This window comes from Mucilaginibacter sp. GW821-FHT07H05, from assembly GCF_059418485.1.
The window spans coordinates 57672-115342 of record NZ_JBWKPY010000009.1; the positions used below are offsets into that span (position 1 = coordinate 57672).

The window sequence follows — 57671 nt, forward strand, 5'->3', positions numbered from 1 at the left end:
AAGTTTACTGGAAAGACGGTGATATATATTACAAAGACGCTAACGGTGAAACCCAACTATCTGCAGATAGCCGCGTATCGATGAACTTTTGGGGCTTTACCCCGGCTGTATTTAAACAAAGCGAAGAAATGTTTAAACGTTTTGTTGATGCCAACGAAAGCAACCCTAAGGCCGAATTTTTTATCCCGCTGGTGGCTGATGAACTGATCAAAACCGGTACAGCCGATTTTAAAGTGATCCCAACATCATCTAAATGGTTTGGCGTTACTTATAAAGAAGATAAGCCAATAGTTCAGAAAAGTATATCAGACCTGGTAGCTAACGGGACGTACCCGGCTAACCTTTGGGCATAAAAAATAAATTGTCATGCCGAACTTGTTTCGGCACCCTATCATCAGGTCAGCCTTGAATGTGGGATCCCGAAATAAATTCAAGATGACATTGAGGTATAAACATAAAAAATCCCGCCTCGTGCGGGATTTTTCCATTTAACTAAACCCACGGCCCTTGTCATTGCGAGCGATAGCGCGGCAATCCCATAGGACAAGCAACACGGAGCTGCCTATGAGATTGCCACGTCGCCCCATCAGCACCATTCCCCACTGCTCCTCGCAATGACATGGTGGTGAGTTGTGATGTGGTATAAACACAAAAAATCCCGCCTCGTGCGGGATTTTTCCATTTAACTAAACTTTAACTATTACTAACTATAAACTATTACATTTCAAAGAAGAAAGATTTTTGGTTTTTCTCGTCGGTGTAAACATGTACAACTCTGTTGGTTTCCACCTTGTTCGAAGTTACTTTGATGGTGTATTTACCGTTATCTAAATTGGTTAATACATAGCCTTTCAATACGTCGTCGCTGTTGTTGGCTAATATATCTTTCATAATGGCTTTGCCATCGGCATCTAAAATGGCTACGGCTGATTTACCGGCGGCTGCTTTGTGGATGATCACACCTACGCCACGATCCTGTGACAGGGCAGTGAATAATACAACGTCTTTTTTATTGCTGGCGGCAGTTTCGATTTTGTCTTTTTCGATTTTGTCTTTTTTGCCGGCTGCAAAAACACCTGTGCTTAATAAAGCTAATACTACTAATAAGGCTGAAGATTTGATTGAAGTTTTCATGATATTTAAATTTTTTTGTGATTAATATTTTTTTGTTCGTTTATTTCAATGATCAAAAGAACAACTAATATTTCACCTGAAAATATCTAATAGACCACCTTCGGGTATAAGTCGACCAACACCCCAAAACGCACTATTTTACCAAAAAATGGGGTTTTAGGCCCATTTTTGGGCGTTGATATATTAAATCGGGGCTTTCATCTATGGGTTTTAGGGTTTGGTAGATGATGTATAGTTATTTCCGCTATGCGTCATTGGTCATTCGCTGCGCTGTTATTGAGCTGCGCATCATGGGGTCATTAGGCAACTGGCACAATCCAGTTCCCTCCCCTGGGCCGCGTGCGCCTTAGCTTTAGCGGCGGAGCAAGGGGTGCGGCAGTCTGCGTAGTGGCAGGGAGGGGTTTCTGCATCACATATCAACGTCAGTCCGCTCAATTGCTGCGGAGGGCTGTTACTTTTTCTTGATAAAAAGTAACCAAAAATCAAGACAGCGGACATGCTTCCTTTGCCGCACAGGCCTTTGCTCGCATCGAGCAAAACCACGGGCCGCAAGAATTTGCCCCTGCTCTCGCTCGCGCAAGTCCACGCTTCAGGCAAATTCGCTTTCCCCTTTCCTCCCACAAGCCAGCATCGTTTTGCCCGATCTTTCCGGAAGCCTCACCGCTGTCGGGAGTGAGAAACGCAGCAAATCCAATCGGCCGGAGGCCGATCAGGAGCGGGGGCCTGTCAAAAAAGCGGGCCCGCGTTGGCGGGAATGCCTGTGGCAACCGCCTCCGGCGAGGAGTTGCCACAGCAGGGCGGGCGGAAGCTTTTTTTTGACTTGATTTTTTTGGTTACTTTTTTTATCAAGAAAAAAAGTAACAGCCCTCCGCGGCAATTGACCGGGCTGACTTTAATATAGCACTAGCATAAAACCAAAAAATCCCGCACAAGGCGGGATTTTTTTTAAATTATTAGGGGAGCAAATATTAAAAAGCAAAGGCTTGTTCAGCTGTTTCGCTGTTCAGTTGTATGGTATGGGTGGTAACTTCGGTGCCGGTTGCTACTTCAATCGTATAATCGCCATCAGTAAGGCCGGTTAATAAATAACTCTTATTAATGGTATCAGTATCCACTGTAAACTGATCGCTCAGTACTACATTTCCATCGGCATCATAAATGGTCACCATCGAATTGCCCTGGGTGGCTTTATCAATGCTTAAATCTACACCGCAGGTATTATCGTAGTAACTAACCGAAGCGGTAATCTCGTTGCTAAGGGTATCGGTTTTGATTTTGTTTGATGCAAAAGCGCCGGTTGATAATAAAGCGATAGCTGAAAAAAGGATGGCTGATTTGATTGAAGTTTTCATGTTATTTAAATGTTTTGATTTTTTAATTTGTGTTTGTTGATTTGTTTCAATGTCCAAAGCAACAGTTTTATTTAACACCAATTTTGTCTAATAGACCATCCCGCGGTATAAGTATACCTAAGTACTATAATTAGCTATAACACCTGTAAAATCGCGATATGTGCGGTTTTGCTCCTTTGGTATACAAATAGCAGCCTTTCATCTACATGATGGCCTGCCTTGCAGCTATTAGGTATTAAGTCTTGCTTTTCCCGGCGCTAAAAATGTCGACCACTCATTTTTCCAAACCAATCACTGCCGGGCCTGTTCTTTTAGGTATGCAGATAGAATTAGCCGGAAATACACAGCATATCAGTCCGCGGGATAATTACATCCTTATCAAAACCCCAAATGCCGAAGCCCGGGTTTGGGTGTACTCGCCAACCATTATCAGGGTAAACATCAGTAAAAGCTTTGCCGATGATCATTCCTTCGCCGTGATCCAGCAGGCCGAGGGGAATATCAGGTATGATGAATCGGCCGATGAGGTATCTATCCATACCGGTCAGCTGGAACTGCGGATCACTAAAGCCCCGTTGCGTTTTAACTTCTACACACCCGACGGTGTTTTATTAAGTGGCGACGAGGAGCGTTTTGGTACCATCTGGCAAGGCGAAACGGTAACTAACTATCGCAAAATGTTTTCGGGCGAGCGTTTTATCGGCCTGGGCGAAAAGACCGGCAACATGGACAGGCGGGGAAGCAGCTACGTAAACTGGAATACCGACGCGGTAGACTATCATCCCAAATCAGACCCGCTATATAAAACCTTCCCGTTTTTTGTGGGCTTGCGCGGCGGGTTAACCTATGGCTTGTTCCTTGATAATACCCACCGTTCGTTTTTTGATTTTGGCGCCAGTACCGATCATCACATATATTGGCTGGGCGCCGATGGGGGAGACCTGAATTACTATTTCTTTGGGGCACAAACCGTAGCAGATATTATTAAAGACTATACCTGGTTAACCGGTCGTATGGAAATGCCCCCGCTATGGAGCCTGGGTTACCAGCAATGCCGCTGGAGTTATATGAGCGCTGCCGAACTGCTGGACCTTGCCAAAACCTTCCGCAAGCATAAAATCCCTGCCGATGTGCTGTATTGCGATATAGATTATATGGACGGCTACAAGATCTTCACCTGGGATAAAAAAACCTTTGCCAACCCTAAAGCATTGCTGGATGAATTGAAAGAGATGGGTTTTAAACTGGTGACCATTGTAGACCCCGGCATTAAAATAGAAGAAGGTTACCAGCAATATGACGAAGGTATAGCCAATAATTACTTTGCCACTTATCCCGATGGCGAAAACTACACCGGCGAGGTTTGGCCCGGGCGCTGCCATTTCCCCGATTTTTTTAACCCCGAAGTGCGCGATTGGTGGGGCAGATCCTTCAGCGCGCTAACCGAACCTGGAGTAGCCGGTTTTTGGAACGATATGAACGAGCCGGCGGCCTGGGGGCAAAACATCCCCAACATCGTTAAATTTGGCGGGCATTTTATGCCCGAAGTACGTAATGCCTATGGCATGCAAATGAGCCGGGCTACTTACAATGGTACTAAGCATCTGTTAAAAGGTAAGCGCCCCTTTGTGCTTACCCGCGCGGCTTATAGCGGCATTCAGCGTTACTCGGCCGTGTGGACGGGCGATAATACGGCTAACGATGCGCACATGCTGTTAGGCTGCCGTTTGGTAAACAGTTTGGGTATTACCGGCGTAGCATTTACGGGGGTAGATATTGGCGGCTTCAGCGGCAACCCCACACCCGAACTGATGGTGCGCTGGAATTCGCTGGGGGTATATACGCCCATGTTCCGTAACCACTCTATGCTGGGTACCGCCCTGCGCGAGCCCTGGCGCTGGGGCAAACAAAACGAGCGGATTATTAAAAAGGATATCGAGCTAAGGTACCGCTTGCTGCCTTATATCTATTCGTCGTTCTACCAGGCGCACCAAAGTGGCCTGCCGGTTTGCCGTACATTGGCCATTGCCTACAGCTTTGATGAACATGTGTACGATCATATCTATCAAAACCAGTTTATGTTTGGCGATAACATGCTGGTTGCACCCGTAGCAAGCCTGGAGCGGACTGCCAAAGTTTATCTTCCAGCCGGCGAGTGGTATCGTTTTAATACCGATAAAAAATACACGGGCAATAAAGCGATCAAAGCGGATGCACCGCTGACCGATCTGCCGGTATTTATAAAAGCCGGGGCTATTATTCCGATGCAAAACGTCATCCAAAACACAGGCGAACCCGGCGATGGTATCCTGCAGATCCATATCTGGAATAGTAAGCAGCCATCATCATTCATCTATTATGAGGACGACGGTGTGAGTTATGCCTATCAGCAGGAGGCCTATTATAAACGCACCATTAGTTTCGACCCTCGTGGCGGCAAGATCAGTTTATCGGCTGTAGCCGGAAAGTTTGTATCCAGGTTTAATCAACTGAAACTGGTATTCCATGGATTTGTAAATGTAAAAGATAGGGTTGTGGCTAACGGGCCCGGTGAAATAGTGATCAGCTATTAGTTTCCCGGTTAAAACTTGCCGCATTCAGGTGTTCATAGTTGGAGCATGCCCGAACGCGCACATTACAATTTCCTGTCCTTTATGCTTATGCACTTTCGCACTTCCTCACTAATTCCTATCTTAGCAGCTTTATTACGCTAATGAACAGATTTTACGGAACCGGGGTAGCTATGGTAACCCCTTTTCAGGCAGACGGACAGGTTGATTACACGGGTTTAAAAACCCTGATCAACCATTTAATTGATGGCGGTGTAGATTACCTGGTATCCCTTGGTACCACGGGCGAAAGCGCGACCTTAAACGCCACCGAGAAACAGAAGGTATTTGAGTTTACTGCCGAAACCGTAAATAAGCGTGTGCCCCTGGTAGCCGGTATAGCCGGTAATAACACTTACGAGGTGGTAGAACAGGTGCGTAACTTTAACATTACGGGTTACGATGCTATCCTGTCGGCCAGTCCGCATTATAATAAGCCTACCCAGGAGGGTATTTACCAGCATTACCAGGCTATTGCCGAAAATGCGACACTACCCATTATATTATATAACGTACCCAGCCGTACCGGCAGCACCATCAGCGCCGAAACTACCCTGCGCCTGGCACATGGTTTTAAAAACATTATTGGTATTAAGGAAGCTTCGGGCAATTTTGATATCTTCAGTCAGATCCTGCGCGATAAGCCCCAGGATTTTATGCTGATATCGGGCGATGATGCCATTACCCTGCCTATGATAGCTATGGGTGCAGTAGGGCATATTTCGGTTGTGGGCAACGCGTTGCCAAGGCCATCGTCAGATATGGTGCGCCTGTGCCTTCAGGGCGATTATCAGGCTGCCAACAAACTGCATTTAAGCCTGGTTGAGTTTACCCGCCTGATGTTTTGCGAAGGCAGCCCGGCCGGTGTAAAAACCGCGTTGAAACAGTTGGAGATCTGCGGCGATGTGGTACGATTGCCGTTGGTGCAGGTAAGCAGCAAAACCGCCGGCGCCATCATCAGCGAAACCCAAAAAATAGGAGCGCAAAAAATGCTTGCCTAAAACAAGCGGATATTATAAAGACAAAAAAACCGGCTCCCATTTAAGCCGGTTTTTTTATATCTGGTAAAGCGGATCTTTTCGGGTTACGCTTTGTTTTTAGCTTCCTGAACCTCTAAACGTATAGCCTGGGCTAAGTTTTTCAAGTCCTGCATACCTTTACGCACACGCGTACCGGCGGCACTGTTGCCTTTGCTGTAAAATTTTTCGGCATCCGCTTCCAGCGATGCGATCAGGTTCTTCACTTCCGTAAATTTTTTCATTTTAAGTTACTCCTTTAAATAGTTGAGGTTTATTGTTTGTTTAAGCTAATCTAAATTGTTTTTTTATTAAAAAAAAATTTAGATAACAAAAATATGTGTTTAAAATACATTTAACGGCATTTAAAGGTTTAATGTATATTAAAATATCCACAACGCATAGCTGAAGGTTGTATTTATGATATTATTTAAGCCTTTATGCAGGCAATTACTATAGACTAATGATATATGATGATATCAAAAAATGAGCGTATGCAATTTGGAAATTATGCTTTACATTTGCGTATGCCTTATAAAGAAAGGGAGATTAGCAAAATGTATTATACCATGGGCGAAGTATCGGCCATGTTTGATGTGAACCAGTCGCTCATCAGGTATTACGAGCGCGAGTTTGATATTTTGCAGCCCAAAAAAAATAAGAAAGGCAATCGCTATTTCACCCCCGAAGATGTGGAGAACCTGAAGATCATCTTCCACCTTATCCGCGATAAGGGGTATACGCTCAACGGCGCTAAGGACCATCTGAAAAATAATATCGGCGATACCAAAGACACCCAAAACGTAATTAACACCCTGGAAAACCTGAAAAAGTTTTTACTGGAGGTGCGCGAGCAAATGTAGTGGTGATACTAACATCCTGTCATTGCGAGGAGCAGTCGGGCGATTGTGCGCAGGCGCGACGTGGCAATCCCGTAACTATGCATCGCCGAAATACTTACAACGGGATTATTAATGGTGTATTTGGTTTCAAAGGAATTAATGAACTCCCTTTGGTCGGTTGTCCACGCTATCGCTCGCAATGACAAGTTATTTTGCCTTTTCTAATTAATCTCTTAATTTTATGGGCATAACCTGTCACCATGTTAGCCAGCCATAAAGGCGAGATCCCTTTTGTTGTTTATCTGCTCCCTTTCCTGGCGGGGATAGCGCTGACCTTAACCTTTAATACGGCCGGATATCAGGCGCTGATCATCATTTCCTTTTTCATTTTATTAGCGGGCTTTATTGCCCTGAACTTGTTTTATCAGCAAACCAAGCTGCACAAAACTAAATGGGTAGGGGGTATCTTATCACATATTTTGCTGGTATTGGCTGGTGCAGCATGCGTACTTAATTACGATAGCCGCAACCGTGATACATATTTTGCCAGATATCCCGCGGATATGCTACTGGTAAAAGTAAACAGCGAGCCACAGTTTAAAAACAATTTCCTGCGTTTTACCGCAGTTGCAGAACAGGGCGATAACAAAGGTATTAAACGCGGATTAAGCGGTACCCTGTTACTCATTATGCGTACCGATAGCGCCCATGCCCAGGCTGTTAATTATGGCGATGAGTTGCTGATCCCGGCTAAGTATAACCCCATCGATCCGCCCTTTAACCCGGCCGAGTTTAATTATCAGCAATACCTGGCACATCAGGATATCTACATGCAGGCCTTTGTTAATCCGCAGGATGTGTTGGTAGTTAACAGGGGGGCAGGTAACCCGGTCATTGCGTATGCACTGCAATTACGGCAGAAACTGGTTAGGCAGTTTAAGCAGCACCTGCACAGTCCGGAAGCTATCGCGGTGGCATCAACCCTGATATTAGGTTACAAAGCCGAACTGGATAACGATATTTTGCAGGCTTATTCAAAAACAGGTACTATCCATGTATTGTCGGTTTCGGGGGCGCATGTGGCTATTATATTTTTAATGATAGGCTGGCTGCTGGGTTTTATGGACAGATGGAGGCATGGGAGGGTGTTTAAAGCAGTTCTGACTATTGCGATAATCTGGTACTATGCACTGCTTACGGGATTATCGCCTGCGGTGTGCAGGGCTGCAGTAATGATCAGCATGATCATTATTGGTAAAACGTATAACCGGCGTATTAACAGTTTGAATATCCTGGGGGTATCGGCTTTTGCTATTTTATTATCCGACCCCTTTTTAATTACCGATGTGGGTTTTCAACTATCCTATCTGGCAGTTGGCGGGTTAATTGTTTTTCAGCCTATAATTTATCATTGGCTGGAGATTGAAAATAAATGGCTGGATAAACTGTGGCTGTATTGTTCGGCTTCTATTGCAGCGCAGTCCATTACCTTTCCGCTGAGCGCCTACTATTTTCACCAGTTCCCGGTTTGTTTTTTGCTGAGTAATTTGTTTATCCTGCTGCCTTCGTTTATCATTATGTGTGCCGGTATAACTTACCTGGTGGTTGCCCAAACAGGAGCGCCTGTACTGATAAAGCCTGTAGCTTACGTGTTAGAACATACCATCCTGATAATGAATAAAGGTTTGCATATCATCGAGCAATCACCTTATGCATCTATGGGGAAGATCTGGATCAGCCGGGGCGAGTGTGTGTTGTTATTCGCCATCATGATATTGGTGTTTGGCCTGTGTTATTATAAAAAGCCAGGTCTGTTAAAAATAGTTTTGGGTTTGACACTCATTTTATCTATCAGCCTTAGCGCAAAAAGGATAGCGGGAATGCGGTCGGATAATATCACTTTTTTTAATCTGAAGAAACATTCGGCTATATTGTTTAAGCAGGGTAGCAAGGCTGTATTGATTACCGATTTAGCCGATACAGATAAAGTTTATCGTTATTCCATTCAGCCTTGTTTGGATAGTGGCCGGGTAAAGGATGTGGCGGTTATCCCCTTTAATAAGGATACGGTTACCGCTTTTATGGCGAAGCGTGGGCAACTAGTCCGATTTTTGGATAAGGATATGGTAATTATAAGCCAGGTCACACCAATTGATTTCCCCTTTAAAGTAAAGGCCGATTATTTATTTGTGACCGGTAATCCCCATGGCAGTGCAAATAAAATTAACCGGTTATATGATTATACAACACTGGTAGTAGATGCCGGCAACAGCGATAAAACCCTAAGCCTTTTACAATCAGCAATTAAGAAAGATGACAAAAAAATGTACCTGCTGAAACGTAACAAATCGTTAATTATCCAGTCTGAATAGCATAACAACACGTAAATATTTATATTTGTTATATCACGTGTTAATTAATTGATCAACTATATTATGAAATTAAAACTATTAACCGTTGCCGCAGGCATAGCTTTGCTGGCAACATCAATTACGGCAAAAGCCCAAAAAGTTTATAAAGAAGGTGTAATTACCTATACTGTAAGCGGCCCGCAGGGTGCCACAGACACCAAAACTTATTTTAAGGCAGATAGCAATGTAACGGTATCACAGGCCGGGCCGGCAAAAATCAGCATTTTAACAGCAGGCGACGGTGATTACCTGGCTGTATTGGTAGATGTACCAGTTGCCGGCATGAAAAAGGCAGCGGTTGCTACCCCGGCCGAAATAGAGGATGGTAAAGCAGCAATGCCTGTACTGGCTTTTACACCAACAACCGAAACCAAGCAGATAGCCGGCTTTAACTGTAAGAAAGTTGTAGCTAAAGACCCAAAAAGCGGTAGCAGTTTTGATGTGTGGATCACCAACGATATTAGTACACCATATAATGGCATAAACCATCTTTATAGTAAAGTAGGTGGTTTCCCGGTACAGTTTACTACTTACCAAATGGGTACCACTGTTAGTGTAACATTTAAAGCCATTAGCGAAGAAAAAACGCCGGCCGGTACATTTGGTATACCAGCAGGATTCGACCGCATTAGCATGAGCGATTTGCAAGCTTTGGGTGGCAAAAGATAATTAGCCATGCAATAAAAAATATGATAAAAAGAGAAAGCCGCTTTAAACAAAGCGGCTTTCTCTTTTTATCGGATATTGCAAGCTGTTAAGCCCGGGCTAATTCGTCGCTCAATCCTTGTATCCAGTTATTAAACAATCCTGTTTCAATTTCTACCGCAACTGCCGCGTGTTTTTCCCACTCGGGCGAGAATTGCTTTAACTGGTTAATCATTTCTTCCAGATGCCCTTCTTCTTCCAGGATGATGGATTTAACGTTCACTTTGCTTTTTACAGCGTCCAGCACATCCTGGTAAACAGGGTAAAGTTCATCGGCCCGTACCTCAATGGCATAAGTTACCAGCAGGTAGGCGGCAAAGCGTAGCTGCGCGCCGATTAAGTTTAATTCTGATTTTAAATAACGGCAAACCTGTACATCTAACTGGTTCAAATAGTATTTGCTGTAAGCAGGGGCCAGCAAGTATTCGCCCGCGTAGGTAGGGCAGCTAATGTCGGGGAACTTTTCGATCTGTTTTTTTAAATAGAAAGCGTGGCGGTGCTCTTCGGCCGCGTGCTTTAATATGATATAGGTAACCGTAAGCGGGTCCTCGCTGGCAGAGATTTTACGCGCGCCGGTGTTCTCCATCAGCGAAAGCGTATTTAACCAGCGGGCATGCAGTGTATCGTTATTAACTATGGTATTTAATAGGGATGGTAATTGGGTGCTCATATAATTTTATTAGTCCGGAAGACGGAAAGACCGAAAGTCCGTAAGATGGTTTAATTAGTCCGGAAAGTCGGAAAGACCGAAAGTCCGGAAGATGATATGCTTGCGTTTTATGGACTAATATCTTTCGGACTTACCGTCTTCCGGACTTTCCGACTGCTTTATCTTTCCGACTTCACTTAAAGCTTGTTCAATTTTGCTGTAAATATAGTTGAGCTGCGCATCAGTAATGCAATACGGCGGTAAAATATAGATCACATTACCCAGCGGGCGCAAAATGATCCCGGCATCTAAAAAGTATTTATACAATTTATCCCGTAACGCACTGAAGTAGGAGGTGCCTTCACCCGTCTGCCATTCCATTGCCAGTATGGTGCCGGTTTGCCGGATAGTTTTTATTTTGGGGTGATCTTTTATTTTAGCTGCAAAAGCCTGATGTGCATTGGCAATCCGCTTGATATTAAGAGCGGTTTCGGGTGCTAAAAACAGATCTAAACTGGCCAAAGCTGCCGCGCAGGCGACCGGGTTAGCCGTATACGAATGCCCGTGAAAAAGTGTTTTCATTTTATCTTCCGATAAAAAGGCATCGTATATTTTTTGCGTGCAGGTGGTTAAACCAAAAGCCATAGTACCCCCCGTAAGCCCTTTGCTGAAGCACATGATATCGGGCTGTTCCCGGATATGATCACAGGCGAAAGGTTTGCCCGTGCGGCCAAAGCCGGTAAACACTTCGTCGGCTATGGTTAATATGCCTTCGGCTTTGCAGTGTTCCATTATTTCGTTCAGGCAAGCAGCATCGTACATCACCATCCCTGCCGAGCCTTGTACCAGCGGCTCGAAAATAAAGCAAGCCAGTTCGCTGCGCAGGTAGGAGATGCGGGATTTGATCTGCTTCATGTTATCGGCCGCAGGCAGATCGATAAACTCTACCTCGAACAGCAAACTATCAAATGCCGCCGTAAAAGCGCTGCGTCCGCTCACCGCCATAGCCCCAAAGGTATCGCCGTGGTAGGCATTTTTAAATGCCAATATTTTAGGGCGTTTAATGCCCTGGTTATGCCAGTATTGCAGGCACATTTTTATAGCAACCTCAACTGCGGTCGATCCGTTATCCGAGTAAAAAGCCTTAGCCTGGTTGTTTGGCAAAATGGCCAACAGGCGTTCGGCCAACTCAATGGCGGGCTGATGCGTAAACCCGGCGAAGATGACATGCTCCAGTTGCAGCAATTGCTCGGCTACCTTTTGGGCAATATATTTATTGGCATGCCCATGGATATTTACCCACCAGGATGATACCGCGTCGATATACTCCTTGCCGTTCTCATCAAACAACAGGGCGCCATCTCCCTTTACAATGGGGATAGGCGGCAGGGCAGTCTGCATCTGCGTGTAGGGATGCCAGATAACTTTTCGGTCGCGTTCGGTTAGGGTCATTGTCCTAATTGTTAAGATTGCAGTCGCCCGGCTCCAGCCGAGTGACAATTATTTCCCGGCCTCTGGCCGTTTTAATTCAAACATGCTGCATTACTGCGGCCGGAGGCCGGGCAATAGCATCACTCGGCTGGAGCCGAGCGATTGCGCGTTATTTTTCTTTCAACATCTTCACCACATGTTTATCCGTAGGGAAGGTCACATCATCCTCCGTTAATTCACTTAGCTTTACCCAACGGAAAGCCTGCATAATATCACTCAGTTCGTCAAAATCGTAAGGGATAACTTTAAACGACAGATCAAGCGGACTTACATTTTTTACTATATAATAAACGCTGATGATCTGCGAATCGTTAAAGGCCGATTTTACAAAAAAATCCGTAGTATAAAAATGACTGACGATCTCTACTTCGGCCCGGCATTCTTCTATAAATTCCCGTTTCAGGCCTTCCAGTAAACCCTCGCCGTATTCCAGTCCACCGCCGGGGAATTTGATAAAGCGATGGCCGTATTCCTCCTCGTCACTTAGCAAAACCTCGTCGCGGTCGTTTATCAATAAGCCGTATACACGTACGTTAAAGTTATACATTACTCAAAGTGTTTTTTGTTGCGTGTCAGGTTCACCATGGTCCAGGGGATATCTATCCGCTTAGCCTCGGCCCGGATAGGGCAGTTGGGCATGCTGCAATAGTGGCAGCAATAAGGCAGGCATGGATCGGTATGGATAAAAAATTCGGTTTTAATATGCGCCTCGTTATTAATCAGCAGGTCTACCTGCCGCACTTCCTCGTGCACGCGGTTCAGGTCGAAGTAGTTAGGCAGCGTCAGGTGGCAATCAATATGCAGCTCCGACCCATATTTTTGGGCACGCAGGTTGTGTACGTCTATCCATTCGGGTTTGCGCTTATCATTGAGTATGCTGATCACGTTGTTCACCAAATCAAAATCAGCCTCGTCCATCAAACCACCTACCGACCGGCGCACCAGTTTGTATCCGCTAAATGTAATATATAAACCAACACCAATAGATAATACACTATCCAGCCATAATAATTTGGTAAAATAAATAAGAGCCAAACCCAATACTAAACCACCGCTGGTTACCATATCGGTTATCAGGTGTTTGCCGTCGGCTTCTAAGGTAATGGAGCGCAGGCTTTTACCCTTACTGATCATATAATAACCCAGGCCGCCATTAACGGCACCGGTTGCACCAATAATAATGGCGCCGGTTAGCAACTGATGGATCTGGTTAGGATAAAATATACTGTAGGTTGATTTGATGAGGATAGCAATACCTGCAATGCCGATGAGTGTGCCTTCAATAAAAACCGAAAAAAACTCCACCTTGCCATGCCCGTAAGGGTGGTTAATATCCTTTGGCTGCGAGGTAAGATAGATGCTGTAAAAGGCAAAGGCGCTGGCAATTACGTTCACAATACTTTCGGCGGCATCAGTCAGCACAAAGTTTGATGAGGTGATAAAATAGGCCGCAAACTTAGCTGCCATAAGCACTATGCTTACAATTAGCGCTACAAGGATGATGTTTTTCTTATCGTTCAAAAGCTGATGGATATGTGCGGCAAATTTAGTTTTATTCCTTAAGGATAACCGTTAAAAATGGAATTGTTTGCGATGGGCCGTTCAAAATAAACCCGATTGTAACGGAAAGCCCGGAATGCAGCACAGCGTAATGAGGACTTGCAGTGAAAAGCGGGAACAAACGTTAATAGTACCACCGGCATTGCTTTACTGGTGAAGTGATTAGAGATTAGTTAATCGTAGGTTAGTTTTGTTAGTGTAACACAAATCTCTAATCTCCAATTAACTAATCTCTAACAAGGGCGTTGCCTGCGGCCCGGGCTATCCGTTACAAGTCCTCGCCTTGCCATGGCGCAACCCCACGCACGCTGTGGGCTTTCCACTGCTATCCCTAACGCGGGGAAGCCATGAAGGTGGATTTTATACCCTAACCTTTTACCTTTCTCCTTTTACCTTTCACCTTGTTTACTATCTTTGCCGCAATTAGAATAAAATTCAAGATATGAGCGTATTAAGTGACCGGATTAACAACCTATCAGAATCGGCTACCATAAAAATGGCCAAAATGGGCCGCGAGTTAGCTGCTAAAGGTGTAGATGTAATTAGTTTAAGCTTCGGGGAACCCGATTTCCATACCCCCGAGCATGTGAAGGACGCGGCCAAGAAGGCCATGGACGATAATTTTACCTATTATACCCCTGTAGCGGGTTATCCAGATCTGCGCAAAGCAATATCAAAAAAACTGAAGGATGAAAATAACCTGGATTATGATCCAAGCCAGATCGTAGTTTCTACCGGTGCCAAACAGGCTATTGCCAACGCGGTATTGTGTTTGGTAAACCCCGGCGATGAGGTGATTATCCCTACGCCTTACTGGGTATCCTACTCGGAAGTGGTTAAGCTGGCCGAAGGTAAAAGCGTTTTTATTGATACCACGGTTGAGCAAAACTTTAAGATAACACCAGAACAACTGGAAGCGGCCATTACGCCAAAATCAAAACTGTTCATGTTCTCGTCGCCATGTAACCCAACGGGCAGCGTATACAGCAAAGCCGAATTGGAAGGCCTGGCCAAAGTATTTGAAAAACACCCGGAAATATACATCCTGAGCGACGAGATCTACGAGCATATTAACTTCATTGGCGGGCACGAATCTATTGCCCAGTTTGACAGTATTAAAGACCGTGTGGTCATTATTAACGGCTTTAGTAAGGCTTACGCTATGACAGGCTGGAGGATAGGTTATACGGCCTCTAACAAAGCCATTGCTGTAGCTTGCGATAAAATGCAGGGGCAAATTACATCGGGCACCTGCTCCATCACTCAACGCGCCGGTACGGCCGCTTACGAGGGTGGCTTAGCCTCGGTACTGCAAATGCGCGAGCAGTTTGAAAAGCGCCGCGATATTGTTTACAAACTGTTAAGCGATATTGACGGTTTAACCGTAAACCTGCCCGAAGGCGCGTTTTACTTTTTCCCGAATGTAACCTCGTTTTTTGGTAAAAGCTATAATGGCAAAACCATTAACGATTCGGACGATCTGAGCATCTTCCTGCTGGAAGAAGGCCACGTAGCTACCGTAGGCGGCGATTCATTCGGCGATCCGAAATCTATCCGTATATCATACGCGGCTGCCGAGGACAAACTAATTGAGGCGGTTAGAAGGATAAAAGAAGCATTAGGGAAATTGAGTTAAATACAAGTCCGGAAGTCGGAAAGACGGATAGTCCGGAAGATATAAATGAAAAAGGCGATACGTTTTAAACGTATCGCCTCTTTTTTATGAATGTTGATTTTTAGTCGATAACCTGATCCAGGTCCTGATATACAAAACCAGTATGCCCGGCTGATGAAAGCGTAAGTTTCAGGCCTTTCAGTTCGGCGCCCGAATAGCCTATGCCTTTGGTACGTTTAATGCCTTTCATTTTATCCCAGTTGTTTACCAATACCGCAACTGATGCTCTAAAGCTTTGCCTTTCAATATTAATATTCAAGTATTCGCGGTTTTTTTTAACAAAATACTTTTCCAGCTTGTAAGTAAAACTATCCGGGTTTGACGCCAGTTCTTTTGCTAATTCATTAGTAAATTTAGCGGTATCCGGCTTGTAGCTGTTCAGTTGGTTGTTAGCTTTCCCGGTACCTGAATTGGTGCAACTGATAATAAGAAAGGAGAATATAATGGCTGTGCAGAATACAATTTTCATAATCGGATATTTTTATTGTGATTTTACTTTCGGCAGCAGGTTGTATATTATCTATTATAAATATAGTTTAAGTGCCGATTCCAGGTTTTGTGTATCGCCTTTAAATACGATATTTCCATTAGTATCTATTACAATAATGGTTGGATATACGGCAACTTCTAATTCTTTTACAAGGCTCCGGTCTGGGCAAACAGCCATAGGGAAATCATATCCTATATCTGTTAGTAGTTTAAACCGATCTACATCCTTATCATATTTGAAAGGTTGATTAACGCTATAAAACTGAACATTTAAGTTGTTTTTGTATTTGGTATACACTTTTTGAAACACAGGAAATTCCACCATGCAAGATCCGCAGCCAACAAACCAAAAATCCATAACTACCAGTTTGCCCTTCTCTATTTTTATATTTTTATTGTTTTTATCTTTAAGGTAAATGCTTCCGGGGCCTTTTAGCGATACACTTCCGGTAAAATTTCCATATTGCAATTTTTTCATCCAAAGGTCATACCCGAACGCTAATGTGAATAGTAGGATCAATACTGCTACAGATAAGTTGATTTTATGGATCAATCTTCTGCGTTCATACCAAAAGTAGCCGGCACCAATGCCTGATATGCGCATCAATAATTCTGGAATGGTAAATAAAGTTCCGCTTATGCTAACTAATCTCATCGGAACCTCAAATAACATCAGGCCAAGAACCATGAGGCCAATGATTTGAATTTGACTTAAATCGGATTTATACTTAGATAAAAAGTATAGTGTGGTTAACGCATAAATCAAAAAATCAGCAGCGGCGCATACTTCCAGTGCCTGTATGCCGGGTAATGTAAGATAGCCGCGAATTGGGCCAACTAAAAACTCCAGGAATATTGAAGCGACCAATAAGATGATAATTGAAATCTGTATTTTTTTCATTGTTTAGATAGCGTATAAAAAGAAGGCATTGGCTATTGATTTATTTAAAACCTAAGCGCGTATTACCTTATACGTGCTACAGTTTAAAAAAGATTTTAAAAACGGTTAAAGGAGTTGTAGCGTTTGTACGCACCATCACATATTTTACCATTTCTCCTTTTGCATCAAAATTTGGTTTAACAGCAACGTTGATGAAACCTGATTTGCCGGGTGCTATAGTTGTTTTTTGCCAGTTAATGGTAACGCAATCGCATGAGGTAACCACACTGTCAATCTTCAGGTCGCCATCGCCCGTGCTTTTAATAAAGAATGTGTGTTTTAAAAGGGTATCTGTTGGTTTTAGTTGTCCTGCATTATAAAGCGAATCAATAGCCTTACTTTCCACAGTTTTTGATGAATTATTACAGTTTATTAAAATACAATATATTAATAATAAAATGCAAGTCCATACGTGTTTTCCAGTTAATCTCCGTTTGGTGTTAAACATATATTGTCGCAAGCATACCCATAAACAAAACCGCATCCATGTTCGGTAGGGTTTTTACAATCGCCTGAAAGCTTATCTGTCGGGCAAAAACTAACATTACGTATACAAGTGTAAACCGCGCCGCTGTTGCAATTACAGTTAGGCAGGCCACTTTCTACTGCATTAATTGCAACCTGGGCTTTTTTATCAGTACTGATAAAAACCTGATAGGCTAAAGCCCGGATTTGGTCTCCAGTAAATACTTTTTCGGCTTTTGCAAGCCATTTATCACGCATTTCATTCATTGCCGGAGTAGCTTTTTCTGTAGTGAAAAGCTGCGGAGATAAAAAAGCGATTAATTCAGCGGTCACTATTTTTTGCTGTGGGGTAAAATCTGCCGATACAGTTTTAATATTATCCAGCCACAATAAATATTTTTCTATTGGTTTTAATAAACCGAAGGCAACTCTTTTTAAATCCTGACTGGGCAGGTTTTTAACACTCTCAACATTTAAGGTGTTTTCTGCTGTTACAACCAGTTCGGTATTATTGGCAGTAGGAACAATCTGTGTGGTTTCTGCATTTTTTTTACAGGCACTCAAACCGAATGACAGCGATATAGCTAATATGAGTATATGTTTTTTCATATAATTTGGACCCTGAGTTAGTTTATCAATAGTTAATTAGAGAATAAATATATCCAAAAGAGCTATATATATCGGGAAAAAAACTTGAATATATATATACTTAGGTTATAAATATCAGCAAAGTTAAAAATAATATTACAACTTTAAGCTATAATTAAATCATATTTTTAGTTCGGTCTGGTACTTACATATAGTTTGGGTGCAATAGGTAATTGCTTATGCATAAAAAAGGCCCCGTTTTACGGAGCCTTTTGGTGTTAACCTAAATATGATTTCAGGATCTTACTCCTGCTGGTATGTCGTAATCGTTGCAGTGCTTTGTCTTTAATTTGCCTTACCCTTTCGCGGGTTAAATTAAATTTTTCTCCTATTTCTTCTAATGATAGGGGATGATTAGTACCCAATCCGAAGAATAATACAATGATCTCGCGCTCGCGCTCGGTTAAGGTAGATAGTGAACGCTTGATCTCTTCCGATAATGATTCGTTGATCAGGATAGAATCGGTATTGGGCTCCTTGTTTTCCAATACATCTAACAAAGTATTTTCTTCGCCCTGTACAAACGGCGCGTCCATAGATACATGGCGGCCCGAGTTGCTTAGGGTATCTGATATTTTATCAACTGTGGTTTCCAGCATATCAGCCAATTCTTCCGGCGAAGGCTCACGCTCGTACTCCTGCTCTAATTTGCTGAATGCTTTACTGATCTTACTTAACGAACCTACCTGGTTTAACGGTAAACGCACAATACGCGATTGCTCGGCAATAGCCTGCAAAATCGACTGGCGGATCCACCATACAGCGTAGGATATAAATTTGAAACCTTTGGTTTCGTCAAAACGTTTTGCCGCTTTAATTAAACCTAAGTTGCCTTCGTTAATTAAATCGCCAAGGGTAAGCCCCTGGTTTTGATATTGTTTTGCTACTGATACAACAAAGCGTAAGTTAGTTTTTGTTAAACGTTCCAGCGCGGCCTGGTCGCCTTCGCGGATCTTTTGTGCAAGAATTACTTCTTCTTCGGCAGTAATCAGGTCAACCTTACCAATCTCGTGTAGATATTTGTCCAGCGACTGCGACTCACGGTTGGTGATGGATTGGGTTATCTTGAGTTGTCTCATCTATTAAATATACCTCGATTCTTTTGATTTAAGAATAGAACGTGCAAAGGTAAGCAATTGTTACGAAAAATAGTAACTCGTTTTGACTAATACAAGTGATTTTACAATGTATTTATATTCATCTAAAATATACGCATTAATTATTTATTGTAAAACAATAAATTTATTTTGAATTGTAATAAATATAATGGTAATTTGCTGATGTAAAATTAACATAACAATGAAAAAAGTTAAAGCGCTGCAATACCTGGTGTACATTGTGTTTGGCCTGCTTATTTTGCAGGATGTTGCCGGCGATTTCTATCGTGGTTTTAAGGAAGGATATGAAGATGGCAATTATGCCGCCCGCAACGGGAATGCGCAGCGTGGCCCATTGGTATCGGTGGTTTTAAACGGCGATTTGTTAACCCATCAGCCGGATAGCGGGTTAAGGATCAGTCCCGACTATACGCTTCAAAATACAACTATCCATACCCATATCCGGCTAAGCAAAGCAGTTGATACCAAGCCGTTTTGGGTGACGGGCATTGATATTATTCTTGTTTTCGGGATAGCGACTATATTAGTACTAATAGCGATCACCATTAACCGCATTATCAAAAAAATTGGTGATGGTGATATGTTCGATGAGCAGTGCGTGCAACTGATCCGTAAAACAGCCTCACTTTTATTGGTATACGCTTTAACTGATTATGTTTATCAGCGTTTTACTTATTTTGAAAATAGCAGGTTGATACATGCGCCATTGCAGGTAGTTAATACTTCGGCGTTTAGTTTCGAGGCATTAATTAGCGCTATACTGGTGTTTATTATAGCCGAGGCATTTAAACAAGGCAACAGGTTAAAACAAGAACAAGACTTAACGATATAACCATGCCGATCATAATAAATTTAGATGTAATGATGGCCCGGCGCAAAATGTCGTTAAACGAATTAAGCGCAAGGGTAGGCATCACTTTATCCAACTTATCCATCCTTAAAACAGGCAAGGCTAAGGCTATCCGTTTTGAAACATTGGAAGCGATATGCAATGCTTTAGACTGCCAGCCGGGAGATATCCTGGAATATACCCCTAACCCCTAAAGGGGAATTAGCTATATTTAGCCGCATATATGCTAAAGGAAATATTTACGATCAGTAACTACCCATACCTGGACAGGAATGACGCGTTTATTAATAAGCTGGCCACTTTTTTTAAAACCTATGGCATATTATTACTAACCATTATTGCCGTAGCGCCCATCTTAATATTAGCAGATAAGTTTGTTACCGGGGTATTGCATCACAAAAGCCTGAATACCGAAAATCGCGAAATGTTTAAACAGCTTTATAAACGCGTAGGGTATTTTAACGCCTTTGCTTTTATATGTGTAATAGGGCCGGTGTTTGAAGAAATGATATTCCGGTTTGCCTTGTCTTTTAAAAAACGGCACGTAGTTACTGCTATATTAATAGCTGCATTTTATTTTGCAGGGGCATTCTTCCATCCTAAAATGATTATGCTGAAAGCCGGGATAGAGATAGCGGTTGCCCTGGTAATTGCTGCTTTGTGCACAATACTGATACCTGCAAGCCCCCTGGATATACCCGATGAGCGTAAAAGGCAAATCATCATCGCTTCCGTTTGTTTATTTGGACTAATGCATATTGCTAATTACCGGCCGCTGGACTGGCCTCTGATATGGATATATCCCATATTTGTTTTGCCCCAGGCATTATTAGGATGGGGCATAACCTATGTCCGCTTTAAAAATGGTTTTGTATGGGGCGTGGCCCTGCATTGTTTAATTAACACCGTATCAACCTTACTGGCTTTTCTAATGAAGGCGGGTATTTAAACCACTATAGCTCACTCAGCTTAAAAGCCTCTTTCAACCTGATTCCTTTTTCGGTTTGTTGCAAGGTGCAGCATTCGTTAACGGGGTCGTGTTCCAGGTATAAAATGTAATCGTTTGCTACAGCTTCGGCCCAGTATTTATGTCGCTCGGCCATCGTGGTCAGCGGGAACATATCGTAAGCCATTACATAGGGGATAGGCAGGTGCCCAACAGATGGCAGCAGATCGGCCATGTACAGGATTTGTTTACCCTTGTAACTGATCAGCGGCAGCATCATACTATCGGTATGGCCGGATACAAAGCGCACGTTAAAATTATCGGTAAACTGAACGCCATCCTGCACATCAATCAATTTCAGTTGACCGCTTTCCTGTATCGGCATAATATTCTCTTTCAAAAAAGATGCTTTCTCGCGCTCGTTAGGATAAACAGCCCAGTTCCAGTGTTTATCGTTACTCCAATATGTGGCGTTTTTAAAGGCCGGGGCAAAGGTTTCGCCGGTACGTTCAACCGCGCCGCCCACATGGTCAAAGTGCAGGTGGGTTAAAAATACATCGGTAATATCATCGCGGTGAAAGCCCAGCTTTTTCAGTGAATTATCAAGTGTAGCATCGCCATGCAGGTAGTAGTGGCTAAAAAACTTTTCGCTTTGCTTATTGCCTATGCCGGTATCAATTAATATCAGTCGGTTCCCATCCTCTACCAGCAGACATCGCATGGCCCAGGTGCAAAGATTATTATCATCGGCAGGGTTGGTTTTTTGCCAGATAGCCTTAGGCACCACGCCAAACATGGCGCCCCCATCTAATTTAAAAAAGCCGGTATCTACGGTGTGTAAGTTCATTTCAGGTCATTAAGTCATTGGGTCATTAAGTCATTATTGCATGACTAAATACCATGCATCGAAATTAGGAAAATATAAATTGCATGCCAATATACTTTGTAGTAGTTACCTTGCTAACTTTGTGGGGTTGTTAATAATTGCCACCCGGGCAATGACTTAATGACCCAATGACTCAATGACCAATTATGAATAAAGTAGTGAACGGCGCGGATGAAGCCATCCGGGATATACAAAATGGTGCAACCCTAATGCTGGGCGGCTTTGGTTTATGCGGCCTGCCCGAAAACTGTATTACCGCGCTGGTGAAGAAAAAGGTGACGGGCCTAACCTGCATATCTAACAATGCCGGGGTTGATGATTTTGGCATTGGCCTGATGCTGAAGCAACGCCAGGTAAAAAAGATGATTTCATCGTACGTGGGCGAAAACGCCGAGTTTGAGCGCCAGTTGTTGAGTGGCGAACTGGAGGTAGAACTCATTCCGCAAGGTACTTTAGCCACCCGCTGCATGGCGGCCGGGTATGGGATGCCTGCCATATTTACTCCCGCCGGTATTGGTACCGAGGTAGCCATTGGTAAGGAAGTGCGCAACTTTAACGGTAAAGATTACCTGATGGAGATGGCCTTCGATGCTGATTTTGCCATAGTAAAAGCCTGGAAAGGCGATGCGGCAGGCAACCTGGTGTACCGCTCAACCGCCCGCAACTTTAACCCCGTAATGGCGATGGCCGGCAAAGTAACCATTGCCGAGGTAGAAGAACTGGTACCCGTCGGCGAACTGGATCCGGATCATATCCATACCCCCGGCATCTATGTGCACCGGATATTTCAGGGCAGTAATTACGAGAAAAGAATAGAGCAGCGGACGGTGAGGAGCCCCCTAACCCTCTAAAGGGGGAACTGATGTGCAAATGCGAGAATATGCAGATGTGCAAATGCTTAAATCCGAAATTGAACATCCGAATTTCGAAATCCTTTCCCCCTTTAGGGGGTTAGGGGGTTTTCTGTTATCTTTGCAGTTGATGAGCAAAACCATTACGCCCTACCAGGATAACGATACCACCAAAAAAGAACAGGTGGCCGATATGTTTAACAACATAGCCAAAACTTACGATTTCCTGAACCATTTCATGTCGCTGGGGATTGATATTATCTGGCGTAAAAAGGCTATTAATGAGCTGAAAAAGGATAAGCCCGCCCGCATACTGGACGTGGCTACCGGTACAGGCGATTTTGCCTTCGAGGCCTTATCTATCCTGAAGCCCGAAAAAATTGTTGGGGTTGATATCTCGCAGGGCATGCTGGATATCGCGCAGCAAAAAATCATCAAACGTAACCTGAGCGATAAATTTGAAGTAAAACTGGGCGATTCGGAAAAACTGCCTTTTACCGATAACGAGTTTGACGCGCTTACCGTAGCTTATGGTGTACGCAACTTCGAGAATCTGGAAACTGGCCTGGCCGATATGCTGCGGGTAATAAAACCGGGCGGCAAAGCGGTGATACTGGAATTTAGCAAGCCTAAGGCCTTCCCCGTAAAGCAGTTGTATAACTTCTATTTTAACTACATCACACCCGGTATTGGCAAGCTTTTCTCTAAAGATGCCCGTGCCTACAGTTACCTGCCCGAATCGGTAGCGGCCTTCCCGGATGGGAAAAATTTTGTGGCTTTAATGGATAAAGTTGGTTTTAAAAATACCAAAAACAGGCCTTTAGCGTTTGGTATCTGTTCCATTTATACGGGTATTAAATGATTAAACTTCGGTTGCTGCTTATTGCTGTGTGTATGCTCGCGGGTAATTGCCTGTTTGCACAAGACCAGGTGGTACATGCCTGGGCAAGCGGCGCCGACGAACGCGACCTGAGTTTTGGCTTCACCTTTCAATACGTAAGTACCGATTTTAAGATCAATAAAGCGCCCGACTGGCGCTCTCCTTTTTACGATCCGGATACCGGTATAAAACTCACCGACTCATTAAACAGTATCAGTTCAAAAAGCTCAAAAGGCATTGGTATTGGTTTTATCGCCCGTTACCGTTTAACCGATCACCTGGAGGCGCGGCTTACGCCCATGCTGGTTTTTGCCGATCGTTTGCTTTATTACGAGTATCAAAGCCCCGCTGGCAACCCGCTGTTATCATCTAAAGCATTGCCTTCTTCTCCAAATATTTTAGAGCAACAGGTACAAACCACTATGGTAGAACTGCCCTTGTCCATGAAATTAAAGTCCGACCGTTTGGGCAATTTCCGGGCTTATTTGCTGGGCGGTGTAAAATACTCCATGCTGATTGGCGGCAAAAAAACGGATATCAACGCATCGCCGGTTGACAGGCTGGTTAAAAATGTGGGCAGCTTTGCATCCTACGAGGCTGGTATAGGTTTTGATATTTATTTCGAATACTTCAAGCTCTCGCCCGAGATTAAAATGTCCAACTCTTTCAAAAATGTGCTGGTGCCCGAAAATCACCCCTATGCACGACCTATTGATAAGCTGTTTTTGCATACCATTATGTTTAGTTTGTATTTTGAGTAGGGCAGTGGTCATTTAGAATTTAACCACAGAGACCACAGAGGGGGGAATCACAGAGAACACGGAGCTATTTTGGACTTGATTTTTTACATGCGTCCTCTGTGTCCTCTGTGAAAAAATCTCTGCGCCCTCTGTGGTTAAATCATTATAAAGGCATCAGGCATTAACATTTTAACACACCCGTGTTATTTTTTCCGTTCGGCTACCTCTTCTAAATATAAAAAGCATAATTTCGTTGCACTATTACTGAGTTTACCTATGGCTAAAATTGCATTAATAACCGGTGCCACCTCGGGCATTGGCGAAGCGTGCGCTAATGTATTTGCACGCGAACGTTACGACCTGGTACTAACCGGCCGCCGGATGGACCGTTTAGAAGAACTGGCCCGGCATTTAAAGGAAGAGTATAACGTAAATGTAATGCTGCTCAACTTTGATGTACGTAACCGCGACGAGGCCGTGCAAAACCTGGAAAGCCTGCCTGATGAATGGAAGAAAGTGAATGTGCTGGTCAATAATGCGGGCCTGAGCCTGGGGCTGGAGCCTTTCCAGCAGGGGAGTTATGATGATTGGGATACCATGCTGGATACTAATGTAAAAGGCCTGTTATATGTAAGTAAGGTGGTAGCTAACTGGATGATAGCGAATCAATTTGGTCATATCATCAACTTAGGTTCGATAGCGGGGAAAGAAGTTTATCCAAACGGTAATGTATATTGCGCCAGCAAACACGCGGTCGACGCGCTGAATAAGGCCATGCGTATCGATCTGCTGCCGCATGGTATCAAGGTAACCGCCGTACATCCCGGCGCGGTTGAAACAGAATTTTCGGAAGTGCGTTTTAAAGGGGATAAAGCCCGCGCCAAAAAAGTATACGAAGGTTTTGAACCCCTGGTTGCGGCCGATGTAGCCGAAACCATCTGGTTTGCAGCATCCAGACCGGCGCATGTAAATATTAACGAGTTAACAGTAATGCCCACCGCGCAATCGGGAGGGAGTAATATATTTAGGAAATAGTCGGGAAGTCCGGAAGACGGGAAGTCCGAAAGAAATATAATTAAGTAAGTAAAGCAATAAACTTCCGGACTTTCGGTCTTTCCGACTTCCGGACTAAACAAGAAAAACATGTCACTAATAACTACCATAGATCAGGACATCAAACAAGCCATGCTGGCTAAAAATGATGTAAAATTACGGGGCTTAAGGGCCATTAAATCGGCTTTGCTGCTGGCCCGTACCGAAAAAGGCGCTTCGGAGGACTTAACCGAAGAAGTGGAGATCAAAGTTTTGCAAAAATTGATCAAGCAGCGTAAAGAATCGGCCGATATCTACAAAACCCAAAACCGCGAGGATTTGTATAAGGTTGAAATGGAAGAAATGGAGGTAATAGAAGTATATCTGCCTAAGCAAATGGATAAAGCCGAGGTAGAGGTGTTTCTTAAAGACCTGATCAGCAGGGTAGGTGCAACATCTGTTAAGGATATGGGCAAGGTAATGGGCGCTGCCAATAAGGAGCTGGCAGGTAAAGCCGATGGTAAAACCATATCCGAAGTGGTGAAACAATTATTGGCATAAATTTGCTTTTATAGTTGCAACTAACACACAATAACCTATTTTTATAACCAAATAGTTTGTTATCCCCATTTGGAAAACAGGCTGACACTAAGCATTAATGATAATAATTTATGGATCTCGTACTTAAGGAAGAACACGGTTTCAGCTATGTTGATGAAGGCGAAGGCGAGGTGCTGTTATTATTACACGGCCTGATGGGCGCGTTAAGCAACTGGGAGCGGGTAGTTGAAGAGTTTAAATCAGAATACCGGGTAATTATCCCCATGCTGCCTATCTACGATTTGCCTTTACTCACAACCGGGGTACGTACGCTATCCAAATACGTGCATAAATTTGTGAAACGTAAGGGTTTAAAGAACATTACCCTGCTGGGTAACTCGTTGGGGGGCCATGTGGGTTTAATATATACCCTGGCGCACCAGGAATATGTGAAAGCGCTGGTACTTACCGGTAGTTCGGGTTTGTACGAGAACGCTTTCGGCGGATCGTTCCCGCGGCGCGAGAGTTACGATTTTGTAAAGGAAAAAGTAGAGTATACGTTTTACGATCCGGCAACGGCTACCAAAGAACTGGTTGATGAAGTTTTTACAACCATTAACGACAGGCATAAGGTAATCCGCATACTGGCTATGGCTAAATCGGCCATCCGCCACAATATGTCAAAGGACGTACATAAGATAAAGGTCCCCACAGCGTTAATATGGGGACGGGACGATAAGATCACTCCACCGGATGTGGCTGTAGAGTTTAGCCAGCTGATACCAAATTCGGAGTTACACTGGATTGATAAATGCGGGCATGCGGCCATGATGGAACGCCCCGACGAATTTAACGTGATATTAAAAGGCTTTTTAGATAAAATAAAAAACTAAAACCTGATGATTGCAATTGAACTGATTACTGACTCGATACCGCCGGTACACACTTCTGACCCGATACAGAAAGTGGTTGACCGTATGGCGGAATTTAGGGTGAGGCACCTGCCAATTGTAAACGAAGAGCAGTTTTTAGGCCTGATAGCCGACGAAGATTTTATTGGCGAAACCGATTACCAGCAACCCATAGGCGCGCTGGCGCTTTCGCTCATTAACCCATACGTGCTGGAGCATCAGCATATTTACGATGTGATGCGCCTGTTTTACGAGCAGCAACTCAGCATTATCCCCGTATTAAGCGCCAATAAAAACTACCTGGGCATGATATCGGTAAACACCATGATCCAGTATTTTGCCAAGCTCACCTCATCTGCCGAGCCGGGCGGCATCATCGTACTGGAAATTGGTAATAAGGATAATTCGCTGGCGCACATGGCGCAGATTGTAGAGTCGGATAATGCACAGGTGCTGAGTTCGTACCTGCGCACCTTCCCCGATTCAACCCGGATGGAAGTGACCCTGAAAGTGAACAAACTGGATATCTCAAATATAACAGCTACCTTTTTAAGGTATGGCTACGATATTAAGGCCACCTTTAACCACGCCGATCATGACGACGGATCAAAAGACCGTTACGATTCGCTGATGAACTACCTGAATATATAAGCAGCCCCCTATAATGAAGATAGCGATATATGGCAGGCAATTTAATGATACGGCGTTGCCGTACATTCAGCAGGTTTTTGATAACCTTGCCCAGCACCAGGCCGAAATTTACGTACATCACCTGCTGGAAGTGCACCTGTCGGGCCGTATTGTTACCACCCCATACCAAATATTAGAGCAGGGCACCAATTTAAAAGGCTTTATCGATGTGTTTTTAACCATCGGCGGCGATGGTACACTGCTGGATATGGTTACCCTCATCCGCGATAGCGGCATCCCGGTTATCGGCATTAACTTTGGCCGCCTGGGCTTTTTAGCCAGCGTAAACAAAAACGATATTGCCGCCGCCATTTACGCGGTAGTGAACAAACAGTTTACACTGGATAGCCGCGAATTGCTGAAAATAGAATCGGACGGGAACGTGTTTGGTAACGATAACTTCGCGCTAAATGATATTACCATCCACAAGCGCGATGATTCGGCCATGATCACTACCCACGCCTTCTTAAACGGCGAGATCCTCAACTCGTACTGGGGCGATGGCATCATTATATCTACACCAACCGGTTCAACGGCATATTCGTTAAGCTGCGGCGGGCCCATCATCTTCCCGCAATCAAACAGCATTGCCATTACACCTATCTCGCCGCATAACCTGAATGTGCGGCCGGTGATATTGCCCGATAGTAGTACGCTTACCTTCGAGGTAGAATGCCGCAGCGCCAATTACCTGGTCAGCTGCGATTCGCGTACGGCTGTAATTGAAAAAAGCATGAAATTTAAGGTTTATAAAGCCGGTTTCCAGCTAAATTTAGTGAGGCTGAATAATGAAAGCTATTTAACAACGTTAAGGAACAAGTTATTGTGGGGATTGGATGTCCGCAATTATTAAATAAGCGGAGTTCGATGCAAGAATGGCTATCGTAAATCTATACAATTTGTCATTTCGATAGAGCAAGCGTAGGCACCGGGCGGTGGAGCGAAAGAGAAATCTTATACATGAGGCAGTTTTGCCGTAGAAGATTTCTCCTCACCCAATCACACAGTCGGACCAGGTTCGTTCGAAATGACATGTGGGATTTTAATATCGAACTTAAGTTAAAGCAGCTATTCATTATAATACATGCGCATAACAGGTATAAACCATCATTTACAGGTATCAAAACAAAAGCTTTGTGCTTTCTGCTTTCTCCTTTTCGCTTTCCACGCTAAAGTGCTTGCGCAAACCTGGGAGGTAGGCGGGTCGGTAGGTGGCGCGGCTTACATGGGCGACCTGAATCAGAACCATCCCGCAAAGGTAAGCGGACCGGCTGCAGGGCTATTTGTACAGCGCAACTTTAATCCCTACTTGTCTTTAAAACTCAATTATAATTATGGCAAAATTTCGGGTGCGGATAGTACTTCCAGTCTGCAGCAATTTCGCGATCGTAACCTGAGTTTTACCACCCGGCTAAACGAACTATCCCTAATAGCCGAGTTTAACCTGATGAAATATACGCCCGGCGCCGAACGCGACAGGTTTACACCCTATATTTTTGCCGGGGTAGGGGCGGTGGCCTATAACCCCCAGGCCAATTACCTGGGTACCGATTACGACCTGCGCGGACTGCTAACCGAAGGCCAGGCCAAACCCTATCCTTATAACGCGCTGGTTGTACCCTATGGCGCGGGGATCAAGTACAATTTTTCGGATAAATGGAACATCATGATCAATGCCGGCTACCGTTATGTACGGTCGGATTACCTGGATGATGTAAGCGGCGCTTACGCTGATAAAACTATTATGACCAACCCGCTTGGCGCGGCCTTATCCGACCGGTCGGGCGAAAAGACCGGCGTTTACATAGGCACCCCCGGTAGCCAGCGCGGCGATTACCGCAGCCATGATACCTATCTTTTTGTGGGCTTTACCTTGTCCTTTACTTTTGTGACGGCTAATTGCTATTATTAGCAGTAATTGCTATTTAACCACAAAGTTCACTAAGGCATTCATCTACAAATAGCACTGAAATTTAACATTACTTATCTGCTGTTTTAAAATCTTTGTGTACTTCGTGCTTCCCTTTCTTTGCGTACTTTGTGGTTAAACAATAAATCTACTAAATATTTAGTTTGAAATACAATAAGCTCATTCCCTGCAGCGTTTAATAGTTTTAACCTTTAAACTTTACAATCATGGCCGAGCTTAATCAATCCCCAGCAAACAATGGTGGCGGTGCTAAAACTGCCAAAAAACTATCAACCCGTGTCGACCTGACCGCGATGGTGGACCTGGCTTTTCTCCTCGTTACCTTTTTTATGCTCACGACATCGCTATCAAAACCCGAGGCCGTATCGCTCATCATGCCCGAGGTAAGTATTGATCCGCCGGGACAGGCCGCATCGCGCACAGTAACCCTGTGCCTGGGCAAAAACAATCAACTGGTGTACTATAGGGGATTGATTGAGAAGCCGATAGGCGATCCGCAGGTAACAGGCTACCGTAAAGGCGGTTTGCGCGAGGCCTTGTTAACAACGGCCCAAAAAATCAAGGCGGAAACCGGTAAAAATATGATGGTGATCATTAAACCCGGCGCCCATTCCGTTTACGATAACGTGGTAAATACCATCGACGAACTGAATATCACCCGCAACCTTACCTATGCCGTCGCCGATATCACCCCAAAGGACGACGACCTGCTAAAGCAAAAGAGCATTTTTTAAGTTTTAATATATCATAAGCAAAGGCAGTCTTTCTGAAAGGGAGGGCTGCTTTTTTGTTTGAGTATTTATGCTTAAGATTAAATAGAATCACCATTATAGCTCTGTGTTCTCTGTGCTTCCCATCTCTGCGCACTCTGTGGTTCAATCATCACTAACATTATCCTCTATCTTCATTTGCACATCTGCATATCCGCACATCTACACATTCGCCTCTGTGGTTCAATCACCACTAACATTATCCTCCATCTTCATTTGCACATCTGCATATCCGCACACCTGCACGTCCAGGACCCGTAACGCTTTTATACTCAATATCAATGGTTAAATTATGTTAATTTTCTTTTTCGGGATATAATAAAAAAATTGAAACTAAGTTTTACCTTTGTCCCCTGAAATTTTAAGCCGAACTGGCTAAAATATCAGGCAAAACCCCGGATTAATGCAATGAGTTAAGCCGGAACAACGTTTATAACGCACATAATTAAAACAGAATTAGCCAGTCACAATTTTAAGATCCAGCAATCAAGAGGGGGTTTTTAACAGCAGCATGGGATATAAAGATCAGATAGATTTATCAAAATTGCCAAAGCACATTGCTATTATTATGGATGGTAATGGCCGCTGGGCTAAGGGTAAAGGGAAACTGCGGGTATTTGGTCATCATAACGGGGTAGTATCTGTAAGCGATGTGGTAGAAGGCGCGGGCGAAATTGGTATTGATTATCTTACGCTTTACACCTTCAGCGCCGAGAACTGGAACCGCCCTAAACTGGAAGTTGCCGCCATAATGGAACTGCTGGTAAGCACTATTAATAAAGAGATCAGGAAACTGATGGAAAATAACGTGCGCCTTAACGCCATTGGCGACCTGGAAATGCTGCCCAAAAAATGCTATAAAGAGCTAATGGCGGCTATCGAAAAAACATCAAAAAATACCGGTTTAACACTTACACTGGCTTTAAGCTACGGCTCGCGCCGCGAAATTATGCAGGCCGCCCAAAAGGTAGCCGCCAAAGTTTTAAAAGGCGAGCTTAAAGTGGAAGATATTAATGAGGAAGTGTTTGAAAATAACCTGTATACGGCTAATATGCCCGATCCTGAACTATTGATAAGGACCAGCGGCGAATACCGTATCAGCAACTACCTGCTTTGGCAAATAGCTTACGCCGAACTATATTTTACAACAAAACTATGGCCCGATTTCCGCAGGGACGATCTGTATGAAGCCATATTGGATTACCAGCAGCGCGAACGCCGGTTTGGCAAAACAAGCGAGCAGGTAAACTAAATTTTTACTTTTAACACTTTTTAACAACTGTATAAACTATTTTTAGCCACCAAAATATTCGGATGAATAAATATATTTTCGCTATTCTTTTTTCAGTGCTAAGTGCCGTGGCAATGGCCCAGGTCCCTCAACCAAGGGCTGGTCTGCCAAAAACAATTTCGGCCGATAGTTTAAGTTACCTTAACCCCCGGGATTACATTATAGGTGGAATTTCTGTTGCCGGTACCAAGTACCTGGATAAGGATATCCTGCTGCAAATATCAAAACTAACCAAAGGCGATAGGATCACCCTTCCGGGCGATGCATCGGCCAAAGTAATTAAAGACCTTTGGGAGCAAGGCCTTTTTGACGATGTAAAACTAAACATTACCAAAATTAACCTGGATACCGTTTACCTGGAGATAGCGATACAGGAACGCCCCCGTTTATCGCGCCTGCACTTAACCGGTATCCGCAAAGGCGAAATTGAAGATATCACCAAAAAGCTGAACGATAAAACAGGCAAAATTGTAAACGAGAATTTGCTGAATACCACAACCGCCATTATTAAAAGGCATTTTTACGAGAAAGGTTACCTGAATACTACCGTTACCATTAAACAAAGGGTTGATCCGGGCGATGCCAACAGCGTAATACTGGATGTGGCTGTTGATAAAAAGCAAAAGGTAATGATAGCCCACGTGTATTTTGAAGGCAACAAAGCCTTTAGCAGCAGCAAACTGAAAAAATACCTGAAAGATACCCGCGAGAAGAAGGTTTATCACATATTTGGCTCGAAGAAATTTAAGCAGGATAAATATGACGAGGATAAGCAAAATCTGGTTGAAAAAATGCAGGGCGAGGGTTACCGCGATGCCGAAGTTATAGCCGATTCGGTTTGGAAGAATGATGAGAGAACGGTTAACGTAAAACTGAAAGTTTACGAAGGCCCTAAATATTATTTCGGTAAAATAAACTGGTCGGGCAATGCGCGCTACTCGGCAGATATTTTGCAGAAAATACTGCGTATTAAAAAAGGCGATGTATTTAGCGAAGAGGAACTGAATAAAAGGCTAAGCGGCCCAACACAAAACAGCGACGATTTAAGTTCCTTATACCTGAATGATGGTTACCTGACCTATCAGGCCGATCCGGTGCAAACCAGGATCTATAATGATACCATTGATTTGGATATCCGCATTTACGAAGGCCCGCAATACACCATTAACCGTATTATATTAAAGGGTAATGATGTAACCAACGATAAAGTAGTACTGCGCGAGCTAACTACCAAACCGGGACAAAAATTTAGCAAGGAAGCCATTGTGCGCAGTACCCGCGAAATTTCGCAGCTGGGTAACTTTGATGAAACCAAGATAGACCCTAAGCCTACTAATATTCAGCAGGCTGATGGTACCGTTGATATTGTTTACAACGTGGTTGAAAAACCATCCGACCAGATTGAGCTTTCGGGCGGTTTTGGTGGCGGGCAGCTGGTGGGTACACTGGGCTTAACGTTTAATAACTTCTCGTTACGTAATATATTTAACCTTAAAGCCTACAAACCATTGCCAAAAGGCGATGGGCAAAAGCTAAGTCTGCGTGGCCAGGCTAACGGTAAAAACTACCAGAACTATTCGTTCACTTTCAGTGAGCCGTGGCTGGGCGGTAAAAAACCGATCTATTTTGCTTTGAGCGCTTATACGCAATTAAGCTCAACCGGTTCATACTATGCAAAATCAGACCCTAACTACAACTTCCTGCGAATTAACGGTGTGGGTGTAACTTTAGGTAAACGGTTAAGGTTCCCCGATAATTATTTCCAGTTAAACTACTCGTTAAACTTCGACCACTATAAACTGGATAACTTTACTGGTTACCTGTTTAGCAACGGTACATCGTACAATATTAAATTAACGCAGGAGTTAAGCCGTAACTCGCTTGACGCGCCTATTTTCCCTACACAGGGTTCAAATATTAAGTTTACCGTACAGGTAACGCCGCCGTATTCGGCCTTTAACAGCGTAAACTACAAAATAGCTACGCCCGAAGAACGTTACCACTTTGTTGAGTACCACAAATGGAAATTTGATGCGCAGTGGTTCCAGCGTATTTATGGCAAACTGATATTAATGACCCAAACCCGTTTTGGTTTCCTGGGCTCATATAGCTCGGTTGTAGGCCAGTCGCCGTTTGAGCGCTTTAAGCTGGGTGGCGATGGTATGCAGAGCTACCAGTTTTTACAGGGTAGCGAGATCATCGGGATGCGTGGTTATCAGAATTTCTCTATCGTCCCTAACGGATCGCGCTATACCGCGGATAACAATCCGGGCAGCCCTATATACAATAAGTATACCATGGAAATACGCCATCCTATTACAGCCAGCCAGTCGGCAACTATATTTGTACTGGCTTTTGCCGAGGGTGGTAATGTGTGGAGCAATTTTAAAGACTTTAATCCGTTTAATGTTAAACGATCGGTTGGTGTTGGCGCCCGCATATTTCTTCCTATATTTGGTTTACTTGGTTTGGATTATGGTTATGGCTTTGATAAGATCCCCGGGATACCTTCTGCAAACAAGGGACAGTTCCACTTTTCAATTGCCCAGAGCTTAACCGGCGGGTTTAATTAATTTTGAAAATAGATTTATGAAGAAGATATTTTTAACCGTTGCCTTTATATTTATCGCGTTTGCAGGCGCATTTGCACAGCGTTTTGCATTTGTAGATTCGGAATATATTTTAAAACATATACCCGATTACGCATCATCGCAAAAACAATTAAGCGTACTGTCTGAACAATGGCAAAAAGAAGTTGATGCTAAGTTTGGCGAGATTGACCGCTTATACAAAGCCTACCAGGCCGACCAGGTTTTAATGACCGCCGACATGAGAAAGCGCCGCGAAGCCGAAATTGTAGAAAAGGAAAAAGCAGCCAAGGATTTTCAGCGCCAAAAGTTTGGCCCCGATGGCGAACTGGCACAACGTAGTACCGCTTTAGTAAAACCTATACAGGATAGAGTGGCAAAAGCTGTACAGGCCGTTGCCGAGACCGAAAACCTGGACATGATATTTGACAAAAATAGTGAAACTATTATGCTATACGCTAACCCGCGTTATGATAAAAGCGCCGCTGTTGTTACCCGTTTAGGATTAAAACCGGGCGTATTTGCCAAATGAAAAATTTTATATAATATCGCATAAATTAAAAAACAAAGAACAAGAAAAGAACAAATGAAAAAATTATTAAAAAGTGCTTTAGTTGTAGCATGTGTATTGTTAATGGGCAGTTTTGCAAAAGCACAACAAAAAATCGGATATATCAATTTCCAGGCATTGGTGACTGCCGACCCTGCGTTTGCCGGTATAACCAAGCAGATACAGGATTATCAGGGCCAGTTTGTAGAAACAATAAAGGCGATGAACACCGAACTGCAAACCAAAAGTGCAGATTATGACGCTAAAAGAGCTACCATGACTGACGCTATGCGTACTAAAGCTGAAAGTGAATTACAGGACCTGAACAAACGTTTACAGGATCAAAACACTACAGCGCAAAATGCGGTTAATCAAAAATACAGCGAATTAACCAAGCCGTTAATTGATAAAATGAAAGCTGCAGTTAGCCAGGTTGCTAAGGAAAAAGGTTATACCTACGTTTTTGATTCATCACAAACCGACATGATCGTTGCCCCAGAAGGCGATAATCTGGAGGCCGCTGTTAAAGCTAAAGCAGGTATCAGCGCTGCACCAGCTACTGTAAAAAAACCGTAATTAGTTTACAAAAATTATTATGAAAGCGGCCCGTATTATCGGGCCGCTTTTTTTAGTTTTGTGCTGTGCCAAACAATCAACCTATAGGTGTTTTTGATTCCGGTTATGGAGGCTTAACCGTTTTCCGTTCAATTTTGAACGAGTTGCCCGGGTACGATTATATTTATTTTGGCGATAATGCCCGCGCGCCCTACGGCAACCGGTCATTCCAAACCATACACCAGTACACCTGGGAATGCGTGCAATGGTTGTTTAAGCAGGGCTGCCCGCTGGTGATACTGGCTTGTAACACCGCATCGGCCAAGGCGCTGCGTACCATCCAGCAGCGCGATCTGCAACAGCTTGATCCATCCAAACGGGTATTAGGGGTTATCCGCCCAACGGCCGAGGTGATTGGCAATTATACCAAAACCGGCGAAATTGGCGTGCTGGGTACCAAAGGCACGGTACAATCCGAATCGTACCTGAAGGAAATAGAACACTTTTTCCCTGATATTAAAGTATATCAGCAGGCCTGCCCGCTTTGGGTGCCGCTGATAGAGAACGGCGAATACGATAAACCCGGCGCCGATTATTTTGTGCAGTTATACCTTGACCAGGTTATGAAACAGTCGCCCGGTATTGATACGCTGCTGCTGGCCTGCACCCATTACCCTTTGCTGCAGGAGAAAATAAAAGCCCATCTCCCGGCACATGTTAATATTGTTGCCCAGGGCGATATTGTAGCCAAAAGCCTGGCCGATTATCTGCAACGCCACCCCGAAATTGAAGGCAAGCTAACAAAAACCGGCCAGTACCAGTTTTTTACCACCACCGATGATACCGCGGATTTTGACCATCATGCCTCGCTGTTTTTTGGGGAAGAGGTAAAGTCGGGGTATGTGTCTATGAAATAGAGGTTAAAATGAACGCAGTCGCTCGGCTCCAGCCGGGTGACACCTATTTCCCGGCCTCCGGCCGTCGTCATTATTTCAAAGCAACATCGCTACGGCCAGAGGCCGGATAATACCGGTCACTCGGCTGGAGCCGAGCGACTGCAGTGGTTAAACAATGCCCAAAATATCACGTTATACACTTGAATTTGCACATCTGCACATTCCCGCATCTGCACATCCGCCGATACTCTACTAATCTGGTCAACTATTCGCAATTCCTCGCTACGCACTCACTCATTTTTATTAAGTTTGCATCTAAATTAATACGCATACTTGATCAGCTACCTCATATATTTTGCTATAGCCATTGGGTTGTTTGTTTTTGCAGCCCTGTTTACCCTGTTTGGCGTATATGCCGAGCGCAAGGTATCCGCGTTGATACAGGACCGGCTGGGGCCAACCGAGGTAGGTAAATTTGGCTTGCTGCAAACCCTTGCCGACTTTTTAAAGATGCTGCAAAAAGAGCAGATCATCCCCTCAGCGGCCGATAAATGGCTGTTTATGGCGGCTCCGGCTATTATTTTTGTGGCCGTATACCTGGGTTTCGCTACATTGCCCTGGGGGCCGGGACTGGTGCCATCGCGCATTAACCTGGGCTTGTATTACCTGCTGGCCATTATCTCGGTAGAAACATTGGGGATCCTGATGGCCGGCTGGGGATCAAATAACAAGTACTCTATCCTGGGCGCTATGCGTTCGGCTGCACAAATCATATCGTACGAGATCCCGGCCGGCTTCGCGCTGATATCGGCTATTATGATAGCGCAAACTTTAGATCTGCAAACTATCGCTTATCAGCAAGGGATCTTATCGGCCGAGACAACCAAATTTTTAGGTTGGTTAAATGTATCAAACGTGGGAGGGATACTAAGCTGGAACATCTTCCGGGCGCCTCACCTCATCATCGCGTTTATTATTTACTTCATTGCGGGATTAGCCGAAAGTAATCGTGCCCCGTTTGATATCCCCGAAGCGGAATCTGAACTGGTGGCCGGTTTCCATACTGAGTTTACCGGTTTGCGTTTTGCCTTTGTGTTTTTGGCCGAATACAGTATGATGTTTTTGGTGTGTATGGTGGCCGTGGTGGTATTTTTAGGGGCCTGGAATACGCCGCTCCCCAATATCGGAGCGGTACGCTTAGCCGACTGGACAACCGGCGCGGGATGGGGCATAGTTTGGATAAGTATTAAAACTTTATTGTTAATTGCCGTGCAGATGTGGATCAGGTGGACGCTGCCCCGTTTTAGGGTTGACCAATTGATGAACCTGTGCTGGAAGGTATTAACTCCGCTGGCTTTTGCCTGCATGATTATATCGGGGATATGGCGGGTATGGTTAATGTGAGCCCCCCGGCCCCCTGAAGGGGGAGGTAATGTGCAGATGCGGGAATGTGCAGATATGCAAATGAAGGATAAAGTAGGAGAATCGGTGGAATCAATGTCGAAATCGGTGAAATCAGAATAAAAGAATCGGTGTAATCAAAAAAGTAAATCGGTGCAATCACAAAATATAATAAAAGGTATCACCACTGCATGGAAAGGCTTAGCCCTTACCATCAGGCACTTTTTTGCGCCAAACGCCAAACGCCAGGTACAAACCGTTGCCGCCGATAATTATTTTAAAAAGCTGGAAGAGGGTACCAATACCATCCAGTATCCCAAGCAAAAACTGGATGTGCCCGAAGTAGGCCGCTACCAGTTGGATGTAGAAATAGACGATTGCATTGTATGCGATCTGTGCGCCAAAATTTGCCCGGTTGATTGTATCACCATCGACAGTATTAAGGCTACGGAACTAATAGGCAATACATCAGACGGTAGTCCGAAACGTATTTATGCCGCTAAGTTTGATATCGACATGGCCAAATGCATGTACTGCGGCCTGTGCACCATTGTTTGTCCTACCGAATGTATTGTGATGACCAATCAATACGATAAAACAGTATTTGAACTAAGCGACCTGACTTACCAGTTTTCGGACATGAGCCCGGAGGATGCCGCCGAAAAACGCACCCTGCTGGAAAAACAACAGGCCGAACGTGCCGCCGCTAAACTGGCCGCTACGCAAAACAAGGAGGGCGGGGTATGATATTAGCTCTATTTTATATCATGGCTTTTATTACCATCGGCTCGGCAGTGTACGTGGCTTATAGCAAGAATTTAATGCGGTCGGTATTTATGTTTTTTATTACCCTGTTTGGCCTGGCGGGATTATATGTATTTGCCCTGGCCGATTTTGTGGCCATAACGCAGATCGTTATTTATGTGGGCGGCATCCTGGTGCTGATCCTGTTTGCCTTTATGCTATCGGGCCGGGAAACACTGGACAGGCTGAAAAACCGGCACAATAGTTTTATGGGCTTTAAAAACTGGCCCTCGCTGATATTAACCCTGTTGTTTTTTGTGGTGATGGTGTGCGTGATCATTAAAGCAGCGCCCGATCGGCTGGAGTGGATCAGCAGGTCGGTCAATATCAACAATATGTTTAACAGTACCGATACTACTACCGGCAACGTCGGCATTAACTTAATGACCCGCTACCTGCTGCCCTTCGAGGCGGTATCTGTTTTGCTGATGATGGTACTGGTTGGCGCGGCGCATTTATCAAGGAAGGAGGGCGCCGAATGATACCCTTAAGCCATTTTATGATCATTAGCGCCGTGTTGTTTTGCACAGGCCTGTATATGGTGATCAGCAAAAGCAACGCCATACAGGTATTGATAGGGATAGAACTGATATTAAACGCCGCCATATTAAACCTGGTAGCCTTTGGCCGTTATGATAAACTGGCCAACAACGGGCAGGTATTTGCTATTTTTGCCATCGTGTTAGCTGCAGCAACAACGGCTGTTGCCCTGGCTATTATACTGAATGTATACCGCAGGTATAAAACCATTGAACCGGATAAAATTGACCAATTAAAAGATTAATAAATGAAAAAACTGATCCTGATTTTACTAATCATTTGTCCGTTTTATTTATTAGCGCAAACCGGCGCTAAACTAAGCGCCAGCGACCTGCCTGCGCCTGGACCGAAAGAGCCGTTATATATACTTGATGGAAAAAAAACAGAGCGTGCAGGGATTGTAGGTGTAGTTAGTGTGGATGATATTGCCGACCTGATGGTTGTAACCACCGCAGCCGAAGCGGCCAAATATGGTGCGGATGGAGCTAATGGTGTGATCATTATTTTAACCAAAAAATTTGCCGTTGCCGCTTACCAGGAAAAATTCAGCGACTTTTCTGCTGATTTTGAAAGCTACCTCACCAGTCACGGTACCGACGATAAACAGATCATTTACCTGATAGATAATGCAGAAGTACCCAAGGATAAAATGGAAGCGTCAAAACTCTATCGCCTGCCTAAAGAAAAAATAGAAAGCGTAGTATTTATCCAGGACCAGCCCGAGGGTAGTAAAATACTGGGCAAAATTGCTATCACTACAAAAAAATAATATTGGAAAGCATCTTAGCACATCAGGATCTACAGTTAATTGGCTGCACGCTTGCTGCGGTACTGGCTCCTTTTGCGGCTTTTTTGGTGAATGCTTTAGTGTTTGATAAAGGCAGCCGGGCCAGTGGCTGGTTAAGTACCCTGGCTATTTTGATCAGTACGGTTTGCGCCGTATGGGTGTTTGCCAAAGTATGGAACAGCGGCTTGTATTACCACCAGCAGTACTTGTGGTTTACCATTGGCGATACCAAAATAGTGGCGGGCATATTGCTCAACAATCTTTCGGTTTTGATATTGCTGCTGGTAGCTGTGATTGCTTTGCCGGTGCATATTTACGGTACAGCCTATATGAAGGGCGACCCCATGTTTGGCCGTTACTTCACCTATCTCAGCTTCTTTTGTTTCAGTATGCTGGCATTGGTGGTGGTAGATAACATGATATTGCTGTACGCCTTTTGGGAACTGGTGGGTTTTTCATCGTACCTGCTTATTGGTTTCTGGAACACGCGCGATAGGGCGGTACAGGCTAATAAAAAGGCTTTTATCATGAACAGGATAGGGGATATCGGTCTGCTGGCGGCTATCATGATCCTTTTCACGCAGTTCCACACGTTTGATATTGATACCCTGTTTGGCAAAAACGGAATCGTGATACAATCGGTAATAACGGGCGGGTTGTGGACAAGTCAGGCGGGGAGCATGCCCGCGGTTTGGCAGTATGTTGCCTGCGGCGGGATCATCCTGGCGGTAGCTGCTAAATCGGCACAGTTCCCGCTGCATACCTGGCTACCCGATGCTATGGAGGGCCCAACCTCGGTTTCGGCGCTGATCCATGCGGCTACAATGGTGGCCGCCGGTGTATTTCTGTTAGGCCGGTTTTATCCCTTCTTCAACACTGCTGAGTTAAACGTGCTGGCCATTATGGGTTGTTTTACGGCTTTTATGGCGGCTACCATCGCGCTTACGCAAAACGATCTGAAACGGATACTGGCTTACTCTACTATATCGCAGCTGGGTTTTATGGTGATGGCGATGGGCATCGGCGCTTACGGTTCGTCGCTGTTCCATTTGGTGACGCATGCGTTTTTTAAATGCCTGTTGTTCCTTTCGGCCGGTATCATCATCCACGAGATGCAGCACCTGAAAGATGAGTATCAACTGGATATCGATCCGCAAAATATTCTTTACATGGGGGGGCTGCGTAAAAAACTGCCGCTTACTTTTGTGGTTTGCATTATTGCCGCGCTGGCGCTGGTAGGCATACCGTTAACATCAGGATATTTATCAAAAGACGGTATCCTGGTGCAGGCCTTTGAATGGGCAGAAGGCAAAAATTGGATGTATTATATTGTTCCGGTTACTGCCTTATTAAGTGGCGTATTAACCGCGTTTTATGTAGCCCGAATGATCTTTCGCGTATTTTTCGGTGAGTTTGAGCAGGAGCGCATCAATACCCACATCAAAGCCCACTTTACCGATGGCGGCCTGGCATATAAAATTCCGCTGGTGTTTTTGGCTGTCTGTTGCCTGTTCCCCGTATTTTGTTTAAACCCGTTTTTTTACGAAGAAGCCTGGGTATTGAAGGGACTGGTACCTGTAGATCATTTAGGCCGCATTAATAGGTACCACACCATTATCCCGGTAGGGGTAACGCTGCTCAGTATATTTGTCATTTATTGGGCGTATAGTATCTACGTATCGCAAAAGCGGGCTTTGTTCCCGCAACATACCTTCCTGTTTAAACTATCGTATAACGAGTGGTATATCGATACCTTTTATAAGCGCTATATTGCCGATGGCGTACTGGCTTTAGGCAATGGCTTGTTTTGGTTTGATAAAAACATCATTGATGGATTTATCCATTTGTTAGAGAAGATAACCCTGTCGCTGGCATCCTTAACCAAATGGCTGGATAAGTATATCGTCGATGGCTTTTTGCACGGACTGGCTGCTTTAGTGGTAGCTATCAGCAATTTTGCGCGGGGTTTTCAAACCGGCAGGGTGCAGTACTATTTGTTTAGCATGCTGGCCGTAATACTGGCTTTATTTATTTATAAAATACTGATCTGAACCTGATGAATATATTAACCATCCTGATATTTATACCTGTGCTGTTTGCCCTGCTGATCTGGGTGATGCCATCGGCGTGGAGGGGCAGTTTTAAGTTTTTGACGCTGGCGGCAACGCTCATCCAGTTAGGCCTGGCCGTTTGGATCTATTTCCATTTTAAAACAGGTGCCCAATTTGGCGGCATTAATAACGAGGGCCAGTACCAGTTTGTACAAAAACTCCCATGGATTAACCTGAGCCTTGGCGGCGATACCAAAATGCAGATCGACTATTTTGTGGGGATTGATGGTATCTCGGTAGCCATGCTGGTGATGACATCGCTGGTGATGGTGATAGCGGCGCTGTCATCGTGGGAGATTAAAAGCAACCTGAAAGGCTTTTTTGTGCTGTTTTTGATACTGGATATGGCGGTTATCGGCGTATTCTGTTCGCTGGATTTCTTCCTGTTCTATTTGTTTTACGAACTGATGTTGTTGCCGCTTTATTTCCTGATTGGCATGTGGGGCGGGGCACGGCGCGAGTACGCGGCTATCAAATTTTTCCTGTATACACTGTTCGGTTCGGTGTTTATGCTGCTGGTGATGATAGGTCTGTACCTATCGGTTAAAGACCCGGTGACAGGTCATCACACCTTTAATATGATCACCATGATGAACCCGGCAAACTATATCCCGGGCTCCATCTTCGATACGGTGAACCAATATACCCTGTTCGGCATCCATGCACGTACGCTTGGGTTTATCATACTGTTTATCGCCTTTGCTATTAAGGTGCCGGTAGTGCCATTGCACACCTGGCTGCCCGATGCCCACGTGGAGGCGCCCACGCCGGTATCTATTATCCTGGCCGGCATCCTGTTGAAGATTGGCGGGTATGGTATCATCCGTATCTGCACGGGCATCTTCCCCGATATTGCCGTCTCTGGCGCGTTTTGGCTGGGCTTGTTAGGTGTGATCTCCATTATTTACGGCGCGCTGAATGCTTTGGCACAGCGCGATCTGAAACGGATGATCGCCTATTCATCCGTATCGCACATGGGTTTCGTGTTGTTAGGCATCGCATCGCAAACGCCTGAAGGTATCGCCGGCGCGATGATGCAAATGGTAAGTCACGGCTTTTTATCGGCTATGCTGTTCTTTTTAGTGGGCGTCATCTACAACCGTGTGCACGATAGGGATATCTACAATTTCCGTGGCTTAAGTACGCTGATGCCGCGCTATACGGTTTATGTGATGATCGCGTTTTTCGCCTCATTGGGCCTGCCCGGCTTCTCGGCTTTTGTGGCCGAGGCATTCTCGCTGGCGGGTGCCTTTAAATCGTTTACATTTAATGGGCTATTGCCCCAGTGGATGGCCGTTTGTGGCGTGATTGGCATTTTGTTAAGCGCCGCTTACTTTTTATGGACGCTGCAGCGGATGTTTTTCGGCAAGGAATTATTGAAAGGCGGCGAAACCTGGCAACTGGCTTTGGTTGATCTGAACTTCCGTGAAACCATTACCCTGCTGCCCCTGGCCTTGTTAACTTTAGGTCTGGGTATAATGCCATCGGTAGTGTTCGATAAGATCAACGATTCGGTATTGGCGCTGGTGCATTTTGTGCATGGAGGATAAACTGACGGAGAGGGGATGTCACCCTGAGCCTGTCGAAGGGTGCGTGCGACGGCCTGCCCACCATGCTTCGACAGGCTCAGCATGACACCCTGCTTCAAAAGAGGGGGTGAAAATAATTTATGGAAAAATATCTGGCGATGCATCTTGTAATTAAAAACCGGCAAAAAGCTGGCTTAAAAACAAGATTGTATCACTTCATATTTCAACCATCATGCTTAACAGATTATTAATGGCGGCCCTTATTTTATTTTTATCAGCGCAAGCAAAAGCCGACGACAACCAAAAAGTGAGTTCGAAGATCAATAAGGTAACTATATTTTTAAGCGGCGGACAAGTAACACGTACCGCAACTGCCGGTATTAAGCCGGGCACCACTACTTTGGTGTTTGATCATATTGCGCCCGATATAGACGCGCAAAGCATCCAGGTGCAGGGTACGGGCGATTTTACCATCCTATCGGTAACCCCCGAAACCAATGTGGCAAAAGAACAGACCAAACAAAAGCTGATTGACGAGTTAATGCTGCAGCAAAAAAGCATCAGGGACAAAATAGCGCTTCAAAACGATATGATGAATATCTACCTGGAAGAGGAAAGGCTGCTAAAAGATCAACTGACGGCCAAGCCCGATAACAGTACGGTAGATATTGCCAAACTGAAACTGGCGCTTGATTTTCAAACCGCCCGCTTAACCGAAATTAAAAAGAACGAAATGGCGGTTACCCGCCAGGTAGAGGAACTAAATACCGAACTGCAAAAGATAAATACCCAATTGACAACCGCGCAAAGCGCCGGTATAAAAACCAGCAGCAATATATTGGTGACTGTATCTGCTACAGTAAGTACAGTTGCCCAGTTTACGCTGAGCTACCGGATCTATCATACCCGTTGGGTACCTGTTTACGATATCCGTGCTAAAGATGTAAAAAGCCCCATCACCATAGTTTATAAGGCACAGGTTTACCAGCAAACCGGCGAGGACTGGAAAGATGTAAAACTGACCCTATCCACAGGTAACCCAAGTGTTAATGCCAGCAAACCCGATCTGTCGCCATATTATTTAAATATCGCGCAGCCTGTTTATGATAAGCGATACAAATCGGAGAATGCACTAAATGAAGTAGTGCTTGGATATGGTGAAATGAATAAGGCTTTAAAGGGTAAAATTTCCGGCGTATCTGTCAGAGGAGCGCCGGGAGCGGCAGCATCCGTTGAATCTATCCCCATGGCCGTTGCCCAAAACGAAAACCAAACCGCTGTAGAGTTTAATATTAGTGTCCCATTTTCTGTAGCGGCCGATGGCAAGCAGGCTACGGTAGAAATGAATCAGGTAGAGCTGCCCGCTAAATACACGTATTATGTAGCGCCTAAAATTAATACCAACGTATTTTTAACCGCCCAGGTAACCGACTGGAATAAATACAATTTTTTACCCGGCGATATTAACCTGTTTTTTGAGGGTACCTACATTGGTAAATCGTACCTGGACAGCCATACGGCTAACGATACTTTAAATCTTTCGCTGGGTACGGATAAAAATATTGTGGTAACCCGTACCTTGCAAAAGAATTTAACCGGGAAGCAGGGGATCGCATCAAACAAAAAAGAAACCCGCGACTGGCTGATTGAGGTGAAGAACAGGAAATCGCAGGCTGTGAATTTACTGGTGGAAGACCAGATCCCCGTATCTGAAAATACAGATATTGTGGTGGAGGCAAAGGAATTATCGGGCGGTAAGCTTGATCCTAAAACCGGCTTAATAGCCTGGAACTTTGCCCTGGCGCCGCTGGATAATAAAAAGGCCGCGTTAAGTTACCAGGTACGCTTCCCCAAAAATCAACCCGTTATAGTACAATAAAATTAAATGCACGAATTACTGCCTTACATATCCTTACAATTAGACAATGCCCTTGGCAGCGTAAAATACTTTATGCCCGAAGTTTATTTGGGCATATTGTTTTTGCTGGTGCTGATAACGGGTTTGGTGTACACCAAAAACGCGGCCGCTATGTGCCGTATCATATCCGTGTTAGGGATGGTGTTTGTGATAGCGCAGGACGTAATTCAATGCTATATGCCGGTAAACGAGGTGAGGCCCTTATTTAGCGGGATGCTGTTACTGCAGCATACGCCGGTAGTATTTAAGCTGGTGATAGATGTGATCAGCGTATTGCTGCTGTTTTACTTTGCCTGGGATAAGCAACTGCGGGCGCATAAAAAAGGCCTGGCCGATCTGTATGCCATTACCATCGCTTCTATTTTAGGTTTGCACCTGATGGTGATGTCGGTTAATTTACTGTCGATATACCTGTCGGTAGAGTTTGTTTCGCTGGCATCGTACCTGATGGTGGCCTACAAATCCGAGCAGGGCTTTAGCGCCGGGGCAGGCTTAAAATATGTGCTGTTCGGCGCGGCATCATCGGCGGTAATGTTGTACGGCATCTCGTTATTATATGCATTCACCGGTTTTACAGATGTGTTTGCCGCGCCTTTTGTAGAAGGTTTAGCCAAAGTAAACCCGCTGAGCGTATCCTTCGCGCTGGTACTCTTTTTTGCAGGCCTGGGCTTTAAATTATCGTTTGTGCCCATGCACTTTTGGGTGCCCGATGTTTACCAGGGCGCGGCTACCCCGGTTACGGCCTGGTTATCAACCCTGCCAAAAATTGCCGCCTTTGCCTTGCTGGTTAACCTCATTAAACCATTTATATTTACCGGCACCTGGACAGGCTTCGATTTCAGGCTGTTCCTTTCGGTGATCGGTTTGGTAACTATGATAGCCGGTAACTTTGCGGCGGTGATGCAAAAGAATATTAAACGCATGCTGGCCTATTCCAGCATCGGGCATACCGGGTTCGCCTTAATGGCGGTGGTTTGTTTTAGCGAGGATGGTGTAAAAGCGCTGATATTTTACCTGGCCGTATACGCTGTAGCCAATATCGGCGCGCTGATGCTGGCATCGTACTTCACCAATATTACCGGCGCCGAAAACGTGGATGATTACAAAGGCCTGGGCTTTAAGCTGCCCGCGGCTTCGGTATGTTTTGTCATTATCCTCATCTCGCTTACCGGTTTGCCCATAACCGCAGGCTTCATTGGTAAGGTGCTGATCTTCCAATCGGCCTACCAGGTTTACCAGCAAGATCATAATATCCTGTTTATGCTGCTGATGGGTACGGGGGCATTAACCACCGTAGTAGCGTTGTTTTACTATATCAAGATCCCGCTTTACCTGTTCCTGCGCAAGGCCGACGATAATCACGAGTATGTGGTAACCAGCCAAAGCCTGCTGGTAGCAGCTTTTATCATCTCCTTTCTGCTGGTATTTATCGGGGTGTTCCCCGATTACCTTGCGCGGTATTTATAATATTTTAAATGTTTCTGTCTGTATTTTTAAAAAATGAATAAAATGTTATTCGTTTTTTAAAAATATTGCTAATTTGCGCACCTCAAATTCTATTAAGCCTATATACAATGAAGCGTTTTATTCCTATCGGTCTGATACTGGTTATCCTGGTATTATCTTTTATTTTCCCAGGCATTGATGTCCACAATTCGGATAAATCAACGGTAAATGCGGCCGATACCGCCTGGATGCTGACCGCTACCGCGCTGGTACTGATCATGACACCCGGACTGGCCTTTTTTTACGGCGGTATGGTGAATAAAAAGAACGTGATATCAACCATGCTGCAAAGCATTATCTGTATGGTGATTGTAACCGTAATGTGGGTAGTGTTTGGTTTTAGCCTGGCCTTTGGCGATAGCATTGGCGGCTTTATAGGCAACCCAAAAACCTTTTTTATGCTGAAGGGCATGCTGGGCAATAATACCTGGCGCATGGCACCAACCATCCCAATTTTGCTTTTTGCCATGTATCAGTTAAAGTTTGCGATCATCACCCCGGCGCTGATCACAGGTGCCTTTGCCGAGCGGATCAACTTTAAATCGTACGTCATATTTTTGTGCCTGTTCTCGGTATTCATATTCTCGCCATTAGCGCATTGCACCTGGCATCCGGATGGCTTTTTAGCTAAACTGGGCGTACTGGATTTTGCCGGCGGAACGGTAGTGCACATGTCGGCAGGCTGGGCGGCTTTAGCATCGGCCTTATACCTCAAAAAACGTAACGAACGCACACATACCCCGGCCCGTATTACTTATGTAATGATCGGCACCGGCCTGCTGTGGTTTGGTTGGTTTGGTTTTAACGCGGGTTCGGCCTTTGGGGCTAATCCTTTAGCGGTTACGGCTTTGGCAACCAGCATGGCAGCATCGGCAGCAGCCGGCATTACCTGGATCTTTTTTGATACCGTGCGCGGCCGCAAGCCATCGGCTATGGGTACCTGTATTGGCGCCGTAGTTGGCCTGGTAGCTATTACCCCTGCGGCAGGCTTTGTATCGGTGCCGCACTCGCTGGCTATCGGTATTATCTCGGCTATAGTAAGTAACCTGGTGGTAGAGTGGCGCACACGCACTACTATTGATGATACACTGGATGTTTTCCCTTGCCACGGCGTAGGCGGTATGGTGGGGATGCTGCTGACCGGCGTATTTGCCCATAAAAACATTAATGCTGCCAATGTCACCGGTAACGGCCTGTTCTTTGGCGAAACGCATTTGTTTTTGGTACAGCTGGTGGCGCTGATAGGTGTATCCATCTTCGCGTTCTTTGGCTCGCTGTTACTGTTAAAGATCACCGATATGATCCAACCGCTAAGGGTAACCACCGAAGAGGAAACCCTGGGACTGGATCTGTCGCAGCATGGGGAGAAGTTGTAGGTCTGAACCGGGATTTTTTGAGATTTAAGGATTGACAGGATAATTAAACGTGTTTTCGCAGGGTCTCTCGGGAGAGGACCTTGCGAAAACATGCAAAGCGGATATGCCTATCGGACCTTCATACTTACGCACGGTCCTCTCCAGAGGCCCTGCGAGGACGAAAAACCAAAACCTATTATTTAAGCTAAAGGGGCATCGCCCCGGTTCATATTTTAGCAACTGATTTCAATCCGTTGATTAATGGAATAGTTTATGGGAGAGCCGTAGGTTCGGGCCATATCATTATCGTTACTATATTCGACAGGATATTTGCCGTTCCCATGGAACTCCTGTTGGTTTTATACATTAATCAACGGGTTAAAACCCGTTGCTACAAGATATTTCGTCCGCTATGCGGACTTGCTAACAGTATTTATAGCAAATTTTGTGGGTTAACTTAAATCTCCGAGAGACCCTGCGGGGACGAAAACATCTCTGCGAGATTCTAACATCTTGGGTTAACATAATTTGACATTAAATAATTGATTATCAATTATTTAATGTTTTTATAGTCTGAATCATGTTAAGTTGTGTTAACCCGGTTTTTGATAAAATTGTACAGTAATTGGCCATAGGGTAAAAATCACGCATTCATAGGCCTGTTCAACATAAACAATCATCACCCATTCATTCAACAAATCCAGCATAACATTAAGCGCTGACAGCACATATTGTATTTTTTACACACTGTTGCTCTTTTAATGCTTTTTAATGACAATAGTATTCTAAAAGTTAAGCTGATTATTTTAACTTTGCGGGCTCAATACCAATCATGAGCGATCAGATTAAGCATGAATGCGGAGTGGCTTTTATACGTCTGCTAAAGCCACTATCATATTACCAAAAAAAATACGGAACAGCACTGTACGGCATCAACAAACTGTACCTGCTAATGGAGAAACAGCATAACCGCGGGCAGGATGGCGCGGGGGTTGCCACCATTAAGCTGGACATTGCGCCGGGCAAACGCTATATCAGCCGCCATCGCAGTATGGCGCCCAGCGCGGTAGCCGATATCTTTGAGTATATCCAAAAGAAATTTGCCGATATCCAAAAGGAAACGCCCGAAAAAATGCAGGATGCCGAGTGGCTGAAGGAAAACGTAAGCTTTACCGGCGAGGTTTTATTAGGGCACCTGCGTTATGGTACCCACGGTAAAAACTCTATTGAAAGCTGTCACCCTTTCCTGCGTCAAAACAACTGGCAAACCCGTAACCTGGTTATTGCCGGTAACTTCAACATGACTAATGTTGACGAGTTGCTGCAACAGTTATACGATTTGGGCCAGCACCCTAAAGAGAAAGCCGATACCGTTACCGTACTGGAAAAGATAGGCCACTTTTTGGATACCGAAAACCAGGGCCTGTTCGATCAGTACAAGCGCGAGGGTATGGACGATAACATGGAGATCAGTAAAATGATCGCCACGGATCTGGACGTGGCCAAGATCCTGAAAAAATCGGCCAAGAGCTGGGATGGCGGTTATACTATTGCCGGTATTTTGGGTCATGGCGATGCCTTTGTGATGCGCGACCCGGTTGGGATCCGCCCGGCCTATTACTATTATAACGATGAAATTGTAGTGGCCGCTTCCGAGCGCCCTGCCATACAAACCGCCTTTAATGTGGCGATTGAGGATATTCGCGAGATACAGCCCGGCCATGCTTTGATCGTAAAGAAAGACGGCCGCATCAGCGAAGATATGTTTAGCGAACCGCTGGAAAAGAAAGCCTGCTCGTTCGAACGGATCTATTTTTCGCGCGGAAGCGATGCCTCTATTTACCGCGAACGTAAACAGTTAGGCAGGTTGCTTTGTCCGCAGATACTGGAAGCGGTTGACCACGATATCAAGAATACCGTATTCTCCTTTATACCTAACACCGCCGAGGTAGCTTACTATGGCATGGTAGAAGGGGTGCACAAATACATTAAAAAATACCAGCGCGATCAGTTACTGAACCGTGCAGACAAGATCACCGATGAGGAACTGACCGAAGTACTGGCCATTGCCCCCCGTGTAGAAAAACTGGCTATTAAGGACGTGAAGCTGCGCACCTTTATTACCAACGACGCCGACCGCGGCGAGATGGTAGCACACGTATACGATACCACATACGGCGTAATTAAAAGCGGTACCGATACACTGGTAGCACTGGATGATTCGATAGTACGCGGTACTACATTGAAGCAAAGTATATTGAAGATCCTGGACAGGTTAGGTCCGAAAAAAATAGTAGTGGTATCATCAGCCCCGCAAATCCGTTATCCGGATTGCTACGGTATTGATATGAGCCGTATGGGCGAGTTTGTGGCCTTTGAAGCAGCGGTTAGCCTGCTGAAAGAAACAGGTAAGGAAAACGTGCTGACCGAAGTTTACCAGAAATGTAAGGACAGCCTGGCCCTGCCAAAAGAAAAAGTACAAAACTACGTAAAGGCGATATACGAGCCATTTACCGATCAGGAAATATCAGATCGTATAGCGGAGATCATTACCCCTAAGGGTACCAAAGCCGAAGTAAAGGTATTATACCAAACGCTGGATAACCTGCACATTGCCTGCCCCGATCACCTGGGCGACTGGTATTTCAGCGGCAATTACCCAACCCCGGGCGGCAACAAAATTGTTAACCGCGCCTATGTAAATTGGATGGAGGGTAAGAACCAAAGAGCTTATATGTAGTCGTTGCCAGAGATTAGTTAATCAGTGATTAGAGATTAGTCTTTATGTTATCGATAGCGATGGGTTTCAAACCCATCGCTATTTTTGTTTAACCTAATCTCTGATTAACTAATCTCTAATCACTAACCCGCAGGGCGCATCAACACCTCATCAATTATCCCAAACTCCTGCGCTTCGGCAGCTGTCATCCAATAGTCCCTGTCGGATGCGTGGTGCACTTCCTCGTAACTGCGGCCGCTGTGTTCGGAAACAATCGTGTACAATTCCTTTTGGATTTTAAGTATTTGACGGGTCGTTATTTCAATATCCGACGCCGGTCCCTGTGCGCCGCCCGAGGGTTGATGGAGCATGATACGCGAGTGCTTTAAGGCCGAACGTTTACCGGCCGCGCCGCCGCATAATAGGATGGCGCCCATGGATAGTGCCACTCCGGTACAAATGGTGGCCACATCGGGTTCAATAAAGTGCATGGTATCGTAAATACCCAGGCCGGCATACACCGAGCCGCCAGGCGAGTTGACATACATCTGGATATCCTTTTTGTTATCGGTTGATTGCAGGAACAGTAATTGCGCCTGGATAATGTTGGCCATGTGGTCATCAACGGCAGTGCCCATAAAGATGATCCGGTCAATCATCAGGCGCGAGAATACGTCCATTTGGGATACGCGCATCTCACGTTCTTCGGTGATGTAGGGTGTCATGGACATACGGGGGACAGCCGTCTCCACATCGGCGATATAACGGTCGACCGCGAAAGTTTTGACATGACAATGCCCCACCGCATATTTGCGGAATTCATTTTTGTTGATATTCATAAATTGTTGGTTAAGCGGGCAATAATCCCGCAAGGTGATTACTTAAATAACGCCATGATCTTTTGGCGAAAGGTTGAATACTGAGGTTCGGTAAATAATTGCTGATGCACAGCCTCTAACTCTGCTTTTAACTTGCGGCGGCCGTACTGATGGATTATCGCGTAAGCTTCTTTTTGCAAACTTACTTCACGGGCAAGGTTGGGGTCGACGATCATCCGTGCCTCAAATACCAGTGCATCGCCCGTATCTGCTGTACGTAGCACAAAGCCCTCTATCTCCTGTAGCTTATTCAACGAAGTCATCATAAGTCAGCGATTTACTTTTAACGGTTTCCCGTACTTTCTCTAAACATTTAAACTTTTGCACGGTAGCCGAGCGCTCGCCCGAAAAGCCGAACGATTGGGCGATCTCCGCCATCGATAGCTTATCGTAATAAAAACTCTTCAGCAAGTCCAGGCATTTTTGGCCGGTGCTTTCCAGGTAATGCAGGATTTTGTTGGTTAAGGGCTGCTGCTCTTCAGGGTTTATCAGATCAGCCATATTGCCTGCTTCGTCAAGCGGGATATAGCGGCTGTTGGCCTCGTAACTTTTTAGCCATAGGTGTTTAGCTATCCCTATTAAATAAGCCTTTTCATTACGCAGGGTTTCTCCGGCAGTAATTGACCGCTCGTAGTAAATAATCAATGCATCCTGGAAAACATCCTTAGCTTCATCGAGTGAGCCACCCCGGCGACTTACATAACTTGCCACCACCGGGAAAACAGATTGATATAGCCGGATAAAAAGTTCTTCAGTATAGATTTGATGTTCCATCAGTATGATCTTTAATACTAAGTGCGATAATTGAATCACATATCACCCCCAAAAGCAAAAAAAAGCTGACAGACCAAAATTACATTTTTAAATTTTACATTTGGATATATCCAATTATCAGTAATGCCTAAGTTTTATCTGTATCTCTGCCTCTTGTCGTTTTTTTGTTTAGTAGCGCGGGCACAACAGGCTGAAACCTCTATTCCCATCTTTTTTGAAAAGGCATACCTGCATACAGATCGTGATATATACACCCAGGGCGAAGATATTTGGTTTAAAGCCTACATCGTAAACGCGCAGGCTAACGAACTGATTAATTACAGTCATAATTTATACATCGACCTGATTGGGCCAAACACAAAAGTCGTCGCGCGCCGCCTGATCCGTTTAGATGGGGGATTAGGCAACGGTGATTTTAAACTCGCGGATACCGTGGCATTGGGGACCTACCGTATCAGGGCTTATACCAACTGGATGCGCAATTTTGGCGATCAGTTTATTTTTGAGAAAACCATCAACATATTGAGCAATGGCTCATTTAAGCCCATTGCTGTGGTTGCCCGCAATTCAAATAACGTACCGGCTAAACCTAATGGTTCGGTAAAAGCGGACATAATAGGCAGTCCACAGGTGCGGTTTTTCCCCGAAGGAGGTTCGATGGTTAACGGGGTAACATCGGTAATTGCAGTAAAGGCCGAAGATGAAAATGGTAACGGAATAGCTGCGAGCGGTGAAGTTGTGAATACCCGGGAAGAAACTATTGCCAAATTTATGTGTGATTCATTAGGGATGGGCAGTTTCCTGTTGCAGCCAGTAGCCGGCCAGCAGTACAAGGCCATCGTAATGATAAAAGCCCGGCGCACGGAATTTAAATTACCCCAAGCCTATGCTACCGGGTTTAATATGACTGTAAAGCTTGAAAAGCCATTGGTAAACATTATTATAGATTGTAACGAATTTACCATCAGGAAAGAAGTTGGGCGTTCGGTTTACATTATTGCCAGGCACGCGGGTAAAGCCTATTACCGGTCGGCCGCGGTGTTAAACAGTACGCGTACAGTTGTTACCATACAGGATGACGTTTTGCCCGAAGGTGTAACCTGCATTACCGTAATGGATGAGCAAAATAAACCCTTGTGCGAACGCCTGATATATATCCACCACCTGGGCGATGTGCAGTTGGCAGTAAGTCCGGATAAACCTCAATATCAGCCAAAAGAAAAAATAACCCTAAAAATAAAACTGAATAGAAATGAAGTAGCCAATCTCTCGCTCGCGGCGGTTAACGAGGGGATGGTTCCGGTGCCGGCGGGAAATATTTTGACTTATCTTAACCTGCAATCGGAGGTTAAAGGGCGCATTGCACAGCCCGGGAGATATTTTGATACGACTAATACCAACCGTTTTAAGCAACTGGACCTGTTGCTGCTTACCCAGGGCTGGCGCGATTTTGTGTGGAAAAGAATAGCCGACACCACTTTAAATATAACTTACGATGCAGAGCAGGGCATTACGCTTACGGGCATGGTGCGGGCGGTTGGCCGTAATAAACCTTTGCCTAATATCCATATCGCAGTGCATGCGCCTAACGCGGTTGAAAAGTTTTTTGAAGCCCGGACGGACTCGGCAGGGAAGTTTGCTATTTATGGCACGCACTTTTATGGCTATCAATACTTCTTTTTTAACGCCCGCGATTACACTAAAAAAGCAGGGAAAAGCGATAGCGGCGGTTGGCTAAAAGTGGATTCATTAGTGCGGGATACCTTGCCTGTCAGGCCTGCAAAGCAATTTGCGGCAGATACATTACCATCCATAGCCGAGGCTTTACTAAAGCTGAAGATACCGAAAGACCGGCAGTTGCAGGAAGTGCAGATCAAGGCCAAAGCATCTACCAAATTTCCATCGCAGGTACATAACATCACTTTAGCCGAACAAAAGGAATATAGTACCATCAGAGAATATCTGCTGGCTAATATACCCGGCTCGCACATGGTGGTTGTTGATGATCAATTGATTTTAGCTGACGGGAATATTCCCTGGAACCGCATTAGCGTATCACCCCATTATGCCGATGGATCAAAAATAAACAAGTCGACCCTGCGATTTGTTGACCCTGCCGACCTGACTATCAATAAGGCCATCAGCATTACTATCAATAAGTATGTAACCATGAAAGGTTTTATTACATACAGCGCTATACTAAAACTGCGCCCCAATGTTTTAGAAACCGCTGATTATTTTGATGATACGATGGCCGATATGGTAGGTTATAACCGGGCAAGGATTTTCTATTCGCCAAAGTTTGATAACCCGGATGAACGGATTGATCAGCGCACCAATACCATCCACTGGCAGCCAAATATAGTTACCGATAATAATGGCGAAGCAACCGTTAGCTTCTATAATACCGTGCAAACGGGCAAGATTAAGGTAGTGGTGCAGGGGGTTACCCACAGCGGCGTGCCCGTGGTTTCGAATACGGTGTATAGCGTAAAATGATGTACTTCGATTTAAGTCGCCCTCTAAAAATGTCATTTCGAACGTAGTGAGAAATCTTATACGGCTTGCTTGTCGCCCGTATAAGATTTCTCCTCACCCCCTTACACTACCCCTTCAGGTTTGTCGAAATGACATATTTTATTAGCTCATTGGCGAAAATACATAGTGTGTTACCAGCTTATCTACCAAAATCAGCGAGGCAATGATGAGTGCTATACCTGCCACTTCGTTTAAGCGGTGAACCAGTTTTTCGGAGATCCGGTCGCGCAGTTTGTTGGCGTAAAAGGCTTTGGTGGCATCCATACCAAATTGCACAATCAGCACGGTAAAAAACATAGTGGCCAGTTTTAAGCCGCGATGCGGTACGCCGGTATGGTAAATGGTGCTGGCGGTGCCGATAACAGTGATCCAGTGGAAAAGGATAGTTGGGTTAAAAATGCACATCAGGAAACCTTTCAGAAAAAAGCCGGCCCGTTTAATGCGTTTTGGGGTGGGGTTTTTAAAATCAACATCGGCCTTTTTAAAGATATAATGGATGCCGATGCCAAAAAGGATAACGCTGCCGATAATACCTGCTATAGTTTTGGTTTGCGTAGAAACTTCAAAAAGCTGTGAACCGAAAAGGATGGCGCCCACAAAAACAACATCGCTGGCAACCACACCCAGGGCTAAAGCTACGCCCGCATGAAAGCCTTTTTCGATACTGGTTTTAATTAAAGCGAAGAAAACCGGGCCGGTTAAAAACGTAAGCACTAATCCAATTCCAATACCCGATATAACGGCCTCTATCATTTACTAACAGGCTTATGTTTAGTTTAAAGTATGCGAATATGCAACTTTATCTATAAAACAAAGAAAATATGCCGCCTATTTAATTTTTTAAAATATGGTGAATAATGAAAAATTACCTTATGTTAGTGTCCTTTAAACACCAATTTTTAAAATTACCTTATGGAGCAAACTAACAGCAAGAACTACGGTTCGGCTTTGTACACGCTTATCACCGTTTTTTTCTTTTGGGGCTTTTTAGCTGCCTCAAACGGGGTATTTATCCCTTTTTGTAAAGTTCATTTCCACTTAACGCAGTTTGAATCGCAATTGATTGACTTTACCTTTTATGGTGGCTACTTTATCGGTTCGCTGATCCTGTATTTTGCATCGCAAGCCAGTAAGGTGGATATTATGAATAAGCTGGGCTATAAAAATGGCATCATTTTAGGCCTGGTGATATCGGCTGTAGGCGCGTTAGGTATGATACCGGCAGTTGCTTCAGGCGCATTCGGGTTTATATTGGCGGTGTTCTTTATTATAGCCATTGGTTTCTCGCTACAACAAACAGCAGCTAATCCCTTTGTAATTGCTTTAGGCCCGCCCGAAACAGGTTCAAACCGTTTAAATTTTGCCGGAAGTATCAACAATATTGGCGGTTTATTAGGTCCGGTGGTGGTAGGTGTTATCCTATTCGGATCGGCCAATGCCAAAATTGCGCCCGAGAATGTCCAGATCTCTTCTGTAAATAACCTGTACTATATGCTTGCCGGTTTATTTATCGCGGTAGCGATATTCTTTTGGTTTTCTAACCTGCCAAAGGTTACCAGCGATGAGAAAATAGAATCGAGCCAAAAAGCTAATTTGCCTTTGTTAATTATGTTTTTGGCGTTCCTGTTAATATTAGCAGCCGATCCGTTAAGCGCGGCTATTGGTATGCCAAGCCAGTACTTTGTATATTTATCGTTAGCCATAATTGTATTTACCCTTGTAGGTACCATGCTGGCTGCCAAAAATAGTAAAGCAGGTTGGGGTGCTATGCAATACCCACAGTTAATATTAGGTATGCTGGCTATATTTACCTATGTAGGTACCGAGGTAACTATCCAAAGTAATTTAGGGTCGTTAATGAAAACGCCGGAGTTCGGCTCATTTCAGGAATCAGACATCGCACCTTATATCTCCCTGTACTGGGGCAGTTTAATGATCGGGCGTTTTGCCGGTTCAATAGGTGCCTTTAATTTATCAAAATCAGTTAAAAATATCCTGTATATCCTGATTCCGTTTATGGCATTTGGTATTGTATTATTAGTTAACGCGTCTACGGGTGCTAATGTTAGCAGCCTGTATGTATACGCTATTTGTGTAGGTATCCTGGTGGTGGCTTTCTTTATCGGTCAGCAAAAACCAACCCGTACATTAACCGTGTTAAGTTTATTGGGTGTAGCGTTTATGGTAGCAGGCTTATGTACAACAGGTAAAGTAGCCACTTTCGCATTTGTTAGCGGCGGCTTGTGCTGCTCAATTATGTGGCCATCTATCTTCTCGTTATCAATTGCGGGCTTGGGTAAATATACCAGCCAGGGTTCGGCATTTTTAATTATGATGATATTGGGTGGTGCTATTATCCCGCCATTGCAGGGCAAAATTGCCGATGGCAGTAATGACATTGTCAGCGGAATGAGCGGCCTGCACTTTTCGTACATTGTGCCGGTATTAGGCTTTGCTTACCTGGCCTATTTTGCCTGGAAAGTAAGCAGCGAACTGCGCAGCCAGGGTATCGATCTGGATCACGTAGAAGTAGCGGCGGGGCATTAATATTATAAAGATTAGTTAATCGGAGGTTAGAGATTTTTAGGAAAAACCCTGCAAATCTCTAACCTTTGTCTTTTAGCCTAATCTCTAATTAACCAATCTCTAATCACTAATGAACAAACCTTCATTCGAACATATTTTTATGAACCTGGCCGGCGACCTGGCTAAGCGATCGCACTGTGTGAAGGCGCAGGTGGGGGCGGTGCTGGCTAAGGATACACGCATCATTTCTATTGGCTATAATGGCCCGCCATCAG

At 44.7% G+C, this 57671-nt stretch carries 56 protein-coding genes (2 of these 56 cut by a window edge); 39 read left to right on the forward strand and 17 right to left on the reverse strand.

The genetic code is table 11. The features are described from left to right. On the forward strand, positions 1 to 353 hold the 3' portion of the coding sequence (locus tag AC07M6_RS22185; RefSeq protein WP_494893279.1) for a nucleotidyltransferase family protein. 547 nt of this gene lie to the left of the window's left edge; the window shows 353 of its 900 coding nt (coding positions 548-900); its start codon lies beyond the left edge, outside the window; the stop codon is at positions 351 to 353. 364 nt (positions 354 to 717) lie between these two features. Here AC07M6_RS22185 and AC07M6_RS22190 read toward each other — a convergent pair whose 3' ends face one another. Next, positions 718 to 1134, reverse strand: coding sequence for a hypothetical protein (locus AC07M6_RS22190; protein ID WP_494893281.1), 417 nt, complete (start codon positions 1132 to 1134; stop codon positions 718 to 720). Between the two features lie 968 nt (positions 1135 to 2102). After that, positions 2103 to 2486, reverse strand: a complete 384-nt coding sequence (locus AC07M6_RS22195) for a T9SS type A sorting domain-containing protein (RefSeq protein WP_494893282.1) — start codon at positions 2484 to 2486, stop codon at positions 2103 to 2105. Positions 2487 to 2749: 263 nt separating this feature from the next. On the opposite strand from AC07M6_RS22195, the gene AC07M6_RS22200 reads away from it, so the two are divergent. Both AC07M6_RS22200 and dapA read left to right on the forward strand, forming a co-directional pair. Beyond that, positions 2750 to 5059 (forward strand): glycoside hydrolase family 31 protein, encoded by a 2310-nt coding sequence (locus AC07M6_RS22200; RefSeq protein ID WP_494893284.1) that lies wholly within the window; start codon positions 2750 to 2752, stop codon positions 5057 to 5059. 140 nt (positions 5060 to 5199) lie between these two features. After that, on the forward strand, positions 5200 to 6096 hold the full coding sequence (dapA, locus tag AC07M6_RS22205; protein WP_494893286.1) for a 4-hydroxy-tetrahydrodipicolinate synthase: 897 nt from the start codon (positions 5200 to 5202) through the stop codon (positions 6094 to 6096). Positions 6097 to 6179: 83 nt separating this feature from the next. On the opposite strand, the gene AC07M6_RS22210 is transcribed toward dapA, so the two are convergent. Next, the gene (locus AC07M6_RS22210) at positions 6180 to 6356 is read right to left on the reverse strand and encodes a BF3379 family histone-like protein (protein WP_494893288.1); all 177 of its coding nucleotides are present in this window, start codon (positions 6354 to 6356) and stop codon (positions 6180 to 6182) included. Between the two features lie 282 nt (positions 6357 to 6638). On the opposite strand from AC07M6_RS22210, the gene AC07M6_RS22215 reads away from it, so the two are divergent. The 3 genes from AC07M6_RS22215 to AC07M6_RS22225 all read left to right on the forward strand — a co-directional run bounded on the left by AC07M6_RS22215 (position 6639) and on the right by AC07M6_RS22225 (position 10033). After that, positions 6639 to 6974 carry a MerR family transcriptional regulator gene (locus AC07M6_RS22215; protein ID WP_494893773.1) on the forward strand — a complete coding sequence of 112 codons (336 nt, stop codon included), beginning with the start codon at positions 6639 to 6641 and terminating at the stop codon, positions 6972 to 6974. A gap of 239 nt (positions 6975 to 7213) precedes the next feature. Then, positions 7214 to 9325, forward strand: coding sequence for a ComEC/Rec2 family competence protein (locus AC07M6_RS22220; protein WP_494893289.1), 2112 nt, complete (start codon positions 7214 to 7216; stop codon positions 9323 to 9325). Positions 9326 to 9388: 63 nt separating this feature from the next. Next, positions 9389 to 10033 carry a hypothetical protein gene (locus AC07M6_RS22225; RefSeq protein WP_494893291.1) on the forward strand — a complete coding sequence of 215 codons (645 nt, stop codon included), beginning with the start codon at positions 9389 to 9391 and terminating at the stop codon, positions 10031 to 10033. Positions 10034 to 10118: 85 nt separating this feature from the next. Here AC07M6_RS22225 and AC07M6_RS22230 read toward each other — a convergent pair whose 3' ends face one another. From AC07M6_RS22230 to AC07M6_RS22245, 4 genes are all read right to left on the reverse strand, one after another. Further along, positions 10119 to 10739, reverse strand: a complete 621-nt coding sequence (locus tag AC07M6_RS22230) for a hypothetical protein (RefSeq protein ID WP_494893293.1) — start codon at positions 10737 to 10739, stop codon at positions 10119 to 10121. Positions 10740 to 10853: 114 nt separating this feature from the next. After that, positions 10854 to 12170, reverse strand: coding sequence for an adenosylmethionine--8-amino-7-oxononanoate transaminase (gene bioA, locus AC07M6_RS22235; RefSeq protein ID WP_494893295.1), 1317 nt, complete (start codon positions 12168 to 12170; stop codon positions 10854 to 10856). A 148-nt stretch (positions 12171 to 12318) separates the two neighbouring features. Then, positions 12319 to 12756 (reverse strand): NUDIX domain-containing protein, encoded by a 438-nt coding sequence (locus tag AC07M6_RS22240; protein ID WP_494893297.1) that lies wholly within the window; start codon positions 12754 to 12756, stop codon positions 12319 to 12321. Further along, positions 12756 to 13730, reverse strand: a complete 975-nt coding sequence (locus tag AC07M6_RS22245; protein WP_494893299.1) for a cation diffusion facilitator family transporter — start codon at positions 13728 to 13730, stop codon at positions 12756 to 12758. Before AC07M6_RS22245 ends, AC07M6_RS22240 begins: the two co-directional genes overlap by 1 nt. Positions 13731 to 14211: 481 nt before the next feature. Between AC07M6_RS22245 and AC07M6_RS22250 the strand changes: the two genes are divergently transcribed. After that, positions 14212 to 15405, forward strand: a complete 1194-nt coding sequence (locus tag AC07M6_RS22250; RefSeq protein ID WP_494893301.1) for a pyridoxal phosphate-dependent aminotransferase — start codon at positions 14212 to 14214, stop codon at positions 15403 to 15405. Between the two features lie 100 nt (positions 15406 to 15505). Here the strand turns inward: AC07M6_RS22250 and AC07M6_RS22255 are convergent, their stop codons facing one another. The 5 genes from AC07M6_RS22255 to AC07M6_RS22275 form a co-directional block, all read right to left on the reverse strand. Next, positions 15506 to 15913, reverse strand: coding sequence for a hypothetical protein (locus tag AC07M6_RS22255; protein WP_494893303.1), 408 nt, complete (start codon positions 15911 to 15913; stop codon positions 15506 to 15508). Between the two features lie 54 nt (positions 15914 to 15967). After that, positions 15968 to 16834 carry a TlpA family protein disulfide reductase gene (locus AC07M6_RS22260; protein ID WP_494893304.1) on the reverse strand — a complete coding sequence of 289 codons (867 nt, stop codon included), beginning with the start codon at positions 16832 to 16834 and terminating at the stop codon, positions 15968 to 15970. A gap of 76 nt (positions 16835 to 16910) precedes the next feature. Beyond that, positions 16911 to 17219 (reverse strand): DUF1573 domain-containing protein, encoded by a 309-nt coding sequence (locus tag AC07M6_RS22265; protein WP_494893305.1) that lies wholly within the window; start codon positions 17217 to 17219, stop codon positions 16911 to 16913. 77 nt (positions 17220 to 17296) lie between these two features. Beyond that, entirely contained in the window at positions 17297 to 17947 is a 651-nt protein-coding gene (locus AC07M6_RS22270) for a bacteriocin fulvocin C-related protein (protein WP_494893306.1), read from the reverse strand. Positions 17948 to 18204: 257 nt separating this feature from the next. Next, the gene (locus tag AC07M6_RS22275; RefSeq protein ID WP_494893307.1) at positions 18205 to 19065 is read right to left on the reverse strand and encodes a sigma-70 family RNA polymerase sigma factor; all 861 of its coding nucleotides are present in this window, start codon (positions 19063 to 19065) and stop codon (positions 18205 to 18207) included. Positions 19066 to 19285: 220 nt separating this feature from the next. On the opposite strand from AC07M6_RS22275, the gene AC07M6_RS22280 reads away from it, so the two are divergent. From AC07M6_RS22280 to AC07M6_RS22290, 3 genes are read left to right on the forward strand one after another with little or no spacing between them, the layout of a single operon-like run. After that, a complete protein-coding gene (locus AC07M6_RS22280) occupies positions 19286 to 19936 on the forward strand; it encodes a DUF2975 domain-containing protein (protein ID WP_494893309.1) in 651 nt (216 codons plus the stop codon). Positions 19937 to 19938: 2 nt separating this feature from the next. Further along, positions 19939 to 20148, forward strand: a complete 210-nt coding sequence (locus tag AC07M6_RS22285) for a helix-turn-helix domain-containing protein (RefSeq protein WP_494893310.1) — start codon at positions 19939 to 19941, stop codon at positions 20146 to 20148. 29 nt (positions 20149 to 20177) lie between these two features. Next, the gene (locus AC07M6_RS22290) at positions 20178 to 20903 is read left to right on the forward strand and encodes a CPBP family glutamic-type intramembrane protease (protein ID WP_494893311.1); all 726 of its coding nucleotides are present in this window, start codon (positions 20178 to 20180) and stop codon (positions 20901 to 20903) included. Between the two features lie 4 nt (positions 20904 to 20907). On the opposite strand, the gene AC07M6_RS22295 is transcribed toward AC07M6_RS22290, so the two are convergent. Continuing rightward, positions 20908 to 21747, reverse strand: coding sequence for an MBL fold metallo-hydrolase (locus AC07M6_RS22295; protein WP_494893313.1), 840 nt, complete (start codon positions 21745 to 21747; stop codon positions 20908 to 20910). 182 nt (positions 21748 to 21929) lie between these two features. Between AC07M6_RS22295 and AC07M6_RS22300 the strand changes: the two genes are divergently transcribed. The 26 genes from AC07M6_RS22300 (at position 21930) to AC07M6_RS22425 (ending at position 50701) form a co-directional block, all read left to right on the forward strand. Beyond that, the gene (locus AC07M6_RS22300) at positions 21930 to 22637 is read left to right on the forward strand and encodes a CoA transferase subunit A (protein WP_494893775.1); all 708 of its coding nucleotides are present in this window, start codon (positions 21930 to 21932) and stop codon (positions 22635 to 22637) included. 130 nt (positions 22638 to 22767) lie between these two features. Beyond that, the gene (ubiE, locus tag AC07M6_RS22305) at positions 22768 to 23499 is read left to right on the forward strand and encodes a bifunctional demethylmenaquinone methyltransferase/2-methoxy-6-polyprenyl-1,4-benzoquinol methylase UbiE (RefSeq protein ID WP_494893315.1); all 732 of its coding nucleotides are present in this window, start codon (positions 22768 to 22770) and stop codon (positions 23497 to 23499) included. Next, on the forward strand, positions 23496 to 24278 hold the full coding sequence (porT, locus tag AC07M6_RS22310; protein ID WP_494893317.1) for a type IX secretion/gliding motility protein PorT/SprT: 783 nt from the start codon (positions 23496 to 23498) through the stop codon (positions 24276 to 24278). The genes ubiE and porT overlap by 4 nt, the downstream gene beginning before the upstream one ends. Before the next feature lie 255 nt (positions 24279 to 24533). Next, positions 24534 to 25292, forward strand: a complete 759-nt coding sequence (locus AC07M6_RS22315) for an SDR family NAD(P)-dependent oxidoreductase (RefSeq protein WP_494893319.1) — start codon at positions 24534 to 24536, stop codon at positions 25290 to 25292. A 108-nt stretch (positions 25293 to 25400) separates the two neighbouring features. Beyond that, the gene (locus tag AC07M6_RS22320; protein WP_494893321.1) at positions 25401 to 25850 is read left to right on the forward strand and encodes a GatB/YqeY domain-containing protein; all 450 of its coding nucleotides are present in this window, start codon (positions 25401 to 25403) and stop codon (positions 25848 to 25850) included. Between the two features lie 110 nt (positions 25851 to 25960). After that, the gene (locus AC07M6_RS22325) at positions 25961 to 26722 is read left to right on the forward strand and encodes an alpha/beta fold hydrolase (RefSeq protein ID WP_494893323.1); all 762 of its coding nucleotides are present in this window, start codon (positions 25961 to 25963) and stop codon (positions 26720 to 26722) included. Positions 26723 to 26728: 6 nt separating this feature from the next. Continuing rightward, positions 26729 to 27391, forward strand: coding sequence for a CBS domain-containing protein (locus AC07M6_RS22330; protein ID WP_494893325.1), 663 nt, complete (start codon positions 26729 to 26731; stop codon positions 27389 to 27391). 13 nt (positions 27392 to 27404) lie between these two features. Beyond that, entirely contained in the window at positions 27405 to 28283 is an 879-nt protein-coding gene (locus AC07M6_RS22335; protein WP_494893327.1) for an NAD kinase, read from the forward strand. A 231-nt stretch (positions 28284 to 28514) separates the two neighbouring features. Further along, the gene (gene porG, locus AC07M6_RS22340; protein ID WP_494893329.1) at positions 28515 to 29342 is read left to right on the forward strand and encodes a type IX secretion system protein PorG; all 828 of its coding nucleotides are present in this window, start codon (positions 28515 to 28517) and stop codon (positions 29340 to 29342) included. Positions 29343 to 29566: 224 nt separating this feature from the next. Next, the gene (locus tag AC07M6_RS22345) at positions 29567 to 30094 is read left to right on the forward strand and encodes an ExbD/TolR family protein (RefSeq protein WP_494893331.1); all 528 of its coding nucleotides are present in this window, start codon (positions 29567 to 29569) and stop codon (positions 30092 to 30094) included. Positions 30095 to 30641: 547 nt separating this feature from the next. Next, the gene (uppS, locus tag AC07M6_RS22350) at positions 30642 to 31382 is read left to right on the forward strand and encodes an undecaprenyl pyrophosphate synthase (RefSeq protein ID WP_494893333.1); all 741 of its coding nucleotides are present in this window, start codon (positions 30642 to 30644) and stop codon (positions 31380 to 31382) included. A 62-nt stretch (positions 31383 to 31444) separates the two neighbouring features. Next, complete coding sequence (bamA, locus tag AC07M6_RS22355; RefSeq protein ID WP_494893335.1) at positions 31445 to 33994, forward strand: outer membrane protein assembly factor BamA; 2550 nt, start codon at positions 31445 to 31447, stop codon at positions 33992 to 33994. A gap of 16 nt (positions 33995 to 34010) precedes the next feature. Then, positions 34011 to 34541: an OmpH/Skp family outer membrane protein gene (locus tag AC07M6_RS22360; RefSeq protein ID WP_494893337.1), complete on the forward strand. Its 531-nt coding sequence runs from the start codon at positions 34011 to 34013 to the stop codon at positions 34539 to 34541. 54 nt (positions 34542 to 34595) lie between these two features. Then, positions 34596 to 35135, forward strand: coding sequence for an OmpH/Skp family outer membrane protein (locus AC07M6_RS22365; RefSeq protein ID WP_494893339.1), 540 nt, complete (start codon positions 34596 to 34598; stop codon positions 35133 to 35135). A gap of 65 nt (positions 35136 to 35200) precedes the next feature. After that, complete coding sequence (gene murI, locus AC07M6_RS22370; protein WP_494893341.1) at positions 35201 to 36031, forward strand: glutamate racemase; 831 nt, start codon at positions 35201 to 35203, stop codon at positions 36029 to 36031. Between the two features lie 312 nt (positions 36032 to 36343). Further along, on the forward strand, positions 36344 to 37414 hold the full coding sequence (gene nuoH / locus AC07M6_RS22375; RefSeq protein WP_494893343.1) for an NADH-quinone oxidoreductase subunit NuoH: 1071 nt from the start codon (positions 36344 to 36346) through the stop codon (positions 37412 to 37414). A gap of 150 nt (positions 37415 to 37564) precedes the next feature. Beyond that, complete coding sequence (locus AC07M6_RS22380) at positions 37565 to 38158, forward strand: NuoI/complex I 23 kDa subunit family protein (RefSeq protein ID WP_494893345.1); 594 nt, start codon at positions 37565 to 37567, stop codon at positions 38156 to 38158. 20 nt (positions 38159 to 38178) lie between these two features. Next, entirely contained in the window at positions 38179 to 38697 is a 519-nt protein-coding gene (locus AC07M6_RS22385; RefSeq protein WP_494893347.1) for an NADH-quinone oxidoreductase subunit J family protein, read from the forward strand. Further along, entirely contained in the window at positions 38694 to 38999 is a 306-nt protein-coding gene (gene nuoK, locus AC07M6_RS22390) for an NADH-quinone oxidoreductase subunit NuoK (RefSeq protein WP_494893349.1), read from the forward strand. Before AC07M6_RS22385 ends, nuoK begins: the two co-directional genes overlap by 4 nt. A 3-nt stretch (positions 39000 to 39002) precedes the next feature. Beyond that, positions 39003 to 39524: a hypothetical protein gene (locus AC07M6_RS22395; RefSeq protein WP_494893351.1), complete on the forward strand. Its 522-nt coding sequence runs from the start codon at positions 39003 to 39005 to the stop codon at positions 39522 to 39524. Between the two features lie 2 nt (positions 39525 to 39526). Beyond that, complete coding sequence (locus AC07M6_RS22400; RefSeq protein ID WP_494893353.1) at positions 39527 to 41593, forward strand: NADH-quinone oxidoreductase subunit 5 family protein; 2067 nt, start codon at positions 39527 to 39529, stop codon at positions 41591 to 41593. 5 nt (positions 41594 to 41598) lie between these two features. Further along, entirely contained in the window at positions 41599 to 43203 is a 1605-nt protein-coding gene (locus AC07M6_RS22405; protein ID WP_494893355.1) for a complex I subunit 4 family protein, read from the forward strand. 211 nt (positions 43204 to 43414) lie between these two features. Next, entirely contained in the window at positions 43415 to 45061 is a 1647-nt protein-coding gene (locus AC07M6_RS22410; RefSeq protein ID WP_494893357.1) for a DUF4139 domain-containing protein, read from the forward strand. A gap of 6 nt (positions 45062 to 45067) precedes the next feature. Next, positions 45068 to 46567, forward strand: a complete 1500-nt coding sequence (locus AC07M6_RS22415) for an NADH-quinone oxidoreductase subunit N (RefSeq protein WP_494893359.1) — start codon at positions 45068 to 45070, stop codon at positions 46565 to 46567. A gap of 107 nt (positions 46568 to 46674) precedes the next feature. Continuing rightward, positions 46675 to 47982, forward strand: coding sequence for an ammonium transporter (locus AC07M6_RS22420; RefSeq protein ID WP_494893361.1), 1308 nt, complete (start codon positions 46675 to 46677; stop codon positions 47980 to 47982). 811 nt (positions 47983 to 48793) lie between these two features. Continuing rightward, entirely contained in the window at positions 48794 to 50701 is a 1908-nt protein-coding gene (locus AC07M6_RS22425; protein WP_494893363.1) for an amidophosphoribosyltransferase, read from the forward strand. Positions 50702 to 50823: 122 nt separating this feature from the next. Here the strand turns inward: AC07M6_RS22425 and AC07M6_RS22430 are convergent, their stop codons facing one another. Genes AC07M6_RS22430 through AC07M6_RS22440 form a run of 3 tightly spaced genes read right to left on the reverse strand, consistent with a single transcriptional unit; the run spans position 50824 to position 52332 of the window. Continuing rightward, complete coding sequence (locus AC07M6_RS22430) at positions 50824 to 51519, reverse strand: ATP-dependent Clp protease proteolytic subunit (RefSeq protein WP_494893365.1); 696 nt, start codon at positions 51517 to 51519, stop codon at positions 50824 to 50826. Positions 51520 to 51557: 38 nt separating this feature from the next. After that, positions 51558 to 51824: a hypothetical protein gene (locus tag AC07M6_RS22435; protein WP_494893367.1), complete on the reverse strand. Its 267-nt coding sequence runs from the start codon at positions 51822 to 51824 to the stop codon at positions 51558 to 51560. Then, positions 51805 to 52332 carry an RNA polymerase sigma factor gene (locus tag AC07M6_RS22440; protein WP_494893369.1) on the reverse strand — a complete coding sequence of 176 codons (528 nt, stop codon included), beginning with the start codon at positions 52330 to 52332 and terminating at the stop codon, positions 51805 to 51807. The genes AC07M6_RS22435 and AC07M6_RS22440 overlap by 20 nt, the downstream gene beginning before the upstream one ends. A gap of 123 nt (positions 52333 to 52455) precedes the next feature. Between AC07M6_RS22440 and AC07M6_RS22445 the strand changes: the two genes are divergently transcribed. Then, complete coding sequence (locus tag AC07M6_RS22445; protein WP_494893371.1) at positions 52456 to 54831, forward strand: MG2 domain-containing protein; 2376 nt, start codon at positions 52456 to 52458, stop codon at positions 54829 to 54831. A 141-nt stretch (positions 54832 to 54972) separates the two neighbouring features. Here the strand turns inward: AC07M6_RS22445 and AC07M6_RS22450 are convergent, their stop codons facing one another. Continuing rightward, the gene (locus AC07M6_RS22450; RefSeq protein WP_494893373.1) at positions 54973 to 55623 is read right to left on the reverse strand and encodes a LysE family translocator; all 651 of its coding nucleotides are present in this window, start codon (positions 55621 to 55623) and stop codon (positions 54973 to 54975) included. 159 nt (positions 55624 to 55782) lie between these two features. On the opposite strand from AC07M6_RS22450, the gene AC07M6_RS22455 reads away from it, so the two are divergent. Together AC07M6_RS22455 and AC07M6_RS22460 are read left to right on the forward strand one after the other, a co-directional pair. Next, positions 55783 to 57417 carry an MFS transporter gene (locus AC07M6_RS22455; protein ID WP_494893375.1) on the forward strand — a complete coding sequence of 545 codons (1635 nt, stop codon included), beginning with the start codon at positions 55783 to 55785 and terminating at the stop codon, positions 57415 to 57417. 109 nt (positions 57418 to 57526) lie between these two features. Further along, positions 57527 to 57671, forward strand: partial view of a deoxycytidylate deaminase gene (locus AC07M6_RS22460; RefSeq protein WP_494893377.1) — the beginning only. It continues 311 nt past the right edge of the window; the window shows 145 of its 456 coding nt (coding positions 1-145); it begins with the start codon at positions 57527 to 57529; its stop codon lies off the right edge, out of view.

Excerpts from the sequence above, each read along its gene's own strand:
- AC07M6_RS22190 (WP_494893281.1), bottom strand. The coding sequence starts at position 1,134 with ATGAAAACTTCAATCAAATCTTCAGCCTTATTAGTAGTATTAGCTTTA.
- AC07M6_RS22195 (WP_494893282.1), bottom strand. The coding sequence starts at position 2,486 with ATGAAAACTTCAATCAAATCAGCCATCCTTTTTTCAGCTATCGCTTTA.
- AC07M6_RS22200 (WP_494893284.1), top strand. The coding sequence starts at position 2,750 with ATGTCGACCACTCATTTTTCCAAACCAATCACTGCCGGGCCTGTTCTT.
- dapA (WP_494893286.1), top strand. The coding sequence starts at position 5,200 with ATGAACAGATTTTACGGAACCGGGGTAGCTATGGTAACCCCTTTTCAG.
- AC07M6_RS22210 (WP_494893288.1), bottom strand. The coding sequence starts at position 6,356 with ATGAAAAAATTTACGGAAGTGAAGAACCTGATCGCATCGCTGGAAGCG.
- AC07M6_RS22215 (WP_494893773.1), top strand. The coding sequence starts at position 6,639 with ATGCCTTATAAAGAAAGGGAGATTAGCAAAATGTATTATACCATGGGC.
- AC07M6_RS22220 (WP_494893289.1), top strand. The coding sequence starts at position 7,214 with ATGTTAGCCAGCCATAAAGGCGAGATCCCTTTTGTTGTTTATCTGCTC.
- AC07M6_RS22225 (WP_494893291.1), top strand. The coding sequence starts at position 9,389 with ATGAAATTAAAACTATTAACCGTTGCCGCAGGCATAGCTTTGCTGGCA.
- AC07M6_RS22230 (WP_494893293.1), bottom strand. The coding sequence starts at position 10,739 with ATGAGCACCCAATTACCATCCCTATTAAATACCATAGTTAATAACGAT.
- bioA (WP_494893295.1), bottom strand. The coding sequence starts at position 12,170 with ATGACCCTAACCGAACGCGACCGAAAAGTTATCTGGCATCCCTACACG.
- AC07M6_RS22240 (WP_494893297.1), bottom strand. The coding sequence starts at position 12,756 with ATGTATAACTTTAACGTACGTGTATACGGCTTATTGATAAACGACCGC.
- AC07M6_RS22250 (WP_494893301.1), top strand. The coding sequence starts at position 14,212 with ATGAGCGTATTAAGTGACCGGATTAACAACCTATCAGAATCGGCTACC.
- AC07M6_RS22255 (WP_494893303.1), bottom strand. The coding sequence starts at position 15,913 with ATGAAAATTGTATTCTGCACAGCCATTATATTCTCCTTTCTTATTATC.
- AC07M6_RS22260 (WP_494893304.1), bottom strand. The coding sequence starts at position 16,834 with ATGAAAAAAATACAGATTTCAATTATCATCTTATTGGTCGCTTCAATA.
- AC07M6_RS22270 (WP_494893306.1), bottom strand. The coding sequence starts at position 17,947 with ATGAAAAAACATATACTCATATTAGCTATATCGCTGTCATTCGGTTTG.
- AC07M6_RS22275 (WP_494893307.1), bottom strand. The coding sequence starts at position 19,065 with ATGAGACAACTCAAGATAACCCAATCCATCACCAACCGTGAGTCGCAG.
- AC07M6_RS22280 (WP_494893309.1), top strand. The coding sequence starts at position 19,286 with ATGAAAAAAGTTAAAGCGCTGCAATACCTGGTGTACATTGTGTTTGGC.
- AC07M6_RS22285 (WP_494893310.1), top strand. The coding sequence starts at position 19,939 with ATGCCGATCATAATAAATTTAGATGTAATGATGGCCCGGCGCAAAATG.
- AC07M6_RS22290 (WP_494893311.1), top strand. The coding sequence starts at position 20,178 with ATGCTAAAGGAAATATTTACGATCAGTAACTACCCATACCTGGACAGG.
- AC07M6_RS22295 (WP_494893313.1), bottom strand. The coding sequence starts at position 21,747 with ATGAACTTACACACCGTAGATACCGGCTTTTTTAAATTAGATGGGGGC.
- ubiE (WP_494893315.1), top strand. The coding sequence starts at position 22,768 with ATGAGCAAAACCATTACGCCCTACCAGGATAACGATACCACCAAAAAA.
- porT (WP_494893317.1), top strand. The coding sequence starts at position 23,496 with ATGATTAAACTTCGGTTGCTGCTTATTGCTGTGTGTATGCTCGCGGGT.
- AC07M6_RS22315 (WP_494893319.1), top strand. The coding sequence starts at position 24,534 with ATGGCTAAAATTGCATTAATAACCGGTGCCACCTCGGGCATTGGCGAA.
- AC07M6_RS22320 (WP_494893321.1), top strand. The coding sequence starts at position 25,401 with ATGTCACTAATAACTACCATAGATCAGGACATCAAACAAGCCATGCTG.
- AC07M6_RS22325 (WP_494893323.1), top strand. The coding sequence starts at position 25,961 with ATGGATCTCGTACTTAAGGAAGAACACGGTTTCAGCTATGTTGATGAA.
- AC07M6_RS22330 (WP_494893325.1), top strand. The coding sequence starts at position 26,729 with ATGATTGCAATTGAACTGATTACTGACTCGATACCGCCGGTACACACT.
- AC07M6_RS22335 (WP_494893327.1), top strand. The coding sequence starts at position 27,405 with ATGAAGATAGCGATATATGGCAGGCAATTTAATGATACGGCGTTGCCG.
- porG (WP_494893329.1), top strand. The coding sequence starts at position 28,515 with ATGCGCATAACAGGTATAAACCATCATTTACAGGTATCAAAACAAAAG.
- AC07M6_RS22345 (WP_494893331.1), top strand. The coding sequence starts at position 29,567 with ATGGCCGAGCTTAATCAATCCCCAGCAAACAATGGTGGCGGTGCTAAA.
- uppS (WP_494893333.1), top strand. The coding sequence starts at position 30,642 with ATGGGATATAAAGATCAGATAGATTTATCAAAATTGCCAAAGCACATT.
- bamA (WP_494893335.1), top strand. The coding sequence starts at position 31,445 with ATGAATAAATATATTTTCGCTATTCTTTTTTCAGTGCTAAGTGCCGTG.
- AC07M6_RS22360 (WP_494893337.1), top strand. The coding sequence starts at position 34,011 with ATGAAGAAGATATTTTTAACCGTTGCCTTTATATTTATCGCGTTTGCA.
- AC07M6_RS22365 (WP_494893339.1), top strand. The coding sequence starts at position 34,596 with ATGAAAAAATTATTAAAAAGTGCTTTAGTTGTAGCATGTGTATTGTTA.
- AC07M6_RS22385 (WP_494893347.1), top strand. The coding sequence starts at position 38,179 with ATGGCTTTTATTACCATCGGCTCGGCAGTGTACGTGGCTTATAGCAAG.
- nuoK (WP_494893349.1), top strand. The coding sequence starts at position 38,694 with ATGATACCCTTAAGCCATTTTATGATCATTAGCGCCGTGTTGTTTTGC.
- AC07M6_RS22395 (WP_494893351.1), top strand. The coding sequence starts at position 39,003 with ATGAAAAAACTGATCCTGATTTTACTAATCATTTGTCCGTTTTATTTA.
- AC07M6_RS22405 (WP_494893355.1), top strand. The coding sequence starts at position 41,599 with ATGAATATATTAACCATCCTGATATTTATACCTGTGCTGTTTGCCCTG.
- AC07M6_RS22410 (WP_494893357.1), top strand. The coding sequence starts at position 43,415 with ATGCTTAACAGATTATTAATGGCGGCCCTTATTTTATTTTTATCAGCG.
- AC07M6_RS22415 (WP_494893359.1), top strand. The coding sequence starts at position 45,068 with ATGCACGAATTACTGCCTTACATATCCTTACAATTAGACAATGCCCTT.
- AC07M6_RS22420 (WP_494893361.1), top strand. The coding sequence starts at position 46,675 with ATGAAGCGTTTTATTCCTATCGGTCTGATACTGGTTATCCTGGTATTA.
- AC07M6_RS22425 (WP_494893363.1), top strand. The coding sequence starts at position 48,794 with ATGAGCGATCAGATTAAGCATGAATGCGGAGTGGCTTTTATACGTCTG.
- AC07M6_RS22430 (WP_494893365.1), bottom strand. The coding sequence starts at position 51,519 with ATGAATATCAACAAAAATGAATTCCGCAAATATGCGGTGGGGCATTGT.
- AC07M6_RS22435 (WP_494893367.1), bottom strand. The coding sequence starts at position 51,824 with ATGATGACTTCGTTGAATAAGCTACAGGAGATAGAGGGCTTTGTGCTA.
- AC07M6_RS22440 (WP_494893369.1), bottom strand. The coding sequence starts at position 52,332 with ATGGAACATCAAATCTATACTGAAGAACTTTTTATCCGGCTATATCAA.
- AC07M6_RS22445 (WP_494893371.1), top strand. The coding sequence starts at position 52,456 with ATGCCTAAGTTTTATCTGTATCTCTGCCTCTTGTCGTTTTTTTGTTTA.
- AC07M6_RS22450 (WP_494893373.1), bottom strand. The coding sequence starts at position 55,623 with ATGATAGAGGCCGTTATATCGGGTATTGGAATTGGATTAGTGCTTACG.
- AC07M6_RS22455 (WP_494893375.1), top strand. The coding sequence starts at position 55,783 with ATGGAGCAAACTAACAGCAAGAACTACGGTTCGGCTTTGTACACGCTT.